48 protein-coding genes, 1 other RNA gene, 1 pseudogene and 1 riboswitch (2 of these 51 running past the window's edge) are annotated in these 57,671 nt (G+C 63.6%); of the genes and pseudogenes, 22 read left to right on the forward strand and 28 right to left on the reverse strand.

Translation table 11 applies throughout. The features are described from left to right. The 8 genes and pseudogenes from aroA to TV39_RS22735 form a co-directional block, all read left to right on the forward strand. Positions 1–602: the end of a 3-phosphoshikimate 1-carboxyvinyltransferase gene (aroA, locus tag TV39_RS13785; protein ID WP_043482599.1), read on the forward strand. Its footprint begins 769 nt before the window's first position; 602 of the gene's 1,371 nt are visible here — the last part of the coding sequence; its start codon lies off the left edge, out of view; its stop codon occupies positions 600–602. After that, positions 592–1,707 (forward strand): ribosome small subunit-dependent GTPase A, encoded by a 1,116-nt coding sequence (gene rsgA, locus TV39_RS13790; protein ID WP_043482600.1) that lies wholly within the window; start codon positions 592–594, stop codon positions 1,705–1,707. Before aroA ends, rsgA begins: the two co-directional genes overlap by 11 nt. Positions 1,708–1,747: 40 nt before the next feature. Beyond that, positions 1,748–2,560, forward strand: a complete 813-nt coding sequence (hisN, locus tag TV39_RS13795; RefSeq protein ID WP_043482601.1) for a histidinol-phosphatase — start codon at positions 1,748–1,750, stop codon at positions 2,558–2,560. Between the two features lie 228 nt (positions 2,561–2,788). After that, a riboswitch (SAM riboswitch) is annotated at positions 2,789–2,902 on the forward strand. A gap of 35 nt (positions 2,903–2,937) precedes the next feature. Then, complete coding sequence (locus TV39_RS13800) at positions 2,938–4,359, forward strand: aminotransferase class V-fold PLP-dependent enzyme (protein WP_043482602.1); 1,422 nt, start codon at positions 2,938–2,940, stop codon at positions 4,357–4,359. 63 nt (positions 4,360–4,422) lie between these two features. Next, a complete protein-coding gene (locus TV39_RS13805) occupies positions 4,423–5,196 on the forward strand; it encodes a class I SAM-dependent methyltransferase (RefSeq protein ID WP_043482603.1) in 774 nt (257 codons plus the stop codon). A 31-nt stretch (positions 5,197–5,227) separates the two neighbouring features. Next, positions 5,228–5,940: pseudogene (locus TV39_RS13810) on the forward strand (metal-dependent transcriptional regulator). Positions 5,941–6,066: 126 nt separating this feature from the next. Next, positions 6,067–6,438, forward strand: a complete 372-nt coding sequence (locus TV39_RS13815) for a hypothetical protein (RefSeq protein WP_043482604.1) — start codon at positions 6,067–6,069, stop codon at positions 6,436–6,438. 145 nt (positions 6,439–6,583) lie between these two features. Further along, positions 6,584–6,718: a hypothetical protein gene (locus TV39_RS22735; RefSeq protein ID WP_268747783.1), complete on the forward strand. Its 135-nt coding sequence runs from the start codon at positions 6,584–6,586 to the stop codon at positions 6,716–6,718. A 117-nt stretch (positions 6,719–6,835) separates the two neighbouring features. On the opposite strand, the gene ssrA is transcribed toward TV39_RS22735, so the two are convergent. The 13 genes from ssrA to TV39_RS13875 all read right to left on the reverse strand — a co-directional run bounded on the left by ssrA (position 6,836) and on the right by TV39_RS13875 (position 17,237). Further along, positions 6,836–7,204: a transfer-messenger RNA gene (gene ssrA, locus TV39_RS21765) on the reverse strand. A 156-nt stretch (positions 7,205–7,360) separates the two neighbouring features. Next, complete coding sequence (gene smpB / locus TV39_RS13820) at positions 7,361–7,831, reverse strand: SsrA-binding protein SmpB (protein WP_043482605.1); 471 nt, start codon at positions 7,829–7,831, stop codon at positions 7,361–7,363. Positions 7,832–7,955: 124 nt separating this feature from the next. Next, the gene (locus TV39_RS13825; protein WP_043482606.1) at positions 7,956–9,350 is read right to left on the reverse strand and encodes a M23 family metallopeptidase; all 1,395 of its coding nucleotides are present in this window, start codon (positions 9,348–9,350) and stop codon (positions 7,956–7,958) included. A 21-nt stretch (positions 9,351–9,371) separates the two neighbouring features. Beyond that, positions 9,372–10,286 carry a permease-like cell division protein FtsX gene (gene ftsX / locus TV39_RS13830; protein ID WP_043482607.1) on the reverse strand — a complete coding sequence of 305 codons (915 nt, stop codon included), beginning with the start codon at positions 10,284–10,286 and terminating at the stop codon, positions 9,372–9,374. Continuing rightward, complete coding sequence (gene ftsE / locus TV39_RS13835; protein WP_043482608.1) at positions 10,283–11,080, reverse strand: cell division ATP-binding protein FtsE; 798 nt, start codon at positions 11,078–11,080, stop codon at positions 10,283–10,285. Before ftsE ends, ftsX begins: the two co-directional genes overlap by 4 nt. A gap of 189 nt (positions 11,081–11,269) precedes the next feature. Next, positions 11,270–12,385, reverse strand: a complete 1,116-nt coding sequence (gene prfB / locus TV39_RS13840; RefSeq protein WP_043482609.1) for a peptide chain release factor 2 — start codon at positions 12,383–12,385, stop codon at positions 11,270–11,272. Between the two features lie 43 nt (positions 12,386–12,428). Continuing rightward, positions 12,429–12,842: a pilus assembly protein TadG-related protein gene (locus TV39_RS13845; protein ID WP_043482610.1), complete on the reverse strand. Its 414-nt coding sequence runs from the start codon at positions 12,840–12,842 to the stop codon at positions 12,429–12,431. 44 nt (positions 12,843–12,886) lie between these two features. Continuing rightward, positions 12,887–13,423 (reverse strand): hypothetical protein, encoded by a 537-nt coding sequence (locus tag TV39_RS13850; RefSeq protein ID WP_235347390.1) that lies wholly within the window; start codon positions 13,421–13,423, stop codon positions 12,887–12,889. Positions 13,424–13,436: 13 nt separating this feature from the next. Next, positions 13,437–13,865 carry a TadE family protein gene (locus tag TV39_RS13855; protein WP_442853498.1) on the reverse strand — a complete coding sequence of 143 codons (429 nt, stop codon included), beginning with the start codon at positions 13,863–13,865 and terminating at the stop codon, positions 13,437–13,439. 45 nt (positions 13,866–13,910) lie between these two features. Beyond that, positions 13,911–14,159: a hypothetical protein gene (locus TV39_RS13860; protein ID WP_043482611.1), complete on the reverse strand. Its 249-nt coding sequence runs from the start codon at positions 14,157–14,159 to the stop codon at positions 13,911–13,913. 62 nt (positions 14,160–14,221) lie between these two features. Next, entirely contained in the window at positions 14,222–15,163 is a 942-nt protein-coding gene (locus TV39_RS13865) for a type II secretion system F family protein (RefSeq protein ID WP_043482612.1), read from the reverse strand. Next, positions 15,160–16,014, reverse strand: a complete 855-nt coding sequence (locus TV39_RS13870; protein WP_043482613.1) for a type II secretion system F family protein — start codon at positions 16,012–16,014, stop codon at positions 15,160–15,162. The genes TV39_RS13865 and TV39_RS13870 overlap by 4 nt, the downstream gene beginning before the upstream one ends. Continuing rightward, positions 16,014–17,237: a CpaF family protein gene (locus tag TV39_RS13875; RefSeq protein WP_043482683.1), complete on the reverse strand. Its 1,224-nt coding sequence runs from the start codon at positions 17,235–17,237 to the stop codon at positions 16,014–16,016. The genes TV39_RS13870 and TV39_RS13875 overlap by 1 nt, the downstream gene beginning before the upstream one ends. A 768-nt stretch (positions 17,238–18,005) precedes the next feature. On the opposite strand from TV39_RS13875, the gene TV39_RS22570 reads away from it, so the two are divergent. Next, positions 18,006–20,204, forward strand: a complete 2,199-nt coding sequence (locus TV39_RS22570) for a lysozyme (RefSeq protein ID WP_326942838.1) — start codon at positions 18,006–18,008, stop codon at positions 20,202–20,204. Between the two features lie 76 nt (positions 20,205–20,280). Here the strand turns inward: TV39_RS22570 and rfbA are convergent, their stop codons facing one another. Next, entirely contained in the window at positions 20,281–21,153 is an 873-nt protein-coding gene (rfbA, locus tag TV39_RS13885; protein ID WP_043482614.1) for a glucose-1-phosphate thymidylyltransferase RfbA, read from the reverse strand. 57 nt (positions 21,154–21,210) lie between these two features. On the opposite strand from rfbA, the gene rfbB reads away from it, so the two are divergent. Beyond that, on the forward strand, positions 21,211–22,209 hold the full coding sequence (gene rfbB / locus TV39_RS13890) for a dTDP-glucose 4,6-dehydratase (RefSeq protein ID WP_043482615.1): 999 nt from the start codon (positions 21,211–21,213) through the stop codon (positions 22,207–22,209). Beyond that, positions 22,206–23,624, forward strand: coding sequence for a sugar nucleotide-binding protein (locus TV39_RS13895; protein WP_043482685.1), 1,419 nt, complete (start codon positions 22,206–22,208; stop codon positions 23,622–23,624). Before rfbB ends, TV39_RS13895 begins: the two co-directional genes overlap by 4 nt. A 58-nt stretch (positions 23,625–23,682) precedes the next feature. Here TV39_RS13895 and TV39_RS13900 read toward each other — a convergent pair whose 3' ends face one another. After that, entirely contained in the window at positions 23,683–25,935 is a 2,253-nt protein-coding gene (locus TV39_RS13900; RefSeq protein ID WP_043482616.1) for a hypothetical protein, read from the reverse strand. 77 nt (positions 25,936–26,012) lie between these two features. Continuing rightward, positions 26,013–27,941 (reverse strand): hypothetical protein, encoded by a 1,929-nt coding sequence (locus tag TV39_RS13905; RefSeq protein ID WP_043482617.1) that lies wholly within the window; start codon positions 27,939–27,941, stop codon positions 26,013–26,015. A 161-nt stretch (positions 27,942–28,102) separates the two neighbouring features. Between TV39_RS13905 and TV39_RS13910 the strand changes: the two genes are divergently transcribed. From TV39_RS13910 to TV39_RS13930, 5 genes are all read left to right on the forward strand, one after another. Continuing rightward, a complete protein-coding gene (locus TV39_RS13910; protein WP_052500580.1) occupies positions 28,103–29,173 on the forward strand; it encodes a glycosyltransferase in 1,071 nt (356 codons plus the stop codon). After that, positions 29,166–30,122, forward strand: coding sequence for an NAD-dependent epimerase/dehydratase family protein (locus TV39_RS13915; protein WP_043482618.1), 957 nt, complete (start codon positions 29,166–29,168; stop codon positions 30,120–30,122). Before TV39_RS13910 ends, TV39_RS13915 begins: the two co-directional genes overlap by 8 nt. 108 nt (positions 30,123–30,230) lie before the next feature. Beyond that, positions 30,231–32,552, forward strand: coding sequence for a YfhO family protein (locus TV39_RS13920; protein ID WP_144406423.1), 2,322 nt, complete (start codon positions 30,231–30,233; stop codon positions 32,550–32,552). Continuing rightward, the gene (locus tag TV39_RS13925) at positions 32,552–33,067 is read left to right on the forward strand and encodes a GtrA family protein (RefSeq protein ID WP_052500581.1); all 516 of its coding nucleotides are present in this window, start codon (positions 32,552–32,554) and stop codon (positions 33,065–33,067) included. The genes TV39_RS13920 and TV39_RS13925 overlap by 1 nt, the downstream gene beginning before the upstream one ends. Then, positions 33,064–33,924, forward strand: coding sequence for a glycosyltransferase family 2 protein (locus TV39_RS13930; RefSeq protein WP_043482620.1), 861 nt, complete (start codon positions 33,064–33,066; stop codon positions 33,922–33,924). Before TV39_RS13925 ends, TV39_RS13930 begins: the two co-directional genes overlap by 4 nt. Here the strand turns inward: TV39_RS13930 and TV39_RS13935 are convergent. After that, entirely contained in the window at positions 33,921–35,162 is a 1,242-nt protein-coding gene (locus TV39_RS13935) for an acyltransferase family protein (protein WP_052500582.1), read from the reverse strand. The genes TV39_RS13930 and TV39_RS13935 overlap by 4 nt on opposite strands. 159 nt (positions 35,163–35,321) lie before the next feature. On the opposite strand from TV39_RS13935, the gene TV39_RS13940 reads away from it, so the two are divergent. After that, complete coding sequence (locus TV39_RS13940; RefSeq protein WP_043482621.1) at positions 35,322–36,455, forward strand: polysaccharide pyruvyl transferase family protein; 1,134 nt, start codon at positions 35,322–35,324, stop codon at positions 36,453–36,455. Between the two features lie 114 nt (positions 36,456–36,569). Here the strand turns inward: TV39_RS13940 and TV39_RS13945 are convergent, their stop codons facing one another. The 5 genes from TV39_RS13945 to glf are packed head-to-tail and all read right to left on the reverse strand — an operon-like array spanning position 36,570 to position 41,920. Beyond that, entirely contained in the window at positions 36,570–37,472 is a 903-nt protein-coding gene (locus TV39_RS13945) for a glycosyltransferase family 2 protein (RefSeq protein ID WP_200891024.1), read from the reverse strand. After that, complete coding sequence (locus TV39_RS13950; RefSeq protein WP_082049729.1) at positions 37,469–39,094, reverse strand: glycosyltransferase; 1,626 nt, start codon at positions 39,092–39,094, stop codon at positions 37,469–37,471. Before TV39_RS13950 ends, TV39_RS13945 begins: the two co-directional genes overlap by 4 nt. 44 nt (positions 39,095–39,138) lie before the next feature. Then, positions 39,139–39,870, reverse strand: a complete 732-nt coding sequence (locus TV39_RS13955) for an ABC transporter ATP-binding protein (RefSeq protein WP_043482624.1) — start codon at positions 39,868–39,870, stop codon at positions 39,139–39,141. Further along, a complete protein-coding gene (locus tag TV39_RS13960) occupies positions 39,870–40,736 on the reverse strand; it encodes an ABC transporter permease (RefSeq protein ID WP_043482625.1) in 867 nt (288 codons plus the stop codon). Before TV39_RS13960 ends, TV39_RS13955 begins: the two co-directional genes overlap by 1 nt. Continuing rightward, positions 40,733–41,920 (reverse strand): UDP-galactopyranose mutase, encoded by a 1,188-nt coding sequence (gene glf / locus TV39_RS13965; protein ID WP_043482626.1) that lies wholly within the window; start codon positions 41,918–41,920, stop codon positions 40,733–40,735. The genes TV39_RS13960 and glf overlap by 4 nt, the downstream gene beginning before the upstream one ends. A gap of 198 nt (positions 41,921–42,118) precedes the next feature. Between glf and TV39_RS13970 the strand changes: the two genes are divergently transcribed. Then, positions 42,119–46,195 carry an FtsK/SpoIIIE domain-containing protein gene (locus TV39_RS13970; RefSeq protein ID WP_043482627.1) on the forward strand — a complete coding sequence of 1,359 codons (4,077 nt, stop codon included), beginning with the start codon at positions 42,119–42,121 and terminating at the stop codon, positions 46,193–46,195. Here the strand turns inward: TV39_RS13970 and TV39_RS22575 are convergent. Next, complete coding sequence (locus TV39_RS22575) at positions 46,152–46,529, reverse strand: hypothetical protein (protein WP_442853499.1); 378 nt, start codon at positions 46,527–46,529, stop codon at positions 46,152–46,154. The genes TV39_RS13970 and TV39_RS22575 overlap by 44 nt on opposite strands. A gap of 318 nt (positions 46,530–46,847) precedes the next feature. Here TV39_RS22575 and TV39_RS13975 point away from each other — a divergent pair, with 318 nt between their 5' ends. Next, on the forward strand, positions 46,848–47,096 hold the full coding sequence (locus tag TV39_RS13975) for a WhiB family transcriptional regulator (protein ID WP_003804966.1): 249 nt from the start codon (positions 46,848–46,850) through the stop codon (positions 47,094–47,096). An 89-nt stretch (positions 47,097–47,185) separates the two neighbouring features. Here the strand turns inward: TV39_RS13975 and TV39_RS13980 are convergent, their stop codons facing one another. The 4 genes from TV39_RS13980 to TV39_RS13995 are packed head-to-tail and all read right to left on the reverse strand — an operon-like array spanning position 47,186 to position 55,548. After that, the gene (locus TV39_RS13980; RefSeq protein ID WP_043482628.1) at positions 47,186–48,655 is read right to left on the reverse strand and encodes a sensor histidine kinase; all 1,470 of its coding nucleotides are present in this window, start codon (positions 48,653–48,655) and stop codon (positions 47,186–47,188) included. Positions 48,656–48,688: 33 nt separating this feature from the next. Beyond that, positions 48,689–53,542 (reverse strand): NAD-glutamate dehydrogenase, encoded by a 4,854-nt coding sequence (locus TV39_RS13985; protein ID WP_043482629.1) that lies wholly within the window; start codon positions 53,540–53,542, stop codon positions 48,689–48,691. 57 nt (positions 53,543–53,599) lie between these two features. Beyond that, positions 53,600–54,910, reverse strand: coding sequence for an AAA family ATPase (locus tag TV39_RS13990; RefSeq protein ID WP_043482630.1), 1,311 nt, complete (start codon positions 54,908–54,910; stop codon positions 53,600–53,602). After that, positions 54,907–55,548 carry an SAF domain-containing protein gene (locus tag TV39_RS13995; protein WP_144406424.1) on the reverse strand — a complete coding sequence of 214 codons (642 nt, stop codon included), beginning with the start codon at positions 55,546–55,548 and terminating at the stop codon, positions 54,907–54,909. The genes TV39_RS13990 and TV39_RS13995 overlap by 4 nt, the downstream gene beginning before the upstream one ends. A gap of 152 nt (positions 55,549–55,700) precedes the next feature. Here TV39_RS13995 and TV39_RS14000 point away from each other — a divergent pair, with 152 nt between their 5' ends. Next, entirely contained in the window at positions 55,701–55,916 is a 216-nt protein-coding gene (locus TV39_RS14000; protein WP_043482632.1) for a helix-turn-helix domain-containing protein, read from the forward strand. Positions 55,917–55,943: 27 nt separating this feature from the next. Here the strand turns inward: TV39_RS14000 and TV39_RS14005 are convergent, their stop codons facing one another. After that, positions 55,944–56,522, reverse strand: a complete 579-nt coding sequence (locus TV39_RS14005; protein WP_043482633.1) for a hypothetical protein — start codon at positions 56,520–56,522, stop codon at positions 55,944–55,946. A gap of 158 nt (positions 56,523–56,680) precedes the next feature. Between TV39_RS14005 and TV39_RS14010 the strand changes: the two genes are divergently transcribed. Together TV39_RS14010 and TV39_RS22580 are read left to right on the forward strand one after the other, a co-directional pair. Further along, a complete protein-coding gene (locus TV39_RS14010) occupies positions 56,681–57,529 on the forward strand; it encodes a LysM peptidoglycan-binding domain-containing protein (RefSeq protein ID WP_043482634.1) in 849 nt (282 codons plus the stop codon). Positions 57,530–57,584: 55 nt separating this feature from the next. Beyond that, positions 57,585–57,671: the 5' end (the start) of an Rv3235 family protein gene (locus TV39_RS22580; RefSeq protein ID WP_235347391.1), read on the forward strand. The gene runs 462 nt beyond the window's last position; 87 of the gene's 549 nt are visible here — the first part of the coding sequence; the start codon lies at positions 57,585–57,587; the stop codon falls past the right edge of the window.

Below are 57,671 nucleotides of genomic sequence, written 5' to 3' on the forward strand. Positions count from 1 at the left end.
GGGCCTTTGACCGCCGCATCGAGCAGGACCTGTCCAACGCCGGCCCGTTCCTCGCCGCAGCGCTGGCAACCCGGGGCACCGTCCGCATTCCCAACTGGCCTTCCCCCACCACGCAGGTGGGCGACTTGTGGCGCAGCATCCTGACCGCCATGGGTGCCACGGTCACGCTGGACAACGGGACGCTCACTGTCACCGGCGGTCCGGAAATCAAGGGCGCGGACTTTGCTGACACCAGCGAACTTGCACCGACCGTCGCCGCGCTGTGCGCATTGGCCACGGGTCCCTCGCGGCTGACCGGCATCGCGCATCTCCGCGGCCATGAGACGGACCGGCTCGCCGCACTCGTGACGGAGATCAACCGCCTCGGCGGCGATGCCGAGGAAACCGCAGACGGCCTGGTGATCCGGCCCGCAAAGCTCCACGGCGGCGTCGTGCACAGCTACGCGGACCACCGCATGGCCACCGCCGGCGCCATCCTGGGCCTCGCCGTGCCTGGCGTGGAAGTGGAAGACATCGGCACCACGTCCAAAACGATGCCGGACTTTCCGCAACTGTGGGAAGAAATGCTGACACGGCGGGCGGAACAGGCCAGTGGGGCGTAGCACCGGTTCCTGGGACGAGTCCGATATCCGGATCCGTCCCAACAAGAAAGGCTCGCGCCCCCGGACCAAGGACCGGCCCAGCCATGACGACGCCGTGACCGGCCGTATCATCACGGTGGACCGCGGGCGCTACACGGCTGTTGTGGGCGAGGATAGCGGGAACGAACGCACCGTGATCGCCGCGCGTGCACGTGAACTGCGCCGTTCACCCGTGGTAGCCGGGGACTTCGTGTCCCTGGTGGGCGATGTTTCAGGAGCGCCGGATACCCTGGCGCGGCTCGTGAAGATCCAGGACCGCCGCACCCTGCTGCGTCGCAGCGCCGATGACACGGACCCTATCGAGCGGGCGGTGGTGGCCAACGCGGACCAGCTTGTAGTCGTGGTCGCCGCCGCAAATCCGGAACCGCGCACCGGCTTTATCGACCGCGCCCTGGTGGCCGCATACGACGCCGGGATTGAGCCGTTGCTGCTGGTCACCAAAGCGGACGTCAAGGATCCCACGGAGCTCCTGTCCAACTACCGGCACCTTGATTTTCCGGTGATCATCAGCCGAACGGCCGACGCCGCGGCCTCCGGGATCGATGCACGCTCCGATGACGGGCTGTCAGCGCGGCTGGACAGCGACGCCGTCTCGCAGCTGCGGGCCCACCTCGACGGCAAAGTCACCGTGATGCTCGGCCATTCCGGAGTGGGGAAGTCCACCATGGTCAACGCCCTCACCGGAGCCGAGCGGGCCACGGGAGGGGTCAACGCGGTCACCGGACGCGGACGGCACACGTCGTCGTCGGCGCTTGCGCTGCGCATCAGTGACGCGCCCGCCGGAAGCTGGATCATCGACACACCCGGCATCAGGTCCTTCGGCCTGGCCCATGTGGATCCGGACCGGATCCTGCGTTCGTTCCCCGACCTCGAACCCGGCACGGACGCCTGCGAACGCGGCTGCAAGCACGATGCGTCCGCCGTTAACTGCGGTGTGGATGCCTGGGTGGCCGAGGGACACGCGGGCCCGTCGGGTGCAGCGCGCCTGGCGTCCCTGCGGCGGTTGCTCGGCACCGACCCCCGGATGGAAGCTCAGGATGCCAAAGAACTCGGCATCGTTTCGTGACATCCCGGCCGGGCGGCCGCAGAGACGGTAGTTTGGAACCATGACCCAACCCGCTTCGAGCTACAACGATGACCTGCGCCTCGCCCATGTCCTGGCCGACTCTGTTGACTCCCAGACCATGAGCCGCTTCAAGGCGCTGGACCTTCAGATTGAAACCAAACCGGATCTGACGCCGGTAACGGATGCTGACAAGGCAGCTGAAGAGTCCATCCGCGGCCAGCTCTCCCGTTCCCGTCCGCGAGATGCCGTCCTCGGTGAAGAGTTCGGCAGTTCCGGGCACGGTTCCCGCCGCTGGATCATCGACCCCATTGACGGCACCAAGAATTTCGTCCGCGGCGTCCCGGTGTGGGCCACCCTGATCGCCCTCGTGGATGAGGGCGAGCCGGTGGTCGGCCTGGTCAGCGCGCCGGCGCTGGGCAAGCGCTGGTGGGCCGCGAAGGGAGCCGGAGCCTACATGGGGCGGTCGCTTGCTGCTGCCACGAGGTTGAAGGTTTCGAACGTGTCCAGGCTGTCGGACGCCTCCCTCTCCTATTCGAGCCTTGGCGGCTGGAAGGACCGCGGCAACCTGGACGAATTCCTGGGCCTCACCGAGGAAGTCTGGCGGACCCGTGCCTACGGTGACTTCTGGTCCTATTGCCTGGTGGCCGAGGGAGCGGTGGACATCGCCTGCGAGCCGGAGCTCAACCTTTACGACATGGCCGCCCTGGTGCCGATCGTCACCGAAGCCGGCGGCCGCTTCACATCGCTGGAGGGAGTGGACGGCCCGTTTGGCGGAAATGCCCTGGCCACCAATTCAATCCTCCATTCCGAGGTCCTCAAACGGCTGAACCCGGACCTCGACGACCTCCTCTGAGGCGCATCGCGGCTGGTGGCCGCTGAGCCTCGGCGCGGCTACATCGCCCGTGCCACTTCGACGGCAGGCAACAGCCATAAGCCGAATAAAACGACGGCGGATGGCCCTCCCGGGGGCGTCCGCCGTCGTTTTATTCGGCGGGAATGCCATTCTTCCGCGTGCGTAACAAAGAGCTTAATAATTGCCGTGGCTTTCCCGCGGCGCAGTGAATGTCCTAATCTCGAAACAGGTCACGAGTGCCAGCGCTAAACCCCGGTTTGCTGGCCGGCAACCCTCCATTCGCGGTGGGGTGCCCCGGGTGACGACCAGGCCGGTCCGGAACGGACCCGGCAAGCGCGGATCCCCCAAGTGCGGGGTCCCTTTACAGTGAGGTCCCCATGACTACTGCCACTTTCCCCGCAAACGCCGCAACCACGTCCGCCGCAGGCTTTTTGGACCAGCGCTTCACTGTCGCCCAGCGCCCCCTCTCAGCCGTCACCGGCGCGGAGATCCAGGCTCCCCTGATTCAGGGCGGGCATGTCCGTTACGCGAACCTCGATTACGGCGCTTCCGCTCCGGCGCTGTCCGTCGTCTCGGCCTACCTCAACGAGATCCTGCCGTACTACGCCAGCGTGCACCGCGGCGCGGGCTACGCCTCTCAGATCAGCACGTCAGTGTATGAAAACGCCCGGAACATCGTCCGCGATTTCGTGGGGGGCAGGGCTGACGATTCGGTCATTTTCACCCGGAACACCACGGACTCGCTGAACCTGCTGGCCGGGTGCCTGCCGGTGGCCGACGGCCGCCCCACCGGCGAGGTTTTGTACCTGGACATTGAACACCACGCCAACCTGCTCCCGTGGCAGGGCGTGCCACACCGCAGCGTTGTTGCCGCTCCCACGCTGAAAGCCACGCTCGAAAGCCTGCGCTCAGAGCTCCAACAGGGTGACATTAGCCTGCTGGCCGTCACGGGCGCTTCCAACGTCACCGGCGAAATCCTCCCCATCCGCGAACTGGCCGCGCTGGCCCACGAACACGGCGCAAGGATCGTTGTGGACGCGGCCCAGCTGGCCCCGCACCGCCGCATCGACATCGCCGCGGACGACGTCGACTACCTCGCCTTCTCGGGCCACAAGCTGTACGCGCCTTTCGGCAGCGGCGTCCTGGTGGGCCGGCCGGACTGGCTCGACGCCGGAACCCCGCACCTCGCAGGAGGCGGAGCCGTCCGTGAGGCGCGGCTGGATTCCGTCAGCTGGACCACAGGACCGGCACGGCATGAGGGCGGCTCGCCCAACGTCCTTGGCGCCGCCACCCTGGCCCGGGCCACCCAGGTCATCGGCGCACTTGACCAGGAACTGTGGCACGCCCATGAGACCGCCATCCGGTCTTTCCTCGTTGAGGGACTGCAGAAGATCGACGGCGTCACTGTGCACCAGATCTTCAGCGACACCGACCAGGCCACGGACACCATCGGTGTGGTCAACTTCTCCGTCGCCGGCTACGACGCCGGCCTCGTGGCGGCCTACCTTTCCGCAGAACACGGCGTGGGCCTGCGCGATGGCCGCTTCTGCGCCCACCCGCTGCTGAAGCGCCTGGGGCTGCCGTCAGGCTCGCTGCGGGCAAGCTTCGGAGTCGGCTCCCGGCTGGAGGACGCCCAGCGCCTGCTCGCAGGCATCGAGGAGCTCCGCCGGACCGGCCTTGGCTGGGACTACGTGGTGGACTCGGGCCGCTGGGTGCCGGCCAACGACACCCGCAGCTACCCGGAGTGGGCACCCAACACACCCGGCACCGCCGGCGCAGCGCCCTGCACCGAAGACTGAGGCCGCTGCGCGTGCGGTAAATTCGAGGGGTAAGAATTCCAGCCTGCCCGAAGGAGACTGCACGTGGCACGGGGAGGCCCCAAACTGCACCACCAGCGCCGCTACGAGCTCGGCCAAAGCTTCCAGGACGGCGGCGAACACTATGACCGCGTCCGCCCCGGCTACCCTGCCGATTCAGTGGACTGGCTGCTCCGGAGCGCCGGCGGCACGGGCGGGGCGTCCGACGCCGCTGACATCGGGGCCGGGACGGGGAAGTACACCGCCTTGCTGGTGCAGCGCGGACTGGCCGTCTCGGCCGTGGATCCCTCACCGGACATGCTGGCCCAACTACGGCTCGCCCTCCCCGGGGTTCCTGCAACGGAAGGCACGGCAGAGGCGACCGGACTCGCGGACGCGGCGTTCGACGTCGTCACCGTTGCCCAGGCATGGCACTGGTGCGACCCCCGCCTGGCCAGCACCGAGCTGTCCCGCATTCTCCGGCCCGGCGGCGTGCTGGGCCTGATCTGGAACCAGCTGGATACGTCCGTCCCGTGGGTCCATCGACTCTCCCGGATCATGCATGCCGGCGATGTGCACAAGCCGGATTTCCGCCCCGCGGTCGGACCGGAGTTTGCCGGGCTCGAGAGCCACCTGACCCGCTGGGAAGACCCTGTGACAACCGGCGACATCGTCGAGCTGGCAAAGTCCCGCAGCTATTACCTCGCCGCCGGTGAAAGCATCCGGGCCAAGGTCCGCGCCAACCTGGACTGGTACCTCCACGAGCACCTGGGGCACTCCGCCGCGGACGTCATCGGGCTCCCCTACCTGACCCAGACCTGGCGGGCGTTCAAGGCATGAGTGCCGCAGCCAAAGCGGTAGGCTTGGACTCGTGAAGACCAGCGCGCCCTCCTCCTCCATCGAGGACTACGTCAAGGTCATCTACTCCTTTACGGAGTGGCAGGATAAACCCATCACGTCCTCACAGCTGGCACAGCGGCTCGGCGTCGCCAACTCGTCGGTCTCGGAAATGGTCCGCAAACTCAAGGACCAGGGCCTGGTTGACCACAAACCGTACAGCGCCATCACGCTCACGGCCGACGGCATCCGGCTGGCGCTCTCCATGGTGCGGCGGCACCGGCTCATAGAGACCTACCTGGTCCAGGAACTCGGCTACAGCTGGGACGAGGTCCATGACGAAGCCGAACTCCTGGAACACGCCGTGTCGGATACCTTCATCGAACGGATGGCCGGCAAGCTCGGTAATCCCCTCCGCGACCCGCACGGTGATCCCATCCCGGCAGCCGACGGCACCGTCCAGATGCCGCATGCGCACCGGATGAGCGAACTCGACGAGGGTCACAAAGGCCGCATCACCCGGATCAGCGACGACAATCCCGAGCTCCTGCGCTATCTTGCCGCCCAGGAAATTGACCTGGACGCCGATATCGAGGTGCTGGGCCGGAAACCGTTCGGCGGAGCCTCGTAGTCAGGATTGCGTCCGCAGGCGCCGACCGCGAATTCGATCTTGCCGATGAGGTCTCGTCGGCGCTGTGGGTGCACAGCGAATCCCGCCACGCCGGCTGCCGGCTGGCGGACGCCTGACTTTCCGCCCGAATGAAACCTGCCGGAAGCCCCGGCTCGCCGACTGACAGCGCGCGCCTGGCCGCCTGACGGCGGAGTCCCGCCGTCGTGAACCCGGTGCGGCCACGCGTCCCGTATCGTTAAACGATGGTTACGCGACGTGAAGCAGCTCAGATCCTCGATATTCCTCTGGAAATGGCGCACCGTCACGGTATCCCCGCCCGGCTCTCGGACGCCGAGCTGTCCGAACTCCTGGACAATCCACCGGCCTGGCTCGTCCAGTCAAAGGCAAACCGGACCGGCAAGCGGCCCGTCTGGGTCCAGCTGACGTGCGCTGTCTGCGGTTTCTCGGAGGCCGCCCGGCCCAAGAAATGGTGGCCGCCGTTCACCTACGTCTGCTGCGCCCATCACGCACCGGGCGACCTGCCGCCGGTCCTCCCGGGCCTCGTCCGCAGCGAGTACGAGGGAATCGGCAGCAGATTCGTCGGCATCGTCGACGTTGAAGTGCCCGCTTCCTGACCGCCGATGCCCGCACGGGGTTCCGGGCGCCCCGTGAGTTGGGCGGTGCCGGAGGCCCGGCTTGGTGCCAGTTACATTCGCGGCAAAACAGGCGTACCTTACAAGCACGGGGCTTATTCAAGGCCCCGAGGTAAGGGAGGGCGACATGCCTGACAAATCGCCGCACCGGCAGGTCACCAAGAAATCGGACAAGACCATCAAGCAAAAGAGGGCCGACAAGAAGTCCAAGCATGACCTGGACGCCCACGTGGACCCCGTGGCGCACATCAAGAAGCGCTGAACCCGAGGCCACCGACGGCCGCTGGGGAGAATGCAAGAACGGTGCAGAAAACAAAAGGCCGGAAGCTTTCGCTTCCGGCCTTTTGCACGGGGCGGAACAGCGTTGCCGCTATCCCGATGGTGGAGATGGGGGGAATTGAACCCCCGTCCGATGTCGTGTTGTCAGGGCTTCTCCGGGCGCAGTTTGCGTCGGATTTTCTCGGCCCCAGCTATCCTGCAAACAGGTAGCTGATCCGGGCCCAGTCATTTAAGAGTCCCGTTCACCCCAATGACGAAGGTAAACAGCAGTGGCTATCTTAATGACGCCAGGATCCGGGACGATAGCAATCCCGGGCTGACGGACTGTCTTACTGCTTAGGCAGCGAGAGCGAAGTCAGTGCGCGTTTGTTTGGCACTTATTGTTTTGCAGACAGCGTTTACGAGATAATTCTGCATCCTCGGCCCGCTTCACCTGTCGCGACTAACATCGTCGAAACCGATCATCCCCGTATTTTGTTACCAAACCGGTCTGGTCCTTCGCGGATTCCCTGCGGGTTCCGCGCCGTTCCTTCCCGGACACCAATTATAACGCACTGCAGTCCGGAATCATTCCCGGCCGCCGGCAGGCAGATCGCGGCAGGTTCAGCCGCGGCGGCCGGAGCGTTCAGCCGCGGTTCCTTTCGCGCATGACACGCAGCGCTTCGCGCTTGTCCTGCTGTTCGCGCAGGGTCTGCCGCTTGTCGTATTCCTTTTTACCGCGGGCGACGCCGATCTCAACTTTCGCTTTGCCGTCCAGGAAGTAGAGCTGGAGCGGAACGATAGTGAAGCCGGATTCACGGACCTTGTGTGAGATCTTGGTCAGTTCCTCGCGGTGCAACAGAAGTTTGCGCCGCCTGCGGGCGGAGTGGTTTGTCCAACTCCCCTGGTTGTATTCGGGGATGTGGATTCCCTCCATCCAGAGTTCGTCGTTATAGAACGTACAGAACCCGTCAACCATGGAAGCGTGGCCCTCGCGCAGGGATTTCACTTCCGTTCCCATGAGCGCGATGCCCGCCTCATAGGTGTCGAGGACATGGTAGTCATGCCGGGCCTTCCGGTTGGTGGCCACTACCTTACGGCCACTTTCTTTCGGCACGGTGGAACTCCTCAGCTCTTGGTCTGGATGCTTGCCCGGCCGTCGCGGCCCGGGGCTCTTTAATTCTACGGCAGCCCCGGGGCTGCCGCAGGTGCCGGTCGATGCACCGGCCGGCACCGGCCTGTCAGAGCAGGATCATCGGGTCGACGGCCTGACCGTTGAGCCAGGTCTCGAAGTGCGAATGGCAGCCGGTGGAGTTACCGGTGGTTCCGGAATAGGCAATGAGCTGCCCCTGGCTGACCTGCTGCCCCACCGAAACCACCACGCTGCTGTTGTGGTAGTAGATGGTGGTCAGCGAGTTGCCCTGGACCACGCCGTGAGAAATCTTGACGTTGTTGCCGCCGCCGTCGTTACTCCAACCGGCTGAAACAATGGTGCCGGCCGCCGGTGCGTAGACGGGTGTCCCGCAGCTGGCACCGAAGTCGATGCCAGTGTGCATGTATCCGCCGGAGCCGTAGAAGTCGACGGTGCCGGGCGGCGTCGCACGCCACCCGAACCCTGAGGTGATGGGGACGTCGGCCGAGAACGGGTGCCTTAGCCCAAAGGCCGAGGGGGGCCCGACCTGCGGAACGTAGGGCTGGGCTGCCTGGCCGGCGGCCCTTGCCGCTGCGGCAGCCGCTTCAGCGATGCGGCGCTGTTCAGCTTCCCACGCTTCACGCAGTTTCCGGTCGCGTTCAACGATCTCCGCGGCCACCGCGTCCTGGGCTGCCTGGACTTTCGAGAGCTGGTTCTGGATACCGGGTTTCGCGGCCTGAAGCTCGTTGTTGATCCGGGTGGTGTCAGCGATCAGCTTGTCCACCTGTTCTTTCTTGGCGGCGGCTTCGTCCCGGGCTGCCTTCTCCCTGGCCAGCGCCGCGTCCGCCTTGGCTTTGAGGTCCTTGATCTCCGCTTCGACCGCCTGCAGGCGCGCCTGCGAGTTGACGTTTGTTGCGTTCTGCTGGGACAGCTTGTCCATGGCGGAGTTCTGGCTGCGCATGGCCTGGTCCGCGAGGTCCATGGTGTCCGTCAGGCTGCCGCCGCTCTTGGATCCAAAGAAGAGGGTGAGGTTCGAGGGGACGCCGCCGGACTTGTAGGCCTGGGTCGCGATCTGGCCGATGAGCTTCTTGGTGTCGGCGATTTTTTGTTTATCGGATTCAAGCTGCTGCGTGATCTTGGCTTTGTTCTGCTGCGCCAGGTCCACACGCGCGGCCAGTGCCTCGACTTCCTTCACTGCACTCGCGACCCGGCCCTGTGCCTCGAGCAACGCCTGCTGGGCGGCAGGAAGCTGCCCCTGGTAGATCACCAGGTCTCCCGCGGCCTTGGCGATTTTGGCATCCACAAATTCAAGGGACTGCTGCACGCGGGCGGCCTCAGCCTCAAGGGCCGCCTGCTTGTCTTCCAGTTCGTCCGCGAAGGCCACAGGGGTGGAGGCGCCAAGGCTCGCGGCAAGAATCAGTGCCAGGGCGGCGCTGATGATGCGGCTGCCCCGTCCCGCGGGCCGGAGCCGGCGGGCCTTGCGGTCCGGTTCTGTCATGGTCATTCCTTCGTTGGTATGCACAGCCTAGACCCGCAAATATCTACGTAAGGTCAAGAGAGACGAAATTCCAGCCAAAGTTGCGCCCAGTCCGATCAGCGCCGGCGCGAGGATAAGGGTCTGCGCCGGAGAGATGAACGCCGTGTCCGGGTACTGCTTGGACATGTATTCGCCAAGGAAGAAATGGGCCACCGCCCAGAGAGTGCCGGACGCCAGCGCGGCCCCGATCACGGCGGCGATGACTCCTTCGAGGATAAAGGGCAACTGAATGACCGTCTTGGAGGCCCCGACCAGCCGCATGATTCCGGTTTCCCGGCGGCGGCTGAAGGCGGAGAGCCGGATGGTGGTGGCGATGAGCAGGATGGCGCAGACGATCATCACACCGGCGATGATGACGGCGACCAGCGAGGCCGCGTTCATTACCGAGAAGAGCCGTTCCAGGACCTGGCGCTGGTCAATCACCGTCTCGACGCCGGGCTGCGAGGAAAACGTCTCGCTGATGATCTGGTATTTTTCCGGGTCCTTCATGTTGATCCGGAACGAAGCCGGCAGCTGGTCCGGAGTCACCGAGTCGACGATCGGGGAGTTGGAGAACTGCTCCTTGAAGTGCTTGTAGGCCTCGTCTTTGGACTCGAACTGAAAGTCATTGATGTACTGGGCCACGGCGGGCGATTCGAGCAGCGTGCGGAGGTTTTCCTGCTGCTCCGGAGTGGCCGTCCCGGTGGCGCAGCCGGCCGCCGTCGAGCCGTCACCGCAGAGGAAGATGGCCACCTGGACTTTGTCGTACCAGTAGCCCTTCATCTGGTTGATCTGCAGCTGCAGCATGCCGGCGGCACCGACGAATGTGAGCGACACGAAGGTCACCAGGATGACCGACACCACCATCGACAGGTTTCGCCTCAGGCCGCTGCCGATCTCGCTGAGGATGAATGCCAGCCTCACTGTGCCTCCCCTGCCTGGGAGGAGACGGATCCGTCACCCGGGTCCGCAGCGGACCCGTCCGGACGTCCGCTGGCGTCCTTGAAGCGCCTCGACTGCCCCACGACCGGAATCATTGAGGTGTACAGGGCCCGGGCCTCGTCACGGATGACAACTCCGTTCCGGAGTTCCACCACCCGTTTGCGCATCTCATTGACGATGTCGTCGTCGTGCGTGGCCATCACAACCGTGGTGCCGTTCTGGTTGATCTTGTCCAGGACGCCCATGATGCCCATGGACGTCGTGGGGTCCAGGTTTCCTGTGGGTTCGTCCGCCAGGAGGATCCCCGGCCGGTTGACCACGGCGCGGGCGATGGCCACTCGCTGCTGTTCACCGCCTGAGAGTTCATGCGGCATGCGGTGTTCCTTGCCTTCAAGGCCTACCGTCTTGAGGACTTCCGGGACCGTGTCCCGGATGATGCTGCGGCTCTTTCCGATGACCTGCATGGCGAAGGCTACGTTGGCGAAGACATTCTTTTGCGGCAGGAGCCGGAAGTCCTGGAACACGACGCCGATGCCGCGGCGCAGCCGGGGTACACGCCAGCTTGAAATGTTCGCGACGTTCTGGCCGGCCACGTAGACGGCGCCGGAAGTGGCCCGGTCTTCCTTGAGTACCAGGCGGAGGAAAGTTGATTTACCGGAACCGGAGGCGCCCACGAGGAACGCAAACTCACCACGGTCGATTTCAAGGTTGACAGAGTCCAGCGCAGGCCGGGCCTTCTGGTCGTAGACCTTGGTGACATTCTCGAAACGGATCATTGCCCTAAGAACCCTGCAGGACACGGCTGATGGAGCCCAGTACTGCAGCCGGTGCACGGGCTTTCTTTTGGGGGAAGTAGAGCTCCGGCTCCTCGACTATACGCACGGGCACCTGCAGAAAAGCATGAGTTCAGGGGCGTGTCGCATGATTTCAGCCAGCCGCACGGGCGTCCCGGCCGCGCGGCAGTCCTAGTCGGCAGCGTTGCGGTTGTCAGTGCGCCACCGGATGCCGGCGTCGATAAAGTCGTCGATTTCACCGTCGAACACGGCCGAGGTGTTGCCGACCTCGTGCTCGGTCCGGAGGTCCTTGACCATCTGGTAGGGGTTCAGCACGTAGGACCGCATCTGGTCGCCCCACGATGCCTTGACGTCACCGGCGAAGGCCTTCTTTTCCGCGTCCTCCTGCTCCTTCTTGAGAAGCAGAAGCCGGGACTGGAGGACACGCAGCGCAGCGGCGCGGTTCTGGAGCTGGGATTTTTCGTTCTGCATGGACACCACTGTCCCGGTGGGGATGTGGGTCAGGCGCACCGCCGAGTCGGTGGTGTTAACCGACTGGCCGCCGGGACCGGAGGACCGGAAGACATCCACGCGGATTTCGTTGTCCGGGATATCGATGGAGTCGGTCTGCTCGATCAGCGGAATGACTTCCACGGCCGCGAACGACGTCTGGCGGCGGCCCTGGTTGTCGAAGGGGCTGATCCGGACCAGGCGGTGGGTACCGGCTTCCACGCTTAGCGTGCCGTAGGCGTAGGGGGCGTTGACCTCGAAGGTGGCGGACTTGAGCCCGGCCTCTTCGGCGTAGGAAGTGTCCATGATGGTGGTCGGATAGCCGTGGCGCTCAGCCCAGCGCAGGTACATCCGGAGCAGCATCTCGGCGAAGTCCGCGGCATCAACGCCGCCGGCCCCGGCACGGATGGTGACCACGGCTTCGCGTTCATCGAACTCCCCGGACAGAAGCGTCACCACTTCGAGGTCCTTCAGCGACTTACGGATGGACTCCAGCTCCGCTGCGGCCTCGCCCATGGAATCGGCGTCGTCCTCGTCCTGTCCGAGTTCCACCAGGACTTCGAGGTCGTCGATCCGGGAAACCAGCGTGTTGAGGCGTTCGAGTTCGCTCTGCCGGTGGGAGAGCCTGGACGTGATCTTCTGGGCGGCTGCCGGATCGTCCCAGAGGTTGGGCTCTCCTGCCCGCTCGCTCAGTTCGGCGATGTCTTCCTTCAGCTCCTCAACATTCGAGACGTTTTCGATGGAGGAGTAGGTGGCGCGCAAAGCGCGGATTTCTGCGGAAAAATCTATTTGAGCCATGGTTGTTAAAGCCTACGCTATCCTTCCTAGCCGCCCCGCACCGCTACCGGACGAGCCTGGAACGCGCTGTTGATGTTGCCTCGATCCTGATCCCGTCCGGGATGATGAAGTTAACGATCGGGGGATGCACTTCAGCACTCAGCACGACGACGGCGGTGGAACCGTCCGGGCTGCCGGTGCCGGGTGCTACGGCAAGGCCGCTAAACCTGCCGTAGGCGCCGTTCCGGCTCAGGTAGTCCGCTGCAACGCTCCGCACCCGGCCCCCGCTGAGGACCGCGGACGGACTGCCCCCGCCCGTCTCGACCTGGCCCAGCGTGTAGCTGTCCGCGGCTGCGACAGACGCTCCGTCCGCCGCGGACAGCAGCTTTTTTTGTTCCAGGTACAGGGAGGACGCCGCCATGACGGCGGTGGTGACCAGCAGCGCCAGGAGAACGTAGCCGATGATCAGGACCATCATCTGACCGCCCTCCCCGCTCTGGTCCCCGACTCTGTGTTGCACCGTCACCGGAACCGTCCCACAACTTGGGTGGCCGAGGCGTCCAGCCGGCTGGCATTGAGCTGCAATGAATCGCTGAAGGGTACAAAGGGCAACGGGACCGTCAGGTGGACGGTGATGGTGACGGCCGACCCCGGCGCGAGGCAGTCCGAGGGCTGGCAGCTTGCGTCCATGCTCGCGTTATCCGCCGGATGCCCGTAGTCGGCGAGCGCGAGCATGACTGCCTGTTCTGCTGCCGCCCGGCCGCTTTGCGCGTCGGGCTGGGCAACGTAGACCTTGGCAGCCTGGTCGGCCGCGCCGACGACGGCGAAGGCACCGCCCTGGATCTGCCCCACGGTGATGATGAAGTACACGAGGGGAACCATCAGCAGGAGTGCGAGGAACGTGAATTCGACGACGGCGCTCCCCCGCTCCCCTGCCGTTGCGTCTGCGCCTGCTGCCGCGGGACACGGCCCGGGACGGGTGCCGCGGTTCGGGGCGATCCGGCCCGCTGGCTCGGGGGTGGCAGCGACGCACCCGCCCCTACGGAATCCCCGTGACACCAGGGCCGGGGTACTAGGGCTGGATGGCAGCATGGCCCTTCACCTCCAGGGCTTCCCGGGGCCCGATCAGGCCTATCACCGGCAAGGGTGCCCTGACCGTCACTTCAAGGGCGCGGATGCCTTGATATGTCACCTCCGAGGTAGTCACGTCCCGGGCAAACTCCGCGTTGAGCGCTATTCCGATCAGCTCGCTCGTGCGGTCTCTGGCATCAGCCGCGTTCCGGTCGGCGAGTGTGCCGTACCTGGCGCCCGAGGCCGCAGCGTCGATCAGCGTGTTGCGCACGTGCAACACGAGCGTCAGTTGGATCACCGCCAGGAAGAACATCGTGAGGAGCCCTCCGACCAGGACAAAGTCCACGACGGCGGAGCCTCGTTCCCGCCCGGATGGACCATCGCGCCCTGACGGCTTATCCACCACATGGCAAGGCGGACCTTCTCCCATCCGGCACGGCGCATCGTCCGCCGCGCGCACCGCCGCGGGCATGTGCTAGTTTCCGACCTTGTCCATGGCCTGGTTAAACAACCCCTCCAAGGCGGGGCCGGCCAAGGCCAGCAGGGCGGCCACGAGCACTGCCGACATGAGCGTGATCATTACCCAGCCCGGCACATCCCCTCTTTCCGGATGGTCCGTGCTGCGGGGAGGCATTCCGCTTTTCCCGACGAAAGCCGCGGTTGTCCTGAGCAACAGGGCGAGGGTTTGGATCACGGCCAGGGCACGGATTCCGAGGTGTGTCATCGAGCTTCCATTCTCTAGTTCAGGCGGGTTTTCTCCCGGCAGTCCGGGCGGTCTGGATTCGGTCATAGACCGAGGCTGATGGCCGCGAGTCCGGGAAACACGGCGAAAATGACGGTCAACGGAAGGACGCCGAAGACCAAGGGAACCATCATGGCGATCTCTTTCTTTCCGGCCGATTCCATCAGGTCGCGTTTGGCCGTATCACGGACGTCTTGCGCCTGGGCCCGCAGGACGTCTGCAAGTGGCGTCCCGCGCTCCACTGCCACAATGATCCCGTCGACGAACCGCACCAAGGGGCCCAGATCGGTCCGTGCGGAGAATCGCTGCAGCGCTTCGACGAGCGGCTTTCCGGCCCGGGTTTCACCAAGCACCAGCTCAAACTCCCGAGCGAGTTCGCCGTGTGAACTCCGGCAGACGCGGTCAAGGGCACCAGTGGCACTTTCGCCCGCGCTGACGGCGAGTGCCATGAGCTCGGCGAGGCTCGGGAACTCCGCCATCATGAGCTTTTGGCGCCTCCTGATCTGGACGCCCAGCCAGTAATCCCTGAAAAGGAACCCGCCGAGGGCACTGCCCAGAATGGCGACGACGGCAAGGAACGGATTGAACTGTCCTGATGCTGCCCCGATCAGGACCAAGCCGGTGGCGAGCACGAATCCCAGCACCGCCCACAGCAGCTGCTCGGCCCTGAAGTCGACGACAGACTTGCGGATGCCGGCCTGCGCCAGCCTCCGGCTCAACACTGACGAACCCAGGTTGAAACGCGTAAGGAAAGCAAATCCGTCCTTCAGCATCGGACGCAGTATCCGCTCCAACGGCCCGAACGGCGTGAGGTTGTCCGTGGAGGCCGACAGCAGCTTGGACTCCAGGTTTTGCGACTTCAGTTGCGGTTCGATACGTTCGGCAAAGCTCATTGGCCTCATGAACGGCAGCCGCACCACCAGGAGCCAGAGGCCCGCTCCGAGCAGGAGTCCGCAGATCACGGAAACAGCGGCCGGCGACGTCATCTCAGTACCCGTTCGTCCTCAGGCAGCGCACCGATCCGCAGCATGACGGAGTAGCAGATGGCGGACACCACGAGTCCACCGAGAAGCACGGCTGCCCCGGTCGCAGTGTTATAGGCGGCGACCGCTTCGGGCCGGGTGGCCAGCAGCACCATGACGATCCACGGTGCAGCCACTGCAAGCCGGGCTGCATTCACCGTCCAGGACTGCCGCGCCTCCAGCTCGCTTCTGGTTCGCGCGCTTTCCCGCAGGAATTCGCCCAAGGTTCCCAGCAGGCGGCCCAGGTCGGAGCCGCCCACTTCGCGGGTGAGCCTGAGGGCTTCGACAATCCGGTCCGCGACGGGATCTGCAAGCCGTTCCTTGAGCCTGTTGAGGGCTGGATCGAACTGGCCGCCGGCGCGGTAGTCGGCCCCGAAGTCACGAAATACGTGCCGCAGCTCCTCGGGCCCCTTCTCACCCAGTTGGATCAGCGCCTCGGGCAGGGACAGCCCTGCCCTGATCGCGGACCGAAGATGGTCAACGACGTCAGGCCACAACTGACGCAGGGTGGCAGTGCGTTTGCGGGCCCGCCATCTGACCACGGCCATTGGGAGCCATCCTCCAAACAGGCCGAAGCAGGCGGAGATGGGCCAGGACTTGGTCACCGCGAAGAAAACGATGCTGACGAACGCCGCCACGCCTACGCAAGTGGATACCAGGCCGAGCCCGGAGACGTTCTCAATCCCGGCAGCCCGCAGCAGGTCCTGCAACCGGCTGGACTGCGGACGCCGCTGAGCGGCCTGGGGCTGTTCCCAGGCGGACCACCAGATGAGGAACAAACCCGCTCCCAAAACCACCCCCAGCACGGGTGCCATCAGCGGACCTCCAGCAGCGCCGCCACGTCGAATCCTGCGGCGGCAAACTTCTCGACGGCGGGCATGGAGTTGGCCTTGGGTTGCAACTGGCCGTCGGTCATCGAGAAGACCATGGACGATTCGATGATGCCATTTTCGACCCGCCTTCCGAGTGACAGAACTTCCGTCACCAGGCGGCGGCCATTGGCCTGCCGGCTGCAATGGACCACCAAGTCAATGCACGAGGCCACCGTTGGCACGACGAAGGCACTGGAGATGTTGTCGCCAGCAAGGAGCGGAAGGGTGCACAGCTTGGTGACGGCGTCGTGCGCAGAGTTCGCATGGACAGTGCACATACCGGGAAGGCCGGAGTTGAGCGCGATCAGCATATCCAGGCTTTCGGCCTCTCGGACTTCGCCCACTACCAGGCGGTCCGGACGCATCCTGAGGGCTTCCTTGACGAGCCTTCGCAGCGGGATCTCGCCCTCCCCCTCCAAGTTCGGTTGCCGGCACTGCAGTCCAACAACATCACGCAGAGGAAACTGCAGTTCGAAGATTTCCTCGACCGTAATGACGCGTTCCCGTGCGCCAATGCTGGCAGCGAGGCAGTTCAGCATGGTGGTTTTGCCTGCCTGGGTTGCCCCCGAGACGAGGATATTAAGCCCGCTGGCCACTGCGGCGCCCAGGAAGCGGGCTGCCTGGGGAGTCAGGGTGCCGAGCTCCACAAGGTGTTCGAGCCGGCTGGCCTTGACCACGAACTTGCGGATGTTGACCGCCCAATGGCGCCGTGTCACGTCAGGAATGACGACGTGGAGCCGCGACCCGTCCGGGAGGGCCGCATCCACAAACGGCGAAGACATATCAAGCCGGCGGCCCGAGCTCTTCAGCATGCGTTCCACGAGGTCCCGAACCTGCTGGTCCGAAAAGCTCAGCGACGTGAGCTCAGATTCGCCGTTCCGTGCCACGTATATTTCGTTGGGAGCGTTAAGCCAGATTTCCTCGATAGTGGGGTCATCCAGCAGCGGCTGCAGCGCCCCGAAACCGGCCACGGCGTCGTAAACATGCCGTCGGGCGGACTCCAGCGGGCCGATCGGCGGAAGCGGGCCCATGAGTGCGCGTTCGTCATAGTCACTGACCGCCGCCTCGACCAGCCGCCTGACTTCGCCGGCCTGCCGCAGCGGGTCCAGGCCACGGCGCCGGATCAGCTCGCGAACCTCATCCTCCACGATTCGAACAGCATCCATGCGTTCCCCCAAACGACTGCCGCCCCCTGGCTGAGGCAGTACAACTCCGTTAAAGCTAAGGGAGCATACACATGTCGGCCAAGTCACACGGGCCAAGCTGTGGATAAGCAGGGAAATCGGACCAAATTTGATTCACATTAGTAACACCAGAATCACTAGTCGCTCCATGCACACTGGTGTTATGGTAGGCGCGTTAAGTCAGACATATCTCACAGTTCGGTACGTCCTGCGGGATTCAGCTGTAGATGCGACCTAGTGGCCTGCTCTTGGGAGCACGCCACTGTTCCGGAGCGAAAAATGAAGCGGACCCCAGTTCAACCCAAGCGTCGCTTACTGAGAAACGCTGGGCCGCTGGTACTGGCGTTGGCACTGATGGCCGGACCGCTGGCAGGCACGTCGGGTGCAACGGAGCCTCTGCCTTCGCCGGCCCCTACGGGGACCACACCCACGGGGACCACACCCACGGGCACCGCAACCGCAGCACCCGAAACCACAGCACCAAGCGCGTCCCAACCGGCCACGCCGGCCACATCGCCGTCGCCCGTCCAGACCACCACCCAGCCGGCCGAGCCGGTGCCCCCAACAACAGGCTCGGCGCCTGTCGTTCCCTTGGACCCCACCTCCGATGCTGGTCGGGCCGCGATGGCAAAAGCCGCCGGCCGGGGCGGCGCCGAAATGGGCCAGCGCTCGGCGCGCGTCACCGGAGCCACAAAACAGGACGGCGGCCAACTGTTCACAACACAGTCCCTGGAAACGCAGGGAACGTGGATGCCGACATTCGGGGTGCAGGGCCTGGACGTCAGCGGCCACCAGACATCCGTCGACTGGCTGCAGCAGTGGAATATGGGCGCACGGTTCGCCTACGTCAAAGCCAGCGAAGGCAACTACTACACGAACGAGTTGTTCGGCTCGCAGTATCAAGGTTCACGCAGCGTCGGAATGATCCGGGGCGCCTACCATTTCGCCATCCCGAACTGGTCCTCGGGAGCGGACCAGGCGCGTTATTTCGTCCAGAACGGAGGCGGCTGGACGGCGGACGGTTACACGCTGCCGCCCGTGCTGGATTTCGAGTTCAACCCCTATGAAGGCCGGACTATCGACGGGTTCTACTTCGGGAATACCTGCTACGGAATGTCTCCGTCCCAGTTGACAGCCTGGGTCCGCGATTTCGGCAACACCATGCAGGCGCTCACCGGACGCCTGCCGGTCATTTATACCAACACCATGTGGTGGAAACAGTGCACCGGCGACGCCGCGGGATTCGGGAACTATCCCCTGTGGGTGGCAGCCTACCCGAGCTCTGCAACCAATGACGCCGGCGCCATACCGTCCAGCTGGGGCACCTACAGCATGTGGCAGTACAGCAGCACGGGTCCCTTCGCAGGTGACTCCAACGTGTGGAACGGCACGTACCAAATGCTGCAGCGCTTCGCGACCTACTCCGACGGCTTTGGCTCCACATTCGTCAAGGGCCCCACCAGCAGCACAATCTTCCTGGTTAGCGGCAAGACCAAATACCCTGTGCCGGACTGGGCTACGTATCAGCTGTACATGAACGTAAGTTCCCTGGACCAAGTCAGCCAGCAATACGTGGACTCGCTGACGACGGGGAACCCCGTCGGCCGCTTCGCGCGCGGCTCCGACGGCTCCATCTACCTCATCGACGGCGGCCGAAAGTACCACGTGCCGAGCTGCACAGTCATGTACGACTTCGGCGGCGGCAGCTGCACCGGCTGGATCCCGCTGGCGGACAGCCAGCTTGCAGCGTATTCGGATAGCGGAATGCTGGCCAACGCTACTGCCTCCCCCTCCGGAAAGCTGTTCTACGTGTCCGCTATGACGAAGCGGGAGTTCTTTGACGTTGCCTCACTCAGCCGTGCCGGCCTCTCCTCGGCGGTCGTGAACCTGAGCGAGGCAGTAACAGCCTCCCTGCCCTATGCCAGCGCCGCCCCGATCGTGCGTCCGGACGTCATCGTTGTGGACCGAATCAGCCGCCAGCCCTACATGAATACCGCCGGGAAGCTTCTGCCCGTGCCCACCTCTATTTACTCCGAGAATGTCTGGGCCAATGGAATCAATGCGGCGGCCTTGGATCCACAGTCCATCGCCAAGCTCACCCAGGGCCCTGCCTTCACCGGTTTTGCGTCGAATGAAGCTGGCACCACACGGTACGTGATCGGTTCGAGCTACAAATTCCTGATGACCGACGCATCTCAGTGGCCCGATACGACAGTCAAGTTTTCAGATGCCCTGCTGGGTGCAATTGGTACCGGGCCCACGATTTCCAATCCGACCTACCTGAAGTCGTCATCGTCCCCGGTTGTCTACCGGCGGGACAAGTCGGTTGCGCGGGAAGTCCCTGACATCTCCACGCTCACGCAGCTGGGCCTCGGCAAGATTCCCGCCATCTATTCCTTGACCCCAACCACCGTTCGTTCGCTGCCGAAAGGCCCGGCGATACTGCCCCTGGCCAAACTCACGGTCGGGGACACGAGTCCGGTGGTCTATCTGATCGACGGCCCCGACAAGATGCTGCAGCTGGAGGATTTCAGGATCACCAACAGCCTGGGCATCGGGGGCTACTCCCGCGTGCCGCAGTCAGCGCTGGCGCCTTACTCCTCCACAGCAACAGTTCAGCCCGTTGTGCGGTGCGCTTTGAACACCTATCTCGGATACGGCGGCGGCATCTGGAAGCTCCCGGCCACGACGGCAACCGCCCAGCTCCCCGCACGGACCCTTGAACCGTCCACCTGCACCGCTCTTCCCGCGGCGAGGGGAAACCTGGACACCACAGTCTTCGTCAAGGCCCTCGACTCGCCCACGGTCTACCTGATGGTCGACGGGACCAAGCGTCCGGTGAGCACCTGGACCCGCCTGGTGGAGCTGAACAACGGCAGCAGTTCGCCCGTGATTGCCGAATACAGCCGCAGCGCACTTGATCCGGTGCCCACGGGAAACCCGGCATAACACCAACCGAAATAGCCATTAAATTCAAAAGGCGGGTGTCCGGGAAATTCCCGGCCACCCGCCTTTTGTGGCTTGATCAGCCTGCGCTTTGATCCAGCAATTCAAGCAGGTACTTCCCGTAACCGCTCTTCACGAGCGGTTCCGCCCGCTCCTGCAGCTCGGCGTCGCTGAGGAAGCCCAGCCGCCACGAGATTTCCTCCGGGCAGCCGATGGACAGGCCCTGACGCTTCTGCACAGTGTGGATGAATTCGGACGCTTCGTTCAGCGAATCGAAGGTTCCGGTGTCCAGCCATGCGGTTCCGCGCGGCAGGATCTCCACCTGAAGCTTGCCCCGTTCCAGGTACACCCGGTTCACGTCGGTGATTTCCAGCTCTCCGCGGGGGGAGGGCTTCAGGTCCTTGGCGATCTGCACAACATCATTGTCGTAGAAGTACAGTCCAGGAACTGCGTAGTGGCTCTTGGGCTTGGCCGGCTTCTCCTCGAGCGAAATGGCCTTGCCTTCAGCATCGAATTCCACCACGCCGTAGGCGGACGGATCGGCAACCCAGTAACCGAACACCGCACCGCCGTCGATGTCCGAGAAGCGGCGCAGCTGAGTGCCCATGCCCCGGCCGTAGAAGATGTTGTCACCCAGCACCAGGGCAACCGGCCCTTCGCCGATGTGCTCGGCGCCCAAAATGAATGCCTGCGCCAGTCCATCCGGCGAGGGCTGCTGCGCGTACGTAATATTCACGCCGAACTGCGACCCGTCGCCCAGCAAGCGCTGGAACTGGTCGGCATCGTGCGGGGTGGTGATGATGAGGATGTCGCGGATGCCGGCGAGGATGAGCGTGGACAGCGGATAGTAGATCATCGGCTTGTCATAGACCGGCACCAGTTGCTTGCTGATGCCCAGGGTAATGGGATGGAGTCTGGAGCCGGTACCGCCGGCAAGGATAATTCCGCGCATGCAACCTATCTTTCCCTCTGATTCGAAGTCCAACCAAATCCGGTAACCTATGAAACTATGCAGCGACTTCTCGTAACCGGCGGCGCCGGATTCATCGGCTCGAATTTTGTCCATTATGTAATGGCCAACACGGACAACTATGTCACCGTATTGGACAAGCTCACCTATGCCGGGAACCGTGAGTCACTGAGGCACCTGCCCGAGGACCGTTTCGCTTTCGTGGAAGGCGATATCGCCGATCCGTCCGTGGTCGACCAGCTCGTGGCAGACCATGACGTCGTGGTCCACTACGCGGCCGAGTCCCACAACGACAACTCGCTGCATGACCCGCGCCCGTTCCTGGATACAAACATCATCGGCACCTACACGCTGATCGAAGCCGCCCGTAAGCACAACAAGCGCTTCCACCACATCTCCACCGATGAGGTCTACGGCGACCTGGAACTCGATGACCCCGAGCGGTTCACCGAGAACACCCCGTACAACCCCTCGAGCCCGTACTCCTCCACCAAGGCGGGCTCGGATCTGCTGGTCCGCGCCTGGGTGCGTTCCTTCGGGCTGCAGGCCACCATCAGCAACTGCTCGAACAACTACGGCCCCTACCAGCACGTGGAAAAGTTCATCCCCCGCCAGATCACCAACGTCATCGACGGCATCCGTCCCAAGCTCTACGGCAAGGGCGAAAACGTCCGCGACTGGATCCACGCCAACGACCACTCCTCCGCTGTCCTGGCGATCATCGAAAAGGGCATCATCGGGGAGACGTACCTGATCGGTGCCGACGGCGAAAAGAACAACAAGGAAGTCGTCGAACTCATCCTTGAGCACATGGGCCAGCCCCGAGACGCGTACGACCACGTCGTGGACCGCCCCGGCCACGACCTGCGCTACGCCATCGACTCCACCAAGCTCCGCACCGAACTCGGCTGGAAGCCGGAATTCTCCAACTTCGACGCCGGCATCGAGGACACCATCGCCTGGTACCGCAACAACGAGGACTGGTGGCGCCCGCAGAAGGCCGCCACCGAAGCCAAGTACAAGGAGCAGGGCCAATAAGCATGGAGTTTCAAAAGAAGCTCGCAGGCGCGGAAACGCCGATTCCCGGCGTCGTGGTCTACGACCTTCCGGTCTACGGCGACAACCGCGGCTGGTTCAAGGAAAACTGGCAGCGGGAAAAAATGATCGCTGCCGGGCTGCCCGACTTTGGCCCCGTCCAGAACAACATCTCCTTCAACGACAAAACCGGAACCACCCGGGGCATCCACGCTGAGCCATGGGACAAGTTCGTCTCCGTGGCCACCGGCCGGATCTTTGGCGCCTGGGTGGACCTCCGCGAAGGGCCGACCTTCGGGGCGGTCTTCACCGCGGAGCTCGATGCCAGTAAGGCCATCTTCATCCCCCGCGGCGTCGCGAACTCCTACCAGACCCTGGAAGACAACACCTCCTACGTTTACCTGGTCAACGACCACTGGTCGCCGGAGGCCGAATACACCTTCCTGAACCTGGCCGATGAGACCGCGAACATCCCCTGGCCCATCCCCCTCAGCGAAGCGGAAGTCTCCGACAAGGACCTGGGCCATCCGCGCCTGGCCGACGTCAAACCCATGGGCCCCCGCAAAACCCTCGTTCTGGGCGCGGACGGGCAACTGGGCCGCGCCCTGCGCAAGGCGTACGACGGCGACGCCTCCATCGAGTTCGCCGGCCGGCAGGACTTCGACCTCCTGGACCCGGAATCCTACACGGCACGGCACTGGGGCAACTACAGCACCATCATCAACGCCGCCGCCTACACCGCGGTGGACACCGCCGAAACAGGAACCGGACGCGAGGCCGCGTGGGCCATCAACGCCACCGCCGTCGGCCGGCTGGCCCGCATCGCAGCGGAACACTCCCTGACGCTGGTGCACGTCTCCAGCGACTACGTCTTCGACGGGACCCGCACCGAACACACCGAGGACGAACCGTTCACTCCCCTGGGCGTCTACGGCCAAAGCAAAGCCGCCGGCGACGCCATCGTCAGCACAGTCCCCCGGCACTACATCGTCCGGACCAGCTGGGTCATCGGAGAAGGTAACAACTTCGTCCGCACCATGGCGGCCCTGGCCGGCCGCGGCGTCCAGCCCGCCGTCGTCGACGACCAAATCGGCCGCCTGACCTTCGCCACGGACATCGCCGACGGCATCCACCACCTGCTCCAGACCAAGGCCCCGTTTGGAACCTACAACCTGAGCAACGACGGCTCCCCGCAGTCCTGGGCCGAAATCGCCGCCGACGTCTACGAACTCAGCGGCGCCGAACGGTCCGTCGTTACCGGGGTCAGCACCGCCGAGTACTTCAAGGACAAGGCAGCCGCGCCGCGGCCGCTAAACAGCGTCCTGGACCTCGGAAAAATCAAGGCCACAGGATTCCGCCCACGGAACTCCAAAACAGCCCTCACCGAATACCTCAGCACAAGCCAGGCAACCGTTTAGCACCGCAGTAAAAGGCGAAGCCGGGCGCCGTCCGAAAGGACAGCGCCCGGCTTTGGCGTTAACTGGCCAAGCTGGCCTTTTCTGTCGAACCGCGGCGCCTGCGGGATGCAACAAGGTCACAAGCCGTCCACAGGACCATGCCGCCCACACCAACGCACCACAGGGCTACCCCTGCGGCCCAGCCCGGCGGCGTAAAGGAAACTGAAACCGTAGAGCCGGCCGCGTGCTCCGGAACATCCAGGGCCAACAGGAATCCGTCGACGGGGGAAGTGATGTCCGCGCCGCTGGCGTGATACCCGGGCCACGGCAACCGGCCCAGGGCTGCGCGGCCGCCGCCGGAGGCAACCTGATCGACGCGAAGCGTGACTTCAGTGGCCGTGCGTCCGGTCTCGGTGAGCTTGGTGCCTGGCGAGGTCCAAACGAGCCCGCCGGACGAGCCCGTTGGAACATCGCGGCTCCAGAGCGCTATTTCGCCGTCGTCGCTCACTTCGCGCCACCCTGCGGGCACGGATCGGACGGGCACGGGGTCCTGCCTTCCGACATAATTGTTAGAAGCTGTGGGCCGCTGATTTCCGGCAAAGGACTTCTTCAGGATTTGAATGTTGTCGATACCAAGTTCATCGGCCAGCAGCATGCCGGTTTCCCCCCGCCGCTCGAACAGGCGGTCCAGCAGTTCAACGCATGTCCCGCCCAGGTATCGCAGGCACAGAGCCTTGTTGTACTCCGTGTGCCCGATCAGCTGGTATCTGTTCAGGACCGAAGCGGGGCTGAGGTACCAGGTGTTGGCCATCAGGGTCCTGGACCAGGTCGACTCGTCCTGCGGGTAGTCGAGCGGGTCCCCGACCACCAGGACCTCCCCCTGGACATCTGCGAGGACACGCTTGGGAACGGCAGTATCCGCCGGCACGACGGAATCAGACAGCGGGCTCACGGCGGTTGTCCGATATTGCAGCAGGGTGGTCCCCAACGTCACGCCAAGACATACTACGGCGACGGAGGAAGCCATGGACATTTTGTCCAGCGGGAGTTTATTGCCACGCATCCGCCACCACAGCACGCAGATGGCGGCTATCGCGAGGACGCCGGCCAAAAAGACCGCGAGGTAGCGGTCGGGGTATTGGGCCCAGCCACCGTAGACACCGAACGCAATGGCGCCCGTGGCACCCAGCAGGGACAGCTTCGAGGGATGCTTGGCCAGAGCGTGGGAGAGCAAGACAACACAAAGAAGGATGCAAACCAGCGCCAGGTACGGCATAAAGCGGGCAGGATAGCGGAGGGGGCCCACGGTCGAAGGCAGCAGCACAAACATCAGGGAAAGGGCTGCGAAGAACAGGATGTCCCTGATCTTCGGTGCGTACGCCCGAATCCGGCGCCAGCTCAGGAACGCGACGAGCGGCAGGAACCAGGCTATGTACAGTGCCGGCGCAGGAGCGGAGAAGCCGCCCCACCACCACGACGGCATCATTGGGTAGGCAGTGGCGATGGTTGAGCTCAGGAGACCACTGAGGTCAACTCCCATGAAGTCGTCGTTGGCGATGGCAGTGGAGCTTCGCGTTGTCACTGCCGCGGTCAGGACGCCGGGCAGGTAAACCACGACGGCGACCAGGACCAAGCCGAACCCAACCGCCGCAGTGCGCCACGCTGTCCCCCATCGGCGCTTCAGCAGGGCGTCCACGCCAACGGCCAGCAAAACGAAGCCCACCGCCACGGTTCCGGCCACGTACCCAATGGTGACCACGAGATATCCCGCCAGGAACGCCCAGAGTGGATTCCGCCGCCCCTCACTGGCCATCTTCAGCAGCATCCAGAGATAGGGCACGATTGACCACGCGATTTGCCCCGTGACCCACGAAGGGGCATCGAAGAACATGGTGAAGCCGTTCAAAGGCGAGGCGACCCCTGCCACCAAGGCCAAGGCGGGCGGAACCTTGAACGATCTGCTCAACAGATAGCAGCCCACGCCGCCGATGACCAGGAAAGCAATTTTGAGGCTGGTGGTTACTACAACGGCATCGGGGGCGAGGTAGACAATCACCCCGATGAGCATGACGAGCGGGTTCCAGGTTCCCCACTGCCCTTCGGCTGCATAGTTCCCGCTCGACCATACTTGGGGATTGAGGATCGGCACCGTGCCGGACAACAGCGATTCACCCAGGTGGTACCAGACTCCGTAGGCGCCGTTTTCGGTGTCATCCCAAAAGTAGAACCGCGGCGTCCAGATCAGCGGAATCAAGCTGAGGATTAGCACGCTGACTGCGGTGATGAGGACCCAAAGTAGCGGGCGCGCCGGCGCGTCTTCACTGTCTAGCATTAGTTCCTTGTCTTCATGTTCGAACCCGCATCACCGACTTCGATTGCCGGCATCAGAATCCGGCCAGGCGAACGTACTCAGCCCGCTACCTTCCACAGCGTAATCGTGGCCGGCTGCCCGCCGTTGTTGTAGGCGGCCTCCGATATTTTCGCTCCATTGACCTTCCCCTGCCAGCCGGTGGGGCAGCCCGTGTCCGTTAGTACGTAGCGGATGTCCACTTTTTCCGCGGCAGGCTGGGCAAACGAGCCGTTTGCGCGCTGCACAAGGATCTCGCGAATGTCTTTTTCGTTCTTGGGCCAGGCGAGGCCGAGGTTGTAAAACGCGGTGGGCAGGCCAGTCAGTGCTTTCACCCGGAACGGGCTGATGCACGGATCGAACATCACCAGCTCGGACGCCTGCCCTTTGGCGTCCACCGTGACGCGCAAGTCTGAGCCGGGTTCGGTGAGCGGCGTTGCAGCTGACTTTATCGCAAGTGCCTGCGGGTCGTTGAAACTCGCTGTGCCGTAGTCATGGACATAGTCCGAAAATTTTGAGTAGTCCGAGAGGCTAACGGCAAAAGCCGCCACCACCGCCACGCAGGCTGTCGCCACCACAATCGCCGGTGTGCGGCCGAAGCCGGCAGCTGGCCGCGCAGCAGAATTCGAAAGGTCGGGCGATTCAGCCGCCCGGGTCTGCTGTTTCCGGCCCGCGCGCCACAGATGCCAGCTCCGGACTGCGACTTGGCAGAACACCGGAACAGCGGCCGCTGTGACCATGGTGAAGCTGTCGATCCAGAAGCGGTACGGTTCCTGGTTCGCACCCCACAGGTCATTGCTGGCGACCACGGGCCAAGCGAAAGCGGCGCCGAGGGCGAACGCCAACCACGCTTTGTTTCCTTGCACCAGTCCCGCCCAGAAAATCAATGCGAGCATGAGCAAAGGAACCAGCGCGCCCAAAATACCGGTCCAGAGCGGCACGCCCAGGGCGTTGGATGACAGCTCCCGGTATGTCAGGAAGTCATCCTTGTCGGCCAGCCCCAGCAGGGTTCCGAGGATCGTCGGCGAAGCAGCCAGCGCCAGCGCTACACAGGCGGCGATGACGGGAATCTTGTTTTTCAGCAGGACCAGAATAAAGCCGGGCGCAGCGGCGAGAAGGCCCGCCATCAGGGTGACCAGAGGACCTGCCTTGGCAGCGATCGTTGTACCGCCCAGGAGCACTGCCACCAGCAACAAAAGGCTCACGGAAGCGTGCCACTTCCGGCCGTACATCAACAGGCCGTAGGCGCCCGTTGCGTAGACAAGAAGGTACACGGCCGTTAGGAACGAGTATGTCTGCACATTTGCCAGCGCACCGACGGCGGCAGCGGCAACAATCACGACGGCGGTCCGGGTCTTGGCGCCAGCCGGCGCCCTGCCGTCCAGGAGGGGAAACGTCACGCCTATGAGGATGCAGATGGCGGTGACAGCAATGGAAAGCGCGGCGGATTCTCCATTGAGAGTGAATAGCACCCCGAAAGCGCCCCACAGAACACCGTGGTTGTCCAAAGAGTGGTGCCAGTTGCCGGTGGAAGCCACGGCGAACGTGCCGATAATGCTGGGCACAAAGCCGAGGACACCCAGGACCGGCAGGCCGGTCAGGCGGATCAGCAGCCAGCTTATGGCCGCCACCATGATGAACTGAAACGCGAGGCCCGCAACCTGCCACGTGCCAATGATGTCCGTGTTGAACAGACGCGCCAGCAGCCCCAGGAAAACATAGTAAAGCCGGGGATAGTGGTTGGTGCCGGTTTCGGTGAACGGTTCGACCGCGGCCATGTTGCCGTTTTTGACGTTCACCGCGATGGCCAGGTAAGAGTACTGATCGTAAGGGAAGTACTGGCGGAAGTTGTGCCAGCTGAATCCGTTACTGGTGGTCAGCGGACGGACCTGGAGTACCCAGTACATCAGTCCGGACAAGGCCATGGCGGCGGCTGAGATCAAATGCTGCCAGCGGTTCCGAGAGTTGGTGGCAGCTGTCTGCTGTGTCATTCCGCTGGATACCCCGACATTTTTCGTTGAATTTCTGGGCAGCTTCCCGGAGGCTGCTCGGTTACAAGTAAAGATTCTAAGGCCTGCGGCCGCCAGGGCCGGCCTCCGGGGCCGGCCACGCGTCACACTGCATTGTCGCCAAACCGGTAGACTCTGTGCACATGACCAATGCAGTGACAGGCTCTTCGGCCAACACCCATCGTATTTCCGTCGTCGTACCTGTTTACCAAGGCGAAAAGACGCTGCCGGCGGTCGTTGCGGAACTGATGGGACTCGCGGAACCGCAAATTTCGCCGGCCGGCCACCGTTTTGTCATTGCAGAAGTCCTCCTCGTATTCGATCACGGCCCGGACGGCTCTGCGCAGGTCATCCGTGACCTCGTGGCACGCTACGACATCGTCCGCGGGGTGTGGTTGAGCCGCAACTTCGGACAACACCCCGCCACTCTGGCCGGCATGGCGTCCGCCGGCGGTGACTGGGTTGTCACCATGGATGAGGACGGCCAGCACGATCCCGCCGCTATCGGCGACATGCTGGATACCGCCATGGCCCGGCAGTCAACGCTGGTGTATGCGCTGCCCACCAATAAGCCTCCGCACGGATTCCTCCGGAACGCCGCTTCAAAGGGTGCGAAGAAGGTGGTGTCTGCACTCCTGTCGAGTAACGACGCACCCAACTATCAAAGCTTCCGGCTTGTCACCGGCGAGGTTGCCCGCTCCGTGGCCGCCTATGCCGGCAACGCCGTGTACCTCGACGTCGCGCTGGGGTGGATTGCCTCGAACGTCGCCACCTGCCCGGTAGCTCTTCGGGAAGAGGGGGACCGCGCCTCCGGCTACCGGCTGCGCACCCTGCTGTCCCATTTCTGGCGCATGGTCATCTCCAGCGGCACGCGCGGGCTCCGTCTGGTCAGCCTGATCGGGGCATTGTTCGCGTTCCTCGGCATCTGCCTTGCCATTTACCTCTTCATTTCCTACCTGACGGGACACGGCGCGGGGCAACAGGGATGGACGTCCACCATGATCGTGATCCTCATCAGCACCGGAGCCATTCTGTTCTCCCTGGGGGTCATCGCCGAGTACGTCGGCGTCAACGTCAACATGGCCATGGGTAAGCCCGCCTACCTGATCGTGAGCGACCCTGCCGTGGGTCCCCTCGGAAAGACCGGCACCGTGGCAGCCGCCACGAATCACGGAACAGCCGCAGCATCCGGGGGAAACACGCCCAATGCCTGATCCGGTATGGGTCGTCGGCGCAGGCGGCCTGCTGGGACGCGGCCTCGTCTCCGTACTCAAGTCGAGGGGCCATGACGTACTCACCTCCTCAATTCCCTGGAACGACGCTGCCGCTGCCAAAGCGGCCCTGGCCGCCGGAGCCGAACAGCTGAGGACCCTCGCTGACGGCAGACCCTGGGTGATCGCCTGGTGCGCCGGCGCCGGCGTTACCGGAACATCCCAAGCCGAGCTGGACTCCGAACTCGACGTGTTCAAGGCCGCACTGGATTCCATTGCCGGGATCCTGTGCATGCCCGGTTCCGCACCCGGCCGGTTTTTCCTGGCCTCGTCGGCCGGCGGCGTTTATGCCGGCGCCCCTGATCCGCCGTACTCCGAAGAGAGCATCACCCAGCCGCTCGCCCCCTACGGTTTTGCCAAGCTTGCCGCGGAAAGCGCCGCCACCGCGTTCGCGGCAACCTCAGGCACCCGCGTGTTGATTGGCCGGGTTGCCAACCTCTACGGGCCCGGACAGAACCTGGCCAAGCCCCAGGGCCTCATTTCAGTCTTCGCGAAGGCCTACCTGACGGGCCAACCGGTTTCTGTCTACGTTTCCCTGGACACGCTCCGCGACTACATCTTTATTGACGACGCCGCGGCCCTGATAGCCGATTGCCTCGACCGGCTGTCCGGATCCGACGTCGTTGCAGGACAGACGGTGACAAAGATCATCGCCACCCAGCGGGCAGACACCATCGGCGCGCTGATTGGCGCGTGTAAGACCGTCTTTAAGCGCCGCCCGCGCATAGTCCTCGGAGCATCGCCGTTCGCCAAGGCTCAGGCGCACGATCTTCGGTTGAGGTCGGTGGTTTGGACGGAACTCGACAACCGCCAGTTCACTCCCCTGCCGGTGGGAATCGACGCGACCGTCCGGGACATGCAGACACTGAGAAGCGCCTCAGGCTCCTGGTAGCGGAGCGACGACTTCGTCCGCCTGCTTCCAGCTGAAGCGAAAACTGGGTAATCCGCCCCGTTCGGTACCCTAGATGGAGCGTTAGCAACAGAAAGAGACCGTGCCGAGTTGAATATTCAAGAACGACCCACAGCGGCCAGGACCGGAAATCCTGGGTGGCTGTGGGCCCTGGCCACGCCGGTGGCCACCATCCTGGCTGCATTAGTGCCGGTCATTTTCAACCACCGGTTTTACTTCTATGACGACACCCAGATCGGCGCCTACCCCATCTGGCGCGAAATCGGCGAAATGCTCCGCTCAGGTCAATGGCCGTTTTTCAGCGCCGAAGGCTGGCAGGCCGGCAACTACGCTGCCGAGGGCCAATGGGGCATCTTTAGTCCCCTGACCCTGGGCATAGGCCTGGCGTCCACGTTCTTCACTAACGCCCTGGTTTTCTCCACCCTGGTCAAAGTCGCCCTTCTGGCCACAGCCAGCATCGGTATCTACCTGGTCAGCCGCAACCTTGGTACCCGGGCGCCGTGGGCCTTTGTCGCCGGAGTCGCCTCCACCCTTGCCGGATTTACCGTCTACCTCGATTCTCCATCCTGGGTGACAGGACTGATGGTGTGGGCTTTCCTGCCTTTTGTCTGGTGGTCCTTGCGAAGGATGTGCTACCAGCAGAAGTCGCCCCTGCCCGTTCTGGTCTCCGGCTACTTCCTCGTCACGGTCGGTTATGTCCACGGCACCATCATGATGGTCCTGCTATTCGTCGCCGTCATTGTCGAATTGCTGGTGCGCCGGAAGTGGAAGCCCCTCGTGAAGACCGTGTCCACCGGTGTCCTCCTGGGTCTGGTGGCGTTGGCCGTTTACCTCCCGGGAGTCCTCACCCTGCGCAGCACCGCGCGCACGCAAGTGGTCGCCAACACCAACTTCCTTACCGTTGACCTCACCGGCCTGGCCGGATCGGCACTACCAAGCAATCTTCCGCAGGTTGCTTCCTGGTGGTGGGGACCGTTCGCTCCCGCGCCGCTGACCTACATAGCGTGGTTCCTCCCGCTGTTTGCCCTGGTCAACTTCCGGCAGTTGCGGCGCCTGACCCCGGGAATTGCGAGTGTCCCGGTGTTCCTGCTGCTGTCATTGATGCTGACGCTGGCTCCCAGCGACCTTGGACCACTCCGGACGCCCGTCCGGTTGATGCCGTACGTCTGCCTCGCCACCATCGTGCTCTTATGCGTCGCCCTGTCATTGGCACGGGTCCGCAAGGTCTCCGGCGTGCGGTGGGTCAGCACAGCCGCGGTGTTCATTGGGAGCGTTTACCTGGGGTGGACGGGCAAACCGGAGCTGTGGACCGTCAGCGCACGCATGGTGCTCATCATGGCCGTCGGATTTGCCCTGACTGCGGTGGCACTGCGCCTGATCCGCGCCAAGTCGAAGGCCGACGGAGTGGTGGCGGCTGTCCTGGTAGCGACATCCCTTGCGTTGGCCTTCCCGCAGCATTACTACTTTCCCAACCCGCCCGTTCAGGACTTCAAACTGCCCGCGGATACGTCGAAGTACTCCACACAGCTCTCCGGCGCCAAGGGGCAGGCGGTCGTCGTGGGCACGCCGTCCGCCTTGGACCCGTCGATCTGGACCGAGTCGCTTGTCGGCAACATGTGGTACCTGAACCCCGGGTCAGTGCACAACCTCTACAGCCCCATCCAGAATGCGGCCTATTCGAAAGACCTCTGCATTGCTTCCCGCGGTGAGACGTGCAAAGAACTCAGCACCAAGCTGTTTGAAATCGACCCGACTTCGGGCAAGCCGCTCGCAGACCTCCTTCGCGTGGACACTGTCCAGATAGTCCGGGATGCGGCCGACCCGAACGGTGCCGAACTCGCCAAGGCGGTCCCGCCGTCGGGCTGGTCTGTTGCATCCCGGACTCCGAATACGGTCATGTGGACGCGGAACGTGCCCCTCGGGTCGGTAGGCGCTCCCGTCTACGCGTCCGAGGGCACTGAAATCGAGCCGGTGTCCAACTCCAGCAGCCAGGTCACTTTCAAGGTGGACGAGGTCCCCGCTTCCGGCGGGACCGTGACACTGGGCCGCATCGCGTGGCCGGGTTACACGGCTGACGGCGCCACCATCGTCGATCCGCTCCGCGGTTACCTCCTGACGGTCAACGTGGCTCCGGACATGGCCGGCAAAACCGTGACCGTCTCGTTCCAGCCGCCAGGATGGACCCTCGAAATCGCTTCCCTCGCTGCCGCACTTCTTCTTGGTGCCGCCTGGTCTGTGGTCCATGCGCTGCGCGGCCGACGGCGGTCCGGCTCACCTGACGGGCCGTCGTCGTTAGCGGACCGCCCGGCCGGCAACGATCCGAGCGCTTCCGCGCCCCATCCCTCCCCCGATCCCTCGCTCCGCTCCGGCGGGGCAGAGCCGGAATACGCCTTGAGAAAAGAGGACAAATAGTGGCTTCCCATCCGCCCACAGCGGACGAGCCGGTGCGCGGAATCCATTCCGGCCCGCCCGGTCCGCTGATGAAAATCGTCAAAGATCAGCGGGTTGCTTTCCTCCTCGTCGGCGGCGCCAACACAGCCTTCAGCACGGGCCTCTTCATTGTTTTGGCCTTGGCGTTCCCGCAGGCTCCCTCTTTCATCCTCTTGTCCGCGTCGTGGACGGTCTCGCTCATCGCGGTCTTCTTCGTCTACCGGAAGCTTGTCTTCCGCGTCAAAGGACATGTCTGGCTGGACCTGGGCCGATTCGCGCTCGTCAACCTCACGTCCCTGCTGGTTAACATCGGGCTGCTCTCACTGTTTGCTGACCTCCTGCAGTTCCCAAGGATCCCGACGCAACTGGCCATCACCCTGTTGTCCGTAATCATCAGCTACTTTGGGCACCGGCACTTTTCATTCCGGCGTAAACATGCACCGGAGCACGCACAGACCGCCCCCGTAAACGGCACTAAAGAGGAAGAGACGGCATGAATCCGAAAGTCTCCATAGTCATCCCCGCTTATAACAATGTGCAGTACATTGCTGAAACGCTTGATTCAGTCCTGAACCAGACCTATGACGACTATGAGGTGGTCATTGCCGACCATTCGTCAGTTGACGGAACGACGGACGTCATCAACGGATACAGCGGCCACCCGAAGCTCCGCATCCTCAGCCCCACCCCCGTCGGCGGCGGTGCCCAGGCCAACTGGAACAGAGTCAGCGCCGAAGCCAGGGGTGAGTACGTCAAGCTGGTCTGTGGCGATGACATTATTGCACCGACGGCACTCGCCGAGCAGGTGGCAGCTTTCGAAGCGCATCCGACGGCGGTCCTGGTAGCCAGCCAGCGCGATCTGGTCGACTCCAGCGGCGAAGTATTCATCAAAAGCAGGGGCCTTCAAGGCATCTCAGGACTGGTGAGCGGGGCAAAGGCCGTCCGGGCCACGGTTGTGGCCGGTTCCAACATCTTTGGGGAACCGGCGTGTGTTATGTTCCGCCGGGACCTGCTTGAGAAGGAAGGGGGCTGGGACAATACCCACCCGTACCTTATCGATGAGGCGACGTACGCCCGGATCTGCTTCCATGGTGACGTCGTGGCAATCCGTCGCAGCCTGGCCAAATTCCGCATCAGCGCCAGCCAGTGGAGCGTCCGCCTGGCGAGGCAGCAGTCAGATCAGGCCATCGCGTTCCACAACCACGTTGCGCGGACGCACCCGGGTGTCCTCAGCCGTCTTGATCTGCTGACTGGCAACCTCAAGGCTGTGGCCATGTCCTATGCCCGCAGGCTGGCGTACATGCGGCTACGCAAGCGCATGGGCCATGAACACGCGGTGGAAAGTACCGTCTAGGACGATTTCCGGTCGGCCGCGCCATGGATGTGGCTGTGGCCGACCTCGGGATCATCAACGGCCCGTTCCGGGATTTGCTGGGTTGACATCACACGCATCTTACGGCGGGCCGGTTCTTCGAAGAACCGCCACAGGCAGTAGCCAAACACGGACACCACGGCCGGTATCAGGATGAAGCCGAGCTTGGCCCCCACCGTTCCCGTGCCGAGGGTCGCCGGGAATGTCATCTGCAGCTTCCAGAAGATCTCAATCAGCGGCATGTGCACGAGGTAGATGCTGTAGGAGGCCATTCCGCCCACCACCAGCGCTTTACTGCCCAGGACCTTTGCCACGTGCCGGTCGGCCATTCCCAAGGCTCCGACAATCACCACGAGTACAGGGATCAGCAGTCCTATGTAACGCGGCCGGGCGGTGAAATCCATCCAGTAGCATCCGGCAATAATGACGGCCGTCGCCAGGACAATGATGTGGCTTGCCATCAGCCGGTTCCGGGCAGTGTCAGGCACCCGCCGGACTATGTAGAACATGAGCGCCCCGGCCATAAAGGCACACAGGATGCGGAGCAGCCACATCCAGCCGGCGTAGAGGCCCAGCACGTAGGAAAAGAACACGACGGGAAACAAGAGCACTCCGGCCATGATCACCAGGGAGCGGGTGCTGAGCGACCTGTTGAGGCGGAAGATCAGAAGGACCATCACGGGGAACAAGAGGTACGCGAATGCCTCGGCCGAGACTGACCACGCGGCTCCGTTCCAGGTCAACCGGTCGAAACCGGGCTCAGTCCACTGCACCACAAGCGTGAGTTGGCGCAGGAAGCTGCCAACGCTGTAGTCGCGCACATCTACAGGATCGTCGCTTTGCCGGGCGAGAAGGATCCCGTGCCATATGGCGGCGAACACCAGCATGAATACATACGCCGGCCAGACACGCGCCAGGCGAGCCCACCAGAACTTGACGGTGGCATTACGATCCAGCCGCCACCCCATGCGCTCACCGTAGTTCAACGCCAGCACATAGCCGCTGAGGGCAAAGAAGAGGTCGACGCCGAGCTCCCCGTGTGCAAGAACCGGGCCGATGACGTGTCCCAACCAAGGAAACTCCGAGGCGATGTTGCCGCGAACATGGAACAGCACTACCCACATGGCCGCTACGATGCGCACGCCGGTCAGTGCGTGAACCTGTTGTACTGCGCGGGCAGCCGTCTCGGGTGGCGTCTGTAACATCACATTTTCCGGCATGCAGTTCCTCTGCGTTATCAGGGCGGGATTCCCTCGGGACTTTCGCTGGGTCCGCGCCTCAAGGGCACTCTTTCTAGACTACCGGATCGCTGCGTACAGTCGGCGACATAGACGGCCCCGGCGGCCGGGCGAAATGCCCTGCCGTGATACTTTCGAGGGATGGGAAAAAACCTCTATCTCATTGCCTCCGGCGGAAATCCGAACTACGGCGATGAGCTGATCGTGGCGTCCTGGCTGCGATTCCTTGCCCGCGTCCGGCCTGACGCATCCGTATGGCTGGACTGCCCGCAGCCGGGTACGGCAACCGCATTGTTCGCCGGGATCCATCCCGGCTTCCACGCCACCAATACGCTCTGGCGTTCCTGCGCCGAAGCTCCGGACCAGTCGGCGCAGGCGGTGTGGGACCACGTCGGCAACCTCGTGGCCCACGGAGGCACCCCCATGTATGACGTCGGCCTCCTCGCCCTCGGCCAGGCGGATTCCATTCATCTCCTGGGCGGCGGCTATGTCAATGGCGTGTGGCCTGACCATGTGGGGCTTGTTTCGGGCATGGCAGCTGCAGGCAAGCTGAGCGGCGCCCGCCTCGTCGCCTCCGGCCTCGGCCTGATGCCGCTGCCGGAGAACGCCGAACAGCTGCAGAAGACCTTTGCCGATTTCTCAGCCGTCAGTGTCCGCGATGACCCCAGCGCGGATTTCCTGGGCCTCGAGACCGGGCTGGATGACGTGTTCCTTGGACTGCCCTACGAGCTCAGCCGGAGCAAGAACTCGCAAGTGGTCGTGTCCCGCGCGAAAGACGTGATGCTGTGCATCCAGAGCGACATGACGGATGCACCCGCATTCGAACGGCTGCGGGACAAACTGCGGGTCGTCGTTGAGAACTCGCTTGCCAAGGGCCTCACGGTCGGCTACGTAGAGGCGATACCCGGCTCGGACCGGCGCATGTTCGACGCCTTGGAAGGCCTCATCCCGGAGGAGAATTTCGTTCCCTTTACGCAAGTCTGGAGCGACGGCCTGCCCGTCCGCCGCGGTCAGCTCTGGTACACGTCCCGGTACCATCCCCACATGGTGGCGGCCTCTGCCGGCGCCAAGGGTGTGGCCATCGGCATCCTGGACGACTACTACGACGTCAAGCACCGCTCACTGCTGGACCTCGGAACAGGGTGGACCTACGCCTCCACCAAGGACGACGCCGCCCTGCCGGAGCCGACCGGCTCGCCGGACTTTGAAGCTACGGCGTTGCGGCTCGCGAGTCTTAAGCGTACAGAAGCTCTTTCGCTGTATCCGGTCCAGTAGACCCGGAGGCCTTGGCCTGCGTGGCACCGGCCACAAACAACGACGAGGGGCCCCGCTCGTTGAACTGCTCCCAGTTCAACGAGCGGGGCCCCTCGTTGCTCAACTACCAGGCCCTCAGCGGACGCTGCGGGCCATCTTCGGCTTCGGGTCGAACTTGAGACCGGCCAGAATCTCCTTGGCAACCCGCAGCTGCAGCCGGCGTCCCACACCGCCCTTGACCATCCAGGCGTAGGTGGTTGCCACAAACTGTACCCACGCAAGCTTGTCGTCATGGTGCCAGCGGTAGGATGACTCGTTCCGCGCCCCGTAGAGGAACTTCCATGCATTGCCGGGGTTCAGGTCCCCGAAGTTGACGCCGCGGTTCGTCGGCATGTCGTGTGTGACAACGCTGTCGAGGATCTGGACTCCGGGTCCGTCCGCACTGATCCGAAGCGTGTACTCCATATCGTCGAACCAGATGAAGTATTCCACCAGGGGCAGGCCGTACTTGGCGATGGAGCGTCGCGGAATCAGCACTGAAACGAATGAGCAGTTGGTGATCAGCACCGCCCGCTGGCCCTTGGCGATCAGCCGTCCCCAATCCCAAGTGGCGCCGGCGTTGTTCATCTCGCAGATCGAGCCGTCCGTGTAGCGGACCAGGGAACAGCTGTACGGTACATTGCGGCCGAGTTCCTGTTCCGCTTCCGCATGGCCACTGAGGAGTTTCTGAAGGGCTGTTTCCTCGGTGTAGCAGTCGTCATCCATAATCCACACCCAGTCGGCGCCGCGCTCGTAGGCACGTTCCATGCCGGCAGCGAACCCGCCGGCCCCGCCTGTGTTGGAATCGAGCCGGACAACTTCCACGCGGGGATCGTCGTCATATACGGACAGCAGCTGCGGCGTTGAATCTGTGCTGGCGTTGTCGATCACAATCAACCGATCGACGGGCCGGGTCTGGGCAAGGATTGAGTCCAAAACCCTTCCGAGCTTGTCGACCCGGTTGTAGGTGACGACTACGGCTGCGACCTGGTCGGTCATGCTTTCCATCCTTCGTAAAGTTCAGTGGTCCACTTCCGCGCTTCGGGGAGTTCCTTCAGCGCGGCAATCTTCTGCCTTTGTTCTTCCACGATCTCTTCGCGCAGCTCCTCCGAGGCCATGATCGCCTTGGTCCGCTCGACAGCTTCCCTGATGAAGGCGAGAGGTTGCCTCGGAACAAGGGCCTTAGCGGAAACGAGGGAAGCCTGGGAGCCGACGTCGGTAGACAATACCGCCACGTCCTGGGCAGTCGCCTCAAAGGTTGTCAGCGTGAGTCCCTCGTTGTCCGAAGAAATCACCAACAGGTCCGAATCCGCGAGCGTGTCATCCACGGGATGCGGTGGCTGGCGCAGCTCAAGGTGATCCGTCAGCCCGTATTTGGCAACCAGCCGCGAGGTCTCTTCTTCCAGCGCGCCCGAGCCGTGGAGGATAAAGCGCACCTCCCGGTCCGCGGAGCGCTTCAGCTGGGCTGCATAACGGAGGAACAAATACGGTCGCTTCTGCTGGCTGAGACGGCCCACGAAGGAGATGGTGAACGGGCGTCCAGGTTCCTTCTCGACCTTCGGGACGGCATGCACTTCGTTCAAGCCGTATAGCGGAGCGAGCGATACCTTTTCCTTGGGGACATCGCGCTGCAGGACCATGTAGTCCCGCAGCTGCGGCGAGATGACGTGGTGCATGTCGATGGCGTTGGAGAGCTTCACGGCCAGTTCGACGAACCCGCCGGTCCGCCATTCGACGACATGCAGGGAGTCCGCCGTCCGGATCCGCGGATCCATGGCTTTGAACCACGCGAGCCGGTGGTAAAGCCACCCGTTGTGGTGGACATGGATTCCGTGGACTTCAAACTTCGTCAGCAGCGCCAACAGGAGTTGGGTTTCTTCCTCGTCCGAAATGGGAAGGTTAACCGGCAGCACCAGCGCACCGTCGAGTTCGGGGCGCACAATCCAGGGGTGGGCAGACTCGCGGTCTGTCAGCACGATGGGCAGGAAACCGGCCTCGCGGGCCAAGGCAATGGTTTCAATTGCCCAGCGTTCCGCACCGCCCATTTCCAGCCAATGCAGCCCGAAAATGATGGCACGTTCGCCGTGTTCCGACGGCCTGGGCAACGGCGCAGACGATTCAATCGGCGCTAGCCTTTGGGGCCGGCGGTTCGGCGTGATGCGCTTCTCGTAGTAGTCGGTCAGGCCCTGGCGCAGGGCGTCGAACGCGATGGGCGCACCGAAACGGGCCCGGCGCAGCACTTTGGCTTTCCGGCCGGGACGATCGTAGAAGGTTGCCCCACCTTCGGCCCGTTCTCCGCCCAGGTCAAGAACCAGGGGCACGGGAGCCGAGTCAGCAGGCACTGTTGCCGGCACCGTGCTCTTGACAGCCACCGTGCAAACAACAGCCCGGTTCGGCTCCCACTCATGCCTATGGCAGGCGTACCCGGTCAGTCGCGGAAACTCTCCGTCCGGGGCCCGGAGGACTATGACCTTGAATTCACGGCCAGGCTGGATCAGTGCATGGTAGTTCAAGCCGCCCACAAGAAGGCCAAGTTCCCGAGCCGAGAGCCGAGGCTCTCCGCCTGCCAGCCCTGAACCGCCGTCGTCAATTACTTCGAAGAGCTTTCGGGCCCTACTCATCTGCACTCCCTACTGCATTCGTGTACATGTGTGTCAGCTTCGTTTCAGCTTTCCCGGAGAAGACGGACTGCTTCCCCGATCGGCCCGTCTGCAACTTTCTTGCCCTGCCGCAGCACTACGCCCCTGTCACAGACCCTGCTCACCATATCCAGGTCATGGCTGACGACAACGAGCGTGCAGCCTGACTCCCGGAGTTCCTGGATGCGCGCAAGGCATTTCTTCTGGAATGGTTCGTCGCCTACCGAGAGAATTTCGTCGATCAGGAAAACGTCAGGATTCGTGTGAACAGCGACTGAAAACGCAAGGCGCAGGAACATGCCGGATGAATAGAACTTCACCTCGGTGTCAATGAACTTTCCAATTTCCGAGAATGCGACGATCTCATCAAAACGCGCTTCCGTTTCCTTCTCGGTCATTCCAAGAAGCACTCCATTCAGGAACACATTTTCGCGTCCCGTCAGGTCCGGATGGAAACCTGCGCCCACTTCGATGAGCCCGGCCACCTTCCCGCGTGTCCTGACACTTCCGGTATCGGTACTCATGACACCGGAAATGAGTTTGAGAAGAGTCGATTTTCCCGAACCGTTAAAGCCCAGCAGCGCAACCGATTCACCGACTCCGACGGTGACGTCCACTCCGTCCAGCGCCATGAACGTCGACGAAAGGTCCCCGCGGCGTCCCTTGAAGAGCCAAACGACTGTCTCTTTGAGGGACCGGGTGTGCCGGAGGTTAAAGCGTTTGGATACGTTTTCTACAATGATTGCTTCTGCCGCCATCACAACTCCTGTGCGAATCTGCCCTCAAGGCGACGGAATACGGTCTGGCCAATTGCGAGGATTACTACCGAAATCAACAAGCCCACCGGCAGCCACAGCGAAATGAGGTTCTCCGGCATCCGGGCGCCCTCCGCAGCAGTCCGCACCGCTGCCGTCGGAGCCCAGAATGCGAAGTGGAACAGTTCCACGGCAATCGTCATCGGGTTGAGCTGGTAAAAGAAGTAGAAGGTCTCCCCCAGGGTGTCCCTGACCAGGTACCAGGCGTAGAGAACAGGGGAAAGCCAGGTGGCCATCATAAGCATCAGGTCCACGATGTTTTCGGAGTCCCGGAACATCACATTTGCGGCAGCAAACAGCAGGCCAAGGCCGAGGGACAGCATGGCGACGATGACGAATGCACCTATGGCACCGAGGATCTGGAAGATACTCGGTGACCATCCGAAGAAGAAGCACGCGAACAGCAGAATCAGGAACTGCGGCAGGAAGTGGACGATAGCCACCCAGACGGATGCCACCGGGAACAGCTCACGCGGAAGGAAGATCTTCTTGACGAGGGCGCCGTTCGCAACGACGGACCGTGTTGCATTGCTGAAGGCTTCGGAAAAGAAGTTCACCAGGATGATGCCCGAGAACATGTAGATCACGAAGTTGGGCTGTTTGTTCAGGCCCAGGAAGACCCCGAGGGCGAAATAGAACACAATGAACTGCACCCCGGGCTTGACGTAGCTCCAGAGCAGGCCCAGCACTGAGTTGCGGTAGCGGACCTTGAGCTCTTTGCGCACGATGAGCCGGAGGAGTTCGCGGCGCCGGAGCACGTCCAGGAGGCCGCCGCCCTTATCGGGAGCGGCCAACAACTCTGCGCTCATGCGTCGACCCCTCCGCTTTCAAGCTTTACGCCAGCTTCAAAGTGCGGCCGGATCTGGTTGTCAAACATGGTCAGGGCTGAACCAATGGCCATGTGCATATCGAGGTACTTGTACGTACCGAGCCGGCCACCGAACAGAACATCCTTTTCGGCGGCAGCCAGGTCGCGGTACTTGAGCAGGCGTTCGCGGTCAGCCGCGGTGTTGATCGGGTAGTACGGCTCGTCGCCTTTTTCGGCCGCCCGCGAGAACTCGCGCATGATGACTGTTTTCTCAGTCTGGTAGTCGCGCTCCGGGTGGAAATGGCGGGGTTCGATGATGCGCGTGTACGGGACGTCGTCGTCGTTGTAGTTCACCACTGACGTTCCCTGGAAGTCGCCGACGTCGAGGACCTCCTCTTCGAAGTCGATGGTCCGCCAGGACAGATCGCCTTCCGCGAAATCGAAGTACCGGTCCACCGGACCGGTGTAAATCACCGGGATGCTGCCGACAACTTTGTTCTTGCTGTATTCGTGCGACTCGTCGAAGAAGTCGGTGTTGAGCCGGACCTCAATGTTCGGGTGCTCCGCCATCTTTTCGATCCATGCGGTGTAACCGTTGATCGGCAGGCCTTCGTACTTGTCGTTGAAGTAGCGGTTGTCATAGTTGTAGCGCACCGGGAGGCGGGAGATGATTCCCGCGGGCAGGTCCTTCGGATCCGTCTGCCACTGCTTGCCGGTGTAGTGCTTGATGAACGCCTCATACAGCGGCCGGCCGATCAGCTGGATGCCCTTGTCGTTCAAGTTCTGCGGATCAGTGCCTGCAAGCTCGCCGGCCTGCTCCTTGATCAGGTCCTGGGCCTGGCCCGGGGTCAGGTTGGCGCGGAAGAACTGGTTGATCGTGGCCAGGTTGATCGGCAGGGAGTAGACCTCGCCCTTGTGGACGCCGTAGACCTTGTGCACGTAATTCGTGAACGTTGTGAATCGGTTGACATACTCCCACACGCGCTCGTTTGACGTGTGGAACAGATGGGCCCCATAGCGGTGCACCTCGATGCCGGTCTGCTCTTCCTTTTCGCTGTAGGCATTCCCACCGATATGGTGGCGCCGGTCGAGGACAACGACCTTCAAGCCCAGCTCAGTGGCGGCCTGTTCTGCGATTGTCAGGCCGAAAAAGCCCGACCCTACGATGACGAGGTCAGCGGTCACAAAATCTCCTGATTCGAATGCGGGCAGCCCAATGTTGTGCATTGGCTGCTGCTCTAGCCTACCCGAGGCTGTGCCGCCACCAGTGAATCCCTGGCCCAGCCCGGGCTTATCCACATACGCCATAGCGGCCGGTGCCCCGCGGCGGTGCCCGGCGATAGCTTAGGCAGAAACCGACTCATTCCCAACGGAAAGCACCTGATGACGCTCCACTGCACCCTGGTCCGGGGGCCCGACGCCACCAGCCCCGGTCCCCCGATCGAACTCGAGGTTGAGGCCCCATCCGGAGGTGCTGGCCTCATGCTGCAGCAAGCCCTGGAGAGGGACTACGGCGCGGGCGACTTGTCCGTATCCGGGCTCCCGTTGTCCTGCCTGTCAGTGGGGAAACCGCCGCTCGTTAACGGGGCCGTCATCGTGGACGGCGCCGGAAAACGGCCTTCCGAGGTCGGCGAATCCGCGACGCTGCTGGTCGCTGTACACAGCGGTCCCGCTGCGGGAACCGTGGAGCCCCTGCGGCGCGGCACCTATCGGATCGGCCGGAGCGGCACGGAAATCGCAATTCCTGATGCTGCGCTGTCCCGTGAACACGCCAGGCTTAACGTCACGGATACGGCTGTCACCATCACCGATTTGGACAGTATCAACGGGACATTCGTGGACGGGAAGCGGGTGGGGCAGGCGTCGGTCTCAACAAACTCACTCATCAGCTGCGGTAACTCCACGCTGTCCATTGTGTTTGGCGCCGGGCCGACCCATCGGCTTCCGGAGTGGGACGCTGCCGGATCCAGCGTGGCTGAACCCTTGAAGATTCCGCATCGGCCGGATAGCGGCAACAGGGGCGTTCTCCTCGTCACCGCGGTTCTCCCGTTGCTCATTGGCGTGGGTCTTGCGGTCATCACCGGAATGTGGATGTTCCTGGCCTTCACGGCAGTTTCTGCAGTCTCCGTGCTCATTCCCCTGATGGCCGGCCGCCGCCAGCGGCGCCGCCTCAAGACACTGGTCGCTGCCGCCGTCGAAGACGACACCCAACGACGACGCCGGGCCGCGCCGTCCGCCGCCGAACTCGTCCTCAGGGGCCAAGGCGACCAAACCGGCCCTGCACAAGGTCCCGACGCACCCGACGACGTCGCCCTGCGACTCGGGCTCGCGGAACAACCGGCCAACATCAGCATGGATCCGGCCGACCCGGAGTTCGAGGCGCCGGCACTGCGGCTCATGCCCTTCATCCTTCCGCTTCCAGACCTCACATCTGTCCGCGGTCCGCAGCAAGATGTCGCGGGTCTGGTCCGGTTCCTGATCATGCAGCTCACCAGTTGCCGGTCTTCATCACGCATCCGGGTCCTGGTGCATGGGTCGCCCCGGTCCCTCCCGCTGACCTCCCGCTACCTTGCGCCCGTGACGCTCTCGTCCAACCTCCGGACGACGACAGAGGTACTGCAGCGGGGCATCGACCGGACGCGGGAACGCGGCGTGCTGATACTGACCGGCGGTGTCGACCACCATGCCGGTTCTCCCGGTATATATACGGCCGCGATCAGCCGCGGCTGGCATGTTGTTGACTGCGCACAGGATGGATCCGCGAAGTCGGGCACGGTGATCGAGCTGAGAGGAACTACCGCCCGGGTGTGCGCTGCCGACTCATGGACGTCCTTCCTGCCCGACCTTGTCCCCGAGCAACCTTTCGATCGATACTGCCGAAGCATGGCCCCGCAGTTTGAGCGCAGCCCGAGCTCCGGACCTGCGGTGCCGCCGAACTGCACCTTGTCCGATGTCCTTCCGGGGACCACGGCAGACACGTCGGCCCGTTGGGCTACCGGCCACCTGAGTCCGGGCCTCTCCGTTCCCATCGGCATGGCGGCCCAAGGTCCCCGCATGCTGGACCTCGAGTCGGACGGCCCGCATTTTCTGGTGGCCGGAACCACGGGTTCCGGTAAGTCTGAACTCCTCAGGAGCCTGACGGCCGGACTGGCCCTTAGCTACCCGCCGGAACGGATCAACTTCCTCTTTATTGATTTCAAAGGCGGCTCCGGCTTGGGACCGTTGACCGGACTTCCCCACTGTGTGGGCATGCTCACGGACCTCACGAGGCACGAACTTGACCGCGCGCTCACCTCCCTGCGTGCCGAAATCCGGCACCGGGAGGAAATGCTGTCCGGCGTGCAGGCGCCGGACCTGGCCGGGTACAGGGCAATTGGCTGCCCGGCCGGCCCGCTTCCTCATCTGATCCTCATCATCGACGAATTTAGAATGCTCGTCGAAGATGCTCCCGAAGCCCTGAAGGAACTGATGCGAATTGCGGCGATCGGACGGTCGCTGGGCGTACACCTGATCATGGCCACGCAGCGACCCCAAGGGGCGCTTACGGCAGATATCCGCGCCAACGTCACTACCAGCATTGCGTTGCGCGTCCAGTCGGAGACGGAATCGGTGGACATCATCAATTCCAGGCTGGCCGCGGGAATTCCGCTGTCCAGTCCAGGGCGCGCCTACTTCGCCCGAGGGACGGAGGATCCAGTCGAATTTCAGGCAGCCTCCCTGGCTGGCGCCGAAACAGCGGTGAGTGCTTCCTCGATCCGTGTTCGCGGCGCAGCGGAGTCCCTTTGGGCATCCGCGTCGGGCAGGGCCGGGCATGCGGCCCCTTGCCTGCCGCCGTCTCCTGCCCGGGCAGCCGGCCCTCTTATCGAATCGCTGGTGCAACTCTGGGGCGGCCTGGGAGGCGCTGCACCCCGTCGGCCAGTGGCCATGCCGTTGCCATCGACGGTACCCCTTCCCCCGTCCGGCGCGCACGGCACGGACGGCGCTCACGGCACGGACGGGGCGGACGGCGGTTCCGATTCCGGTGTCTGGTCCATACAGCTAGGACTGTTGGACGAACCCGACCGGCAGCGCGTTTCCCGGCTGGCATGGCAACCGTCCGGCCACGGGCATCTGGCCCTCGTTGGCGGAACGGGGAGCGGGGTGGACGAAGCCCTGGACCTAACGCTGCAACAGCTGATCGGGCACGACGTTGAATCGCACGTCTACCTGCTCGACGCCGGAAACTCCTTCGGCGCCGCCCGTTCCCTGCCGCGGGTGGGCGCGGCGGCAGGCCTTCACGAACTCCGCCGGGCTGTGCGGATCCTGGAGCGCGTTGCACTCGAACTGTCCCTGAGGCTCAGCCGCCCCACGAAGGATGTCCGGCCACCGCTTGTCCTCGTACTTGCCGGCTGGGGCTCGTGGGCTTCGTCGCTCCGGGCGGGTCCACTGGCCTGGGCGGAAGACCTGGTCCAGGACATCATCCGGGACGGTGCGCGGGCAGGCGTGACGGTGCTCATTGCCGGAGACCGGGAGCTGGTAACAGCCCGGTACTTCGCATCCGTCCCCAACCGGGCGTACTTTCCCACTGGTTCCACCGAGGAGGGCCGACTTGCATGGCCGCGGCTGCCTGACGTCGCGATGGTCCGCGGACGGGCGGTGGTATTCGGCCCGTTCACTGGCAGCCCGGGCTCGGTGGCCCAGTTCTATGCCGCGCCCGCAGCGGGCATGGCAAAACCGGCGATGGTGAAGGAACCGGCAGCCAGGCCCTTCAGAATCGAAGCCTTGCCCCCGCGCCTGAGCGTGTCCGATGTGCTCGCGCGTGTCACGGCGGACACTGCGTCACCGTCCAACCGCGCTGCCGGCGGTCGGGGCGGTACCAAAGACCGCAGAATTGTCGTCGGTATCGGCGGTGACGAACTTGTCCCCGCAACTGTCCGGTTGCCGCCCGGAAGCGTCCTGCCTGTCCTGGGAGGTCCCTGTTCCGGTAAGAGTTCCTTTCTTGCCGCCCTCCCGCCGCTCAACGCCGAAGTTCCCGGATGGTTCTTTCCCGGTACGGAGGAGACCGCCGCCAGCTATTGGGCGGACGTCCTGGCAAGCGCTGATTCCGGCGGTCTCAACAAAGGCTCAGTCCTGCTAGTGGACGATGCCGACTTGCAGACACCGGAAACGAACCGTCACATCGCGGCCCTGCACGGGCTCGGGTTCACGGTAATAATGACTGCGGGGTTCAGCCCGACGCTCAGCCAGAGGGTGCCGGTGGCTGCACAGGCCCGCGGGCAAGGCACCGGCATCCTGGTCGCACCACGAACCATCATGGACGGAGAATTCTTCGGCATTCGCTTCGAAGTGGAGGCCAACCCGCCGCCCGGGCGGGCCGTCGTCATTGCAGAGGGCAGGACAACACCGGTCCAACTGGCAGCTGGCCTGCGCCCGCAGGTCACAACGCGGGGGGCGCCCCTCCGGCCCTCGAAGCAAAGCTGATGACTCTCTTGTTAAACAACAGCACCATTGCAACGACAGCCGGAACCAGCATGGCGAATCCCGCGGCGATGTATCCGCCGGTGAGCGTCGGAAATCCTATGGTCAGGACAAACAATTGGGCTACCAGGGCCCCGGCACGCGGCCACCGGAATCCCCGGAAAAGAAAATACGCAACAGCGTAAAGCCAGGCCGCAAAGGAAAGCAGGAGTGCCAGGGTAAAAACAGCGCCCCAGAAAGAAAGCACCGGCGCCCCCGTGAGCAGCTGAACGGCATACCAGCCCGCTGCCACAAGGAGAGCCGTCGCCTCCGCTGCGACGATCAGGGACAGTACGATGACCGTCCGCGGCCGCGCGGCCCGGGCTCCCGGGGCAGCAGGAATGGGGCCGGAGTGGTTCTCTGGGGGTCTTGACACACTGGCACCCTACCGGACATAGTCGGTTAGCGGGGAGGGCGCTGGCGACCTATGTGACGTATCGCTCACGCTTAAGAGGCACTTCTTAGACGATTACCCCTTGTTTACACAGCGTTAACATGACACGCTTAATTCAGATGACCAAGGGGACCCGGCAGGGTCCCTTTCTTATGTAGCCTCTAGTGAATATTTTCACAAGATGCTTCCAACGAGTTCCCAGGAATGGAGTGACTGATCAGCATGGATTGGCGTAACCGCGCAGCGTGCCTCGACAAGGACCCGGAGCTTTTCTTCCCAGTAGGAAACACCGGGCCCGCTCTCCTGCAGATCGAGGAAGCCAAAAGTGTGTGCCGCCGCTGCCCCGTGGTGGACACCTGCCTTCAGTGGGCCCTCGAATCGGGACAGGACGCCGGCGTTTGGGGCGGAATGAGCGAAGACGAGCGCCGGGCCCTCAAGCGCCGCGCTGCCCGCGCCCGTCGGGCCTCCTGACCGGATGAATCTGGGCCCTTCGGGCCACAAGGAAGCAGCCGCGGACTTCACAGTCCGCGGCTGCTTTCCCTTTCAAGGGATCCTGTAGCTCAGCGCTTTTGCAGGTTCAGGATGATCTGCACGGCAGTGCCGCCACCCTCACGCGGTTTCCACTGGATACTTCCGCCGAGCTCGCTCGTGACGAGGGTGCGGACGATCTGCAGTCCCAGGCCTTCGACGTGGGGCGTGTCGGGCAGTCCGACGCCGTCATCGGCCACCGTGACGGTCAGGAGCTCGTCTCCGTCCTCGCCCTCTGAGCGGTCAGCCAGCAGCCAGACAGTTCCCGTCCTACCCTCCAGGCCATGTTCCACGGCGTTCGTCACCAGCTCGTTGATCACCAGAGCCAGCGGGGTGGCGAAATCGCTGGGCAGCTCACCGAACAGGCCGGACCTGGCAGTCTTGACCTGCTGCGAGGGTGAAGCGACTTCAGCGGAAAGACGGAACTGCCGCCCAATCAGCTCATCGAAGTCGACGCTCTGCGTCAGTCCCTGGGACAGCGTCTCGTGGACAAGGGCAATGGTTGCAACTCGTCGCATGGCCTGCTCAAGGCCCTGCTTGGCTTCATCGCTGACCATCCGGCGTGACTGCATCCGCAACAGGGCAGCAACCGTCTGCAGGTTGTTTTTCACACGGTGGTGGATCTCGCGGATGGTGGCGTCCTTGGTCACAAGTTCCATTTCCCGGCGCCGTAGCTCAGAGACGTCACGGCAGAGCACCAGGGCCCCAAACCGCTGTTGCTCATCGCGCAACGGGATAGCCCGCAGTGACAGGCTGACTCCCCGGGATTCAATTTCGCTGCGCCAAGGCATCCGCCCGGTCACGACGAGCGGCAGGGTTTCGTCCACCATGCGACGGTCCCTCAACAGCCCCGCAGTGACTTCTGCCAGCGACCTCCCCTCAAGGGATTCACCGTCGCCTAGCCGCCGGAATGCGGAGACGCCGTTGGGGCTGGCGTACTGCACAATTCCGTCTGCGTCGAGCCGGATCAGACCGTCTCCCACCCGCGGCGCGCCGCGGCGGGATCCGGTGGGCGAAGCGAAGTCGGGCCACAGGCCGAGGGTTCCCATGCGCAGCAGGTCGTAGGCGCACTGCCGGTAGGTCAGTTCGAGCCGGGACGGCATCCGCGAACTGGACAGGTCCATGTGTGTGGTCACGATAGCCAGCGTCCGGCCGTTTCTCACCATGGGAACGGCTTCAACCCGGAGGGCCATATCACTGCTCCAGTTGGTTTCACTGGAACGCTCGATGGTCCGGCTGCTCCAGGCCTTATCAACCAGCGGCTGCAGATCCGACCTGATCCCCTCCCCCACGAAGTCGGCGTGGAACACCGTATGCGTGGTGGAGGGGCGGACGTGGGCCAGCGCCACGTAACCGAACTCAGGATGCGGAAACCACAATGCGAGGTCGGCGAAGGCGAGGTCGGCGACCATCTGCCAGTCGCCCACCAGGAGGTGCAGCCACTCGGCATCCCCCGGCCCAAAATCAGCGTGTTCCCTGATGGGGTCCGTAAAGATTGCCACTACACCTCCATATTCGACGCTTGGAACGGGTCCCTAGCGTCGGACGATTGACCTCAAGAGCCTCAATGCTACCGACAGTGACGCCATATCGTCCGCTTCGAGTGAGTTGACCTCGTCAAACATGCTCCTGGCACGGTTCAGCTGCTCGGCATTCAGACCTTCCCAGTCCAGTACCCGGTCCTCCGCGGGGACTCCGGCCGACGTCGACTCAAGGACCGACGTCGTAATGTCCGAAATCGTGGAGTACAGGTCATCACGCAAGGCAGCACGGGCAAGTGCCTGCCAGCGGTCACGCCTCGGAAGTTTGGTGATCCGTTCCAGCAGCGAGTCCACATGGAAGCGGTCGAATACCGTGTAGTACACGTGCGCGATGCTTTCCACCGGCTCCGGGCTGACATGGGCGATCTTGGCGATGTCGAGCAGCACGAAGCTTTCGAACAGTTCGGCCCAGCGGTGTGCAAGATCCTCCGGAAGTTCCCAGCTGCGGGCCTTTTCCAGCCAGGCGGCCACGCGCGCACGGTCCTCACCACGCAGGTAATCGAGGAGACGGGCACGCATCGGATCCATCAGCGGCTTGAATTCGTCCACGATTTCCGAAATCGGCCGGGAGGCGCTCCCCTGGCCCAGGACCCACCTGACCGCGCGGTCAAGGAGCCGGCGAATATCCAGGTGTACGGTGCTCCAGTGTTCGGTCGGGAAGGACGCCGGCAGTTCGTTGAGCTCTCCCACCATGACGTCCAGCTCGTAAATTTCGCGGAGGGCGACGAATGCCTTGGCCACGGCTGCTTCGTTGGCCGAGGTCTCTTCAATGGTGCGGAACGCGAACGTAATGCCGCCGAGGTTGATCATGTCGTTCGCCACCACCGTGGCGATGATCTCCCGCCGCAGCGGATGGGTGTCGAGCTCGGCGTCGAACCTTTCCCGAAGCTGCTTGGGAAAGTACGAACGCAGAGTCTGCCTGAACCACGGGTCGTCAGCGAGATCGCTCTCACGCAGGGCAGTGGCGAGTTCGATCTTCGCGTAAGCCGCCAGAACCGACAGCTCGGGCGAGGTCAGCCCCTGCCCCTGTTCCAGGCGTTCCCGAAGCGTCGCCGTTGTGGGCAGCGCTTCAAGATCGCGCTTGAGGTCGGCGGATTTCTCCAGCCAGTCCATGAGGCGCTCGTAGCTGGGGCTCCACTCCGCAACACGGATGCGGTCGTTGAGGAGCAGGATGTTCTGGTCGATGTTGTCTTCCAGGACGAGCCGCCCTACTTCATCCGTCATGGATGCCAGGAAGTCCGCCCGCTCTGCGGCCTCCAGCTTGCCCGCGGCGACCATCCGGTCAACAAAGATCTTGATGTTAACTTCGTGGTCCGAGCAGTCGACGCCGGCCGAGTTGTCGATGGCGTCGGTGTTCAGGATGACGCCCTGAAGTGCTGCCTCAATACGTCCGCGCTGGGTCATGCCCAGGTTTCCGCCTTCGCCCACCACTTTGACGCGGAGGTCCCGGCCGTCAACGCGGATGGCGTCGTTCGCCTTGTCCCCCACCTCGGCATGCGTTTCGGTGCTTGCCTTGACGTATGTTCCGATACCGCCGTTGTAGAGCAGGTCCGCGGGCGCCAGGAGAATGGCGCGAAGGAGTTCCGGCGGGCTCAGTTCGGTGGTGCCGTCAGGCAGCCCGAGGGCGACCCGCACCTGGTCGGAGACAGGAATGGACTTTGCCTGCCGTCCGAAGATGCCACCTCCTTCGCTGATGAGGGATTTGTCGTAATCGTCCCAGGAGGACCGGGGCAGGTCGAAGAGCCGCCGCCGTTCTGCGTAGGATGACGCCTCATCGGGATTCGGATCCAGGAAGATGTGGCGGTGGTCGAATGCTGCCAGCAGCCGGATGTGTTGCGAAAGCAGCATCCCGTTGCCAAACACATCGCCGGACATATCGCCGACGCCCACCACCGTAAACGGCTCAGACTGCGTGTCCAGGTCCAGTTCGCTGAAGTGGCGCTTGACCGATTCCCACGCGCCGCGGGCCGTGATCCCCATGGCTTTGTGGTCGTAGCCCACGGAGCCGCCGGAGGCGAAGGCATCCCCCAGCCAGAAGCCGTACTCTGCCGAGAGCCCGTTGGCGATGTCCGAGAACGTTGCCGTTCCCTTGTCTGCAGCGACAACGAGGTAGTTGTCGTTGTCGTCGTGGCGGACGACGTCGGCCGGCGGAACCACAGCTTCGCCGTCCGGAGTGGTGATCAGGTTGTCCGTAAGGTCCAGCAGACCGCGGATGAAGGTCTTGTAGCTCTCCACGCCCTCCGCCATCCACGCCGTCCGGTCGACCGCAGGGTCCGGGAGCTGCTTGGCGAAGAATCCGCCCTTGGCGCCGGTGGGCACAATGACGGCATTCTTGACGGTCTGAGCTTTCACAAGGCCAAGGATTTCGGTGCGGAAGTCCTCGCGCCGGTCGGACCAGCGGAGCCCGCCACGGGCCACCTTGCCGAAACGCAGGTGCACGCCTTCCACCCTGGGCGAGTACACCCAGATTTCAAACATCGGGCGCGGGAAGGCCAGCCCGTCGATCGCGGCGGGATTCAGTTTGAAGCTCAGGTACGGCTTCTGCTGGTAGAAGTTGGTGCGGAGTGTGGCCTCAATGAGGTTCGCAAACGTCCGGAGCACACGGTCTGCGTCCAACGTGGCGACCTGCTCAATAGCGGCCGCCAGCTCCGCGCGTACGGTTACCTGGCGCGCCGCCCGGACATCGTCACCGATGGCGGGGTCAAAGCGCGCCGCGAAGAGTGCACTCAGTGAGCGGGTCACGTCGGGATTGGCCAGCAGCGTGTCGGCAATGAATCCGAACGAGTTCGTATTGCCCATCTGGCGCATGTATTTCGCGTAGGCACGGAGGACCACAATCTGGCGCCAGTGCATGCCCTCGCGCAGGACCAGCCGGTCAAAGCTGTCCGACTCGACGTCACCGGAAACGGCGGCGCCGAAAGCTTCCGCCAACAACTGGCCGGTCCCGAGGGGAGCCACGCCAGCGGGGTACTTAAGGCCCAGGTCGTACAGGAAGAAGTCCCGCTTGTCCGCGGTCTCGATCTCGAAGGGCCGTTCATCGAGCACTTCAAGGCCAAGGTTATGGAAGTACGGCAGAATCTGGCTAAGGCTCTTCGGCTCAAGCATGTAAAGCTTGACGCGCGCGTCCTCTTCCAACGTGGCTCCGGCACCCTCCGGCAGGTACACGTGCACCCCGGGCCGCTCCTGCGTGCCCTTTTCGGCCAGCTCGGCAGCCGACCCGTACTTCTCGAACCGCGCGATGTCCGTCAGGGCGTCCTCAACCTCGTAGTCCACGCGGTAGGTGGCCGGGAAGGCCTCGGCCCAGGCCGAGGCAAGCCCTTTATTGTCGTCATCGGTGGCGCTGGCACGCAGCACCTCGGTAATGCCTTCGCTCCACGAGCGCGCTGCCCGGACCAGCCTCTTCTCAAGCTCTTCGACATTGACGTCGCTGACATCGGCATCCTTGGGCAACCGGATACGGAAGAACAGCCTGGCCAACGCAGACTCGGTCATCCTGGCTTCGTAGTCAATGGAGACGGCATGGAACGTCTCGCGGAGCTCCTGCTCAATGCGGAGGCGCACGTTGGTGGTGTACCGGTCACGGGGCAGATAGACGAGTGCGGACATGAAGCGGCCGTAGATATCAGGCCTCAGGAACAGCCGCGTGCGCCGCCGTTCCTGCAGCCGCTGGATCCCGGTTGCCGTCGCGGCAAGGTCCGATACCTCGATCTGGAACAGCTCATCGCGGGGGTAGGTTTCGAGAATACCCAGCAGGTCTTTGCCGGAGTGCGAGTGCGGCGGGAATCCGGCGCTGCGCAGGACGGCTTCAACCTTCTCGCGGACAATCGGAATGTTCCTGACCGAGCCGGCGTAGGCGCTGGTGGCGAAAAGACCGATGAACCGCTGCTCGCCGTTGACGTTTCCGGCGGCGTCAAAGCTCTTGACTCCGATGTAGTCGAGGTACGCGGGGCGGTGCACCGTGGAGCGGGAATTGGCTTTGGTGATGACCAAGGCGCGCTTTTCACGGGCCTTCCTGCGGCCCGCAACGGTGAGGTGCTGGACGTGGTGTCCGTCGGCGCCGCTGCGCAGCAGCCCGAGGCCGCTTTCCTCGCGCAGTTCCAGCACGTCCTCGCCGGACTCATTGACGAGGTCGTATTCGCGGTAGCCAAGGAAGGTGAAGTTCCCGTCGTCGAGCCACCGGAGGAGGTCCTGGGCCTGGCGCAGTTCCTCGATCTGCGATGGGTTGGCCACCTTGTCCAGGTCCTGGGCGATCTGGAGCGCCTTGTTGCGCATCTTGGGCCAGTCCTCCACAGCGGACCGGACGTCCCCAAGGACTCGTTCGATGCCTTCGATGAGCCGTCCATGCGCTTCCTCGCTGGCAGGACCGATTTCGACGGCGATCCACGACTCCATGTGCGAGGCGTTGTCGCCCTGGGCAATCAGGTGTGACAGGCTTGGCATCGCTGCCGTGTCGCCGCTGGAGATACCAATACTGGACGGGACCCTGTCCACTTTTGTCAGTCGCGCGGTTTCGCGGTTGCGCGTAACCACAAACAGCGGGTGAAGGACGAGGTGGATGGCCGAGTTCTGGCGCACGAGCTCGGCGTTGACGGAGTCCACCAGGAACGGCATATCGTCCGTGACGATGTACACCACGCTGCAGTCGGCTTCGTCCACGATCCGCACGTTGGCGGTGCCCGGCACACGGACAGCAGCCACTTCCCGGTGGGTTTCGGCGCGGGCAGCCAGGACGTCCGGTGAGTACGCCCGGGAATCCTCCTCCGCAAGGTGCTCGTAGTAGTCTCCGAAGTACCCTTCACGGGCTCCGAGCAAAACGGACTGATCCTCCACGCTGGACCCAGACGACATCGACAAACGCCTCCATCACAAGTTCATAGTTGCCTCTTTGCAACCCTTATGGCGAGCCTAGCCCTTTAGGTGACGCTTCGCTGTGGAAGAAAAGACAGAGGATCGGCGCTTTTGCTGGACAGGTGCACAAACCGTTTCGGCTATCGCATAACGCAGCCCGGACTCGGGTGCGGCCTCGAGCAAGAGGCTTCCGGACAACAGTGCCGCGTCGCACGCTGCGTTGTCTGAGGGAAGGAACGAGGCAATGCCTTCCGCCGGCCCGTACCTCTCCCACGCCTCCCGGAGCTGGCGCTCGGGGAAGCGTCCGACGGCCGAGGCGCGGACTTTATTCAGGATCACCCTTGGTGATGCCTGCGGAACCGCCGCTTCGAGCTCGGAAAGGCCGCGAACCAGCCGTGGCACGCCGATGGAATCGGCCGATCCCACAGCATAAACAGTGTCCGCGAGTTCAAGGCTTCGGAGGGTAGCGGCATTCCTTCGCGGTGCCATGGTGTCAAAACTGAGTTCCTCGTCTGCCTCGAGGCAGAAGCCAGTGTCAACGACAATGTAGTCCGCCACCTCACGGGCTTTCTCAAAGACTGCACCAAGGGCAGATGCGCGCAACTCGGTCCAGCGGTCTGCGCGTGTGATCCCTGTCAAGACCTGAAGCGTGCCTGGTTTGAGGGCGACGGACGTGGCGATCTTTAGCAAGGCGTCGGCATCCAGCTGCCCCAGGTCGGCCAACCGGCAGGCCTGGGCCAACCCGGCAGATTCGTCGAGCAGTCCCAGCAGTCCCGCAACGCTCGCTCCGTAGCTGTCAGCGTCGATCAGGAGCACCGAGTTGCCTGCTGCGGCCAATTCACCTGCCATGTTGACTGCCACCAGTGTCCGGCCCGGTGACCCGGCAGGACCCCAGACGGCGAGGACCTGGCCGGCGCCGGACGGCTCGGCCGGAAGGTCATCTCCCTCGCCCGGCAAGGTTCGAATGGCTGCACCGGTGTCGGCGAAGCCGCTGTCACCAGCCTGAACCGACCCGGGAAGGGCCCACTGGGCAACCGCACCCGAGATCCTGCCTGCCAGCGCTGCAGAGTCCACCCCCGCCGGCGCAGCCGTGACGCCGATCGCGGTCAGCCTCGCCGTTTCTGTGGCGCTGTCCGTCAACGCAACAATCACGACGCCGACGGCGGTGAGCCGGTCGACAAGCGAAGCCGTCAGTTCGTCACTCCCCTCCGCGACGACGGCCGCCCGTGCGAGTCCGCTTTGGCAGGCGGCCAGCAGTTCCGCCAGTTCCGAGCATCTCCGCACCACAGTGACTGGTCCATGGAGGCGTTCCAGGCCTCCGACAAGGTCCTCGCGTGATTGCCCGACCGTGACCACCGGAATACTCACGGGGTTTCACCGCCCGGGTTCCAGACCACCGATATCTTGGCCTTGTTCGCCTGCGCTCCCAGCAGACTGGGCATCTGCTCGTCGGTAACGAGGACCATGACCACGGTGGACCGGGACGACCCCAAGGTGGTCGATCCGGGAGTGACCTCAGCGACTTCGGCCCCGGGCAGCAACAATTTCGGCTCGTTGAACCCGTTACGGGCATCAGGCAAGGCCACCCAGGCGTCCACCCGCGAACCGGCCGCCACTTGTTCCGGCAGCGCCTCGTCAATGGTGATGGCGACCGGCTTGCGGTTCAACGCATCGGGCCGGCCGAGGCTCTCCCGTGGCACCAGCTGGTCCGGGCCAATCCGCTGTACCGCAACCATGCCTTCTGGCAGTCCGGCCTCGGCGGTGACGTAGTGGGCTTCGACGTCGCCGAGCCTGACTTTCACCCGGTTGACGTTCTCAGGCGTGAGCTTCTCCCCCACGGCGATCGACCCTCTTGCCGCGTACACCTCGGTGGTCCGGTCGGCAGCACCGACCAGCGACACAACGCCCGCCACGGACGCCATCACCAGCAGGAATCCGAGCAGGAGCCGCGGATCCTTCCAGGACGGCTTCTTCAGCCTGACTGCCGTCGTCGTACTTGAACTCACGTACCGCTCCCCCCTCGGTGCCGACCGGGCTGGTTCTGCGCCGGACTCCCTCATTGTTACGGCAAAACGGCAGGATCGAAAGTCACAAGTCCAAACAGTGCCAAACTGTGGATAACCGCATCATTCGACGTCATTGGTGGCAAAATAGTGGCATGCCCCGATTCCTCACCCTCGCAGACGTAGCGGAACAGCTGCAGATCAATTCCCCGGCAGCCTATGCACTCGTGCGAAGCGGCGAACTCAAGGCCATCCAAGTGGGCGGACGCGGACAGTGGCGCGTGGAAGAGAAGATGCTGGAACAGTACATCGAAGAGCGCTATGCGGAGGCAGACCGCATGATCCAGGAAGCCAAAGCCAAGTCCGTCTGAACCAGGGGCGGCCGAGGGCGCGCCGTCCTACTGATGACCTTCCGTGCCGCGGACGGACCGTAACGCACCAAGCGAGGAAAAAGGTACCGACGCAATCTGGCTGACGTTGGCCGCGCGGCGGGCTTCTCCGGGCCGGGTTAAGGCCAGATCCAAGTAATCCCGCCCCACGCGGTCGATGACGCCGCTCAGCACCGCAGCTTCCTGCGTGCCACCGACGAGGACCACCGCAAGATCAGCCCTGTCGCGCGCCAGCGCACGAAGGGCGCTGGCGAGTCCCAATTTGCGCCTGACCGACGACGGCTCCGACACTGCCAGCCTCCCCAGGCCGTGATAGCGGGAAACCGCCGCAAATGGAACCAGCACCTGATGATGATGGTCGTTGAGGAGCAGGCTCTCTCCACCCACGTGGCCCAGTGTTCCCTCGAACACGGCGCCGGATACCAAGTGGACCGCCACCCTAAGCCCCATGGATCCGCGCAATCTGTCGGCCAGCTCGACGCCCGCAACCTCCGCCCGCGACCGTTCGGAGATTTCCGATTCAAGGTCCAGGCGGTCAACCGAGGCCAGCTGCGCCTCCATGTCTCCAAACAAGGCATCCCAACGCATGCCGCAAATCTAGGCCGGGGCAGGCCAGCGGTCAATTCACGCGCCTCACCGGGCGACCAAAAAACAAATGACTGGACAAAACTTGAAGAGCAAGTTCAAACTAGGTTCAGTTGCATCAAACAACATCAAAAAGCATCAAACGACTAAGGAGCGGGCACATGGCGGTTTCACGGGGCAGGATGCTTGGCTCGGACGCATCCCTGGCGGCGGCGATTCTGCTCCTGGGATTCTTTCTGGCGGCCACCGGCGCCTCACTGATGGAACGCTGGCAGCGGTCATCCGCGAAGGCCCAGTCACTTGGCTTCGAAGACCTGCTCGGATTTGTCGTCAACACCGCCGGACTCATCGTGGTCACCTGGTGGGTCCTGTCGATGGTTATAGCGTTTGCGTCTGCCGCCCTCGAGCGCACCGGGAACGGCCGAGCCGCAGAAATCACGGGAAAGTTCAGCCCCGCCTTCATGCGCAGACTCGCTCTCGCCGCAGTGGGACTGCACCTACTGGGCGCACCTTTCGCCCAGGCCGCTACGGATCCCGCCGCCCCTCAGTGGAGTCCAACCACGCCCGCAGCTGCAGCTGTTTGGGCCCCCACGGAACAGCATGCCCGGGACCTCAGCCCGAGTTCTTCGCCATCCGCCGGGTGGGCACCAACCACGTCGTCACCCGACGCCGTGGCGGGCCGCGCCGCCCTGGTGTCCGTGTTGCCGGCGATCTCCACATCCGGCGAGAAGGCGGATCCACGGTGGAAGCCGAATGCGCCCCTCGTGAGCCCGGGGCCGCTGGCGGCCCAACCCGGGAGCCGTCCACAGCCGGTTGTCGACGACGGGCACGTCACAGTGGTTGCCGGAGACTCGCTCTGGAGTATTGCGGCCAGGCACCTGGGCGGCGGCCGCGCGTCCGATCTCGATATCGCCATGGAATGGCCCCGATGGTATGAGGCCAACAGGGCGGTTATAGGAGACCGCCCCGATGCACTTCTCCCGGGCCAGGTCCTCAGGCCTCCATCCTGACCCTGAATCCGCCACAGGCCACCATCAACTATTCGCCATCAATCAGAGGAACGACATGAGCGCACTGCACCTGGCACCTACATCACCGGCATCGGAACGTTCCGCACCCGGTATTCCGCCCGCCCGCCGGCTGGCAGCAGTT

It is taken from the genome of Arthrobacter sp. SPG23 (genome assembly GCF_000876655.1).
GTDB lineage: Bacteria > Actinomycetota > Actinomycetes > Actinomycetales > Micrococcaceae > Arthrobacter.

Bases quoted from the DNA above. Each gene is read 5' to 3' on its own strand.
- hisN (WP_043482601.1), top strand. From the start codon at position 1,748: ATGACCCAACCCGCTTCGAGCTACAACGATGACCTGCGCCTCGCCCAT.
- TV39_RS13800 (WP_043482602.1), top strand. From the start codon at position 2,938: ATGACTACTGCCACTTTCCCCGCAAACGCCGCAACCACGTCCGCCGCA.
- TV39_RS13815 (WP_043482604.1), top strand. From the start codon at position 6,067: ATGGTTACGCGACGTGAAGCAGCTCAGATCCTCGATATTCCTCTGGAA.
- TV39_RS22735 (WP_268747783.1), top strand. From the start codon at position 6,584: ATGCCTGACAAATCGCCGCACCGGCAGGTCACCAAGAAATCGGACAAG.
- TV39_RS13825 (WP_043482606.1), bottom strand. From the start codon at position 9,350: ATGACCATGACAGAACCGGACCGCAAGGCCCGCCGGCTCCGGCCCGCG.
- ftsE (WP_043482608.1), bottom strand. From the start codon at position 11,080: ATGATCCGTTTCGAGAATGTCACCAAGGTCTACGACCAGAAGGCCCGG.
- prfB (WP_043482609.1), bottom strand. From the start codon at position 12,385: ATGGCTCAAATAGATTTTTCCGCAGAAATCCGCGCTTTGCGCGCCACC.
- TV39_RS13845 (WP_043482610.1), bottom strand. From the start codon at position 12,842: ATGATGGTCCTGATCATCGGCTACGTTCTCCTGGCGCTGCTGGTCACC.
- TV39_RS13855 (WP_442853498.1), bottom strand. From the start codon at position 13,865: ATGGGAGAAGGTCCGCCTTGCCATGTGGTGGATAAGCCGTCAGGGCGC.
- TV39_RS13860 (WP_043482611.1), bottom strand. From the start codon at position 14,159: ATGACACACCTCGGAATCCGTGCCCTGGCCGTGATCCAAACCCTCGCC.
- TV39_RS13865 (WP_043482612.1), bottom strand. From the start codon at position 15,163: ATGACGTCGCCGGCCGCTGTTTCCGTGATCTGCGGACTCCTGCTCGGA.
- TV39_RS13870 (WP_043482613.1), bottom strand. From the start codon at position 16,014: ATGGCACCCGTGCTGGGGGTGGTTTTGGGAGCGGGTTTGTTCCTCATC.
- TV39_RS13875 (WP_043482683.1), bottom strand. From the start codon at position 17,237: ATGGATGCTGTTCGAATCGTGGAGGATGAGGTTCGCGAGCTGATCCGG.
- TV39_RS22570 (WP_326942838.1), top strand. From the start codon at position 18,006: ATGCCGACATTCGGGGTGCAGGGCCTGGACGTCAGCGGCCACCAGACA.
- rfbA (WP_043482614.1), bottom strand. From the start codon at position 21,153: ATGCGCGGAATTATCCTTGCCGGCGGTACCGGCTCCAGACTCCATCCC.
- rfbB (WP_043482615.1), top strand. From the start codon at position 21,211: ATGCAGCGACTTCTCGTAACCGGCGGCGCCGGATTCATCGGCTCGAAT.
- TV39_RS13900 (WP_043482616.1), bottom strand. From the start codon at position 25,935: ATGCTAGACAGTGAAGACGCGCCGGCGCGCCCGCTACTTTGGGTCCTC.
- TV39_RS13905 (WP_043482617.1), bottom strand. From the start codon at position 27,941: ATGACACAGCAGACAGCTGCCACCAACTCTCGGAACCGCTGGCAGCAT.
- TV39_RS13910 (WP_052500580.1), top strand. From the start codon at position 28,103: ATGACCAATGCAGTGACAGGCTCTTCGGCCAACACCCATCGTATTTCC.
- TV39_RS13915 (WP_043482618.1), top strand. From the start codon at position 29,166: ATGCCTGATCCGGTATGGGTCGTCGGCGCAGGCGGCCTGCTGGGACGC.
- TV39_RS13930 (WP_043482620.1), top strand. From the start codon at position 33,064: ATGAATCCGAAAGTCTCCATAGTCATCCCCGCTTATAACAATGTGCAG.
- TV39_RS13935 (WP_052500582.1), bottom strand. From the start codon at position 35,162: ATGCCGGAAAATGTGATGTTACAGACGCCACCCGAGACGGCTGCCCGC.
- TV39_RS13940 (WP_043482621.1), top strand. From the start codon at position 35,322: ATGGGAAAAAACCTCTATCTCATTGCCTCCGGCGGAAATCCGAACTAC.
- TV39_RS13945 (WP_200891024.1), bottom strand. From the start codon at position 37,472: ATGACCGACCAGGTCGCAGCCGTAGTCGTCACCTACAACCGGGTCGAC.
- TV39_RS13950 (WP_082049729.1), bottom strand. From the start codon at position 39,094: ATGAGTAGGGCCCGAAAGCTCTTCGAAGTAATTGACGACGGCGGTTCA.
- TV39_RS13955 (WP_043482624.1), bottom strand. From the start codon at position 39,870: ATGGCGGCAGAAGCAATCATTGTAGAAAACGTATCCAAACGCTTTAAC.
- TV39_RS13960 (WP_043482625.1), bottom strand. From the start codon at position 40,736: ATGAGCGCAGAGTTGTTGGCCGCTCCCGATAAGGGCGGCGGCCTCCTG.
- TV39_RS13970 (WP_043482627.1), top strand. From the start codon at position 42,119: ATGACGCTCCACTGCACCCTGGTCCGGGGGCCCGACGCCACCAGCCCC.
- TV39_RS13975 (WP_003804966.1), top strand. From the start codon at position 46,848: ATGGATTGGCGTAACCGCGCAGCGTGCCTCGACAAGGACCCGGAGCTT.
- TV39_RS13985 (WP_043482629.1), bottom strand. From the start codon at position 53,542: ATGTCGTCTGGGTCCAGCGTGGAGGATCAGTCCGTTTTGCTCGGAGCC.
- TV39_RS14000 (WP_043482632.1), top strand. From the start codon at position 55,701: ATGCCCCGATTCCTCACCCTCGCAGACGTAGCGGAACAGCTGCAGATC.
- TV39_RS14005 (WP_043482633.1), bottom strand. From the start codon at position 56,522: ATGCGTTGGGATGCCTTGTTTGGAGACATGGAGGCGCAGCTGGCCTCG.
- TV39_RS14010 (WP_043482634.1), top strand. From the start codon at position 56,681: ATGGCGGTTTCACGGGGCAGGATGCTTGGCTCGGACGCATCCCTGGCG.